General features: G+C 72.2%; 40 protein-coding genes (1 of these 40 running past the window's edge). 19 read left to right on the top strand and 21 right to left on the bottom strand.

The genetic code is table 11. The features are described 5' to 3' along the window. The 3 genes in view from NMN56_RS36940 to NMN56_RS36930 are tightly spaced (at most 40 nt apart) and all read right to left on the bottom strand, a layout consistent with a single transcriptional unit that may run on beyond the window. Positions 1-5278, bottom strand: partial view of a CHAT domain-containing protein gene (locus NMN56_RS36940; protein WP_274039440.1) — the 5' portion only. It extends 833 nt beyond the left edge of the window; only the first 5278 of its 6111 coding nucleotides appear in the window; its start codon is at positions 5276-5278; its stop codon lies off the left edge, out of view. Further along, positions 5275-8931, bottom strand: a complete 3657-nt coding sequence (locus NMN56_RS36935) for a tetratricopeptide repeat protein (protein WP_274039441.1) — start codon at positions 8929-8931, stop codon at positions 5275-5277. Before NMN56_RS36935 ends, NMN56_RS36940 begins: the two co-directional genes overlap by 4 nt. A 40-nt stretch (positions 8932-8971) precedes the next feature. Further along, entirely contained in the window at positions 8972-9562 is a 591-nt protein-coding gene (locus NMN56_RS36930) for a hypothetical protein (protein WP_274039442.1), read from the bottom strand. Positions 9563-9781: 219 nt separating this feature from the next. On the opposite strand from NMN56_RS36930, the gene NMN56_RS36925 reads away from it, so the two are divergent. Both NMN56_RS36925 and tmpA read left to right on the top strand, forming a co-directional pair. Further along, positions 9782-10708, top strand: a complete 927-nt coding sequence (locus tag NMN56_RS36925) for a Gfo/Idh/MocA family protein (RefSeq protein ID WP_274039443.1) — start codon at positions 9782-9784, stop codon at positions 10706-10708. A 280-nt stretch (positions 10709-10988) separates the two neighbouring features. Further along, positions 10989-12638, top strand: coding sequence for a 2-trimethylaminoethylphosphonate dioxygenase (gene tmpA / locus NMN56_RS36920; RefSeq protein WP_274039444.1), 1650 nt, complete (start codon positions 10989-10991; stop codon positions 12636-12638). A 27-nt stretch (positions 12639-12665) separates the two neighbouring features. Here the strand turns inward: tmpA and NMN56_RS36915 are convergent, their stop codons facing one another. The 5 genes from NMN56_RS36915 to NMN56_RS36895 all read right to left on the bottom strand — a co-directional run bounded on the left by NMN56_RS36915 (position 12666) and on the right by NMN56_RS36895 (position 18027). After that, positions 12666-13451 carry a GntR family transcriptional regulator gene (locus NMN56_RS36915; RefSeq protein WP_274039445.1) on the bottom strand — a complete coding sequence of 262 codons (786 nt, stop codon included), beginning with the start codon at positions 13449-13451 and terminating at the stop codon, positions 12666-12668. A 244-nt stretch (positions 13452-13695) separates the two neighbouring features. Beyond that, positions 13696-14913, bottom strand: coding sequence for a serine hydrolase domain-containing protein (locus NMN56_RS36910; protein WP_430542811.1), 1218 nt, complete (start codon positions 14911-14913; stop codon positions 13696-13698). Between the two features lie 324 nt (positions 14914-15237). After that, positions 15238-15903, bottom strand: coding sequence for a response regulator (locus tag NMN56_RS36905; protein WP_274039447.1), 666 nt, complete (start codon positions 15901-15903; stop codon positions 15238-15240). Then, positions 15896-17098 (bottom strand): sensor histidine kinase, encoded by a 1203-nt coding sequence (locus NMN56_RS36900; protein WP_274039448.1) that lies wholly within the window; start codon positions 17096-17098, stop codon positions 15896-15898. The genes NMN56_RS36905 and NMN56_RS36900 overlap by 8 nt, the downstream gene beginning before the upstream one ends. A 53-nt stretch (positions 17099-17151) precedes the next feature. Then, entirely contained in the window at positions 17152-18027 is an 876-nt protein-coding gene (locus NMN56_RS36895) for a putative protein N(5)-glutamine methyltransferase (RefSeq protein WP_283742546.1), read from the bottom strand. A gap of 201 nt (positions 18028-18228) precedes the next feature. Between NMN56_RS36895 and NMN56_RS36890 the strand changes: the two genes are divergently transcribed. Beyond that, positions 18229-18900 (top strand): maleylpyruvate isomerase family mycothiol-dependent enzyme, encoded by a 672-nt coding sequence (locus NMN56_RS36890; protein WP_274039450.1) that lies wholly within the window; start codon positions 18229-18231, stop codon positions 18898-18900. Between the two features lie 199 nt (positions 18901-19099). Here NMN56_RS36890 and NMN56_RS36885 read toward each other — a convergent pair whose 3' ends face one another. Continuing rightward, on the bottom strand, positions 19100-20506 hold the full coding sequence (locus tag NMN56_RS36885) for an FAD-dependent monooxygenase (protein ID WP_274039451.1): 1407 nt from the start codon (positions 20504-20506) through the stop codon (positions 19100-19102). A gap of 204 nt (positions 20507-20710) precedes the next feature. Here NMN56_RS36885 and NMN56_RS36880 point away from each other — a divergent pair, with 204 nt between their 5' ends. Continuing rightward, a complete protein-coding gene (locus NMN56_RS36880) occupies positions 20711-23821 on the top strand; it encodes an NACHT domain-containing protein (protein WP_274039452.1) in 3111 nt (1036 codons plus the stop codon). Positions 23822-23834: 13 nt separating this feature from the next. Here NMN56_RS36880 and NMN56_RS36875 read toward each other — a convergent pair whose 3' ends face one another. Then, positions 23835-24344: a GNAT family N-acetyltransferase gene (locus NMN56_RS36875; RefSeq protein ID WP_347178706.1), complete on the bottom strand. Its 510-nt coding sequence runs from the start codon at positions 24342-24344 to the stop codon at positions 23835-23837. A 344-nt stretch (positions 24345-24688) separates the two neighbouring features. On the opposite strand from NMN56_RS36875, the gene NMN56_RS36870 reads away from it, so the two are divergent. Both NMN56_RS36870 and NMN56_RS36865 read left to right on the top strand, forming a co-directional pair. Next, positions 24689-25702, top strand: coding sequence for an FAD-dependent oxidoreductase (locus NMN56_RS36870; protein WP_274039453.1), 1014 nt, complete (start codon positions 24689-24691; stop codon positions 25700-25702). Positions 25703-25905: 203 nt separating this feature from the next. Beyond that, complete coding sequence (locus NMN56_RS36865) at positions 25906-26472, top strand: P-loop nucleotide/nucleoside kinase family protein (protein ID WP_274039454.1); 567 nt, start codon at positions 25906-25908, stop codon at positions 26470-26472. Here the strand turns inward: NMN56_RS36865 and NMN56_RS36860 are convergent. Both NMN56_RS36860 and NMN56_RS36855 read right to left on the bottom strand, forming a co-directional pair. Continuing rightward, positions 26450-26647: a DUF397 domain-containing protein gene (locus NMN56_RS36860; RefSeq protein WP_274039455.1), complete on the bottom strand. Its 198-nt coding sequence runs from the start codon at positions 26645-26647 to the stop codon at positions 26450-26452. The two genes, NMN56_RS36865 and NMN56_RS36860, sit on opposite strands and share 23 nt — an antisense overlap. Positions 26648-26655: 8 nt before the next feature. Then, positions 26656-27501, bottom strand: a complete 846-nt coding sequence (locus tag NMN56_RS36855) for a helix-turn-helix domain-containing protein (RefSeq protein ID WP_274039456.1) — start codon at positions 27499-27501, stop codon at positions 26656-26658. 128 nt (positions 27502-27629) lie between these two features. On the opposite strand from NMN56_RS36855, the gene NMN56_RS36850 reads away from it, so the two are divergent. The 5 genes from NMN56_RS36850 to NMN56_RS36830 all read left to right on the top strand — a co-directional run bounded on the left by NMN56_RS36850 (position 27630) and on the right by NMN56_RS36830 (position 34306). Beyond that, positions 27630-28094 (top strand): ATP-binding protein, encoded by a 465-nt coding sequence (locus tag NMN56_RS36850; protein ID WP_274039457.1) that lies wholly within the window; start codon positions 27630-27632, stop codon positions 28092-28094. A 94-nt stretch (positions 28095-28188) separates the two neighbouring features. After that, positions 28189-28836, top strand: coding sequence for a response regulator transcription factor (locus NMN56_RS36845; RefSeq protein ID WP_274039458.1), 648 nt, complete (start codon positions 28189-28191; stop codon positions 28834-28836). Positions 28837-29221: 385 nt separating this feature from the next. Continuing rightward, a complete protein-coding gene (locus tag NMN56_RS36840; RefSeq protein ID WP_274039459.1) occupies positions 29222-32344 on the top strand; it encodes an alpha-N-acetylglucosaminidase in 3123 nt (1040 codons plus the stop codon). Between the two features lie 152 nt (positions 32345-32496). Then, the gene (locus NMN56_RS36835; protein ID WP_274039460.1) at positions 32497-33633 is read left to right on the top strand and encodes a sensor histidine kinase; all 1137 of its coding nucleotides are present in this window, start codon (positions 32497-32499) and stop codon (positions 33631-33633) included. Positions 33634-33721: 88 nt separating this feature from the next. Then, on the top strand, positions 33722-34306 hold the full coding sequence (locus NMN56_RS36830) for a DUF1707 SHOCT-like domain-containing protein (protein ID WP_274039461.1): 585 nt from the start codon (positions 33722-33724) through the stop codon (positions 34304-34306). A gap of 195 nt (positions 34307-34501) precedes the next feature. On the opposite strand, the gene NMN56_RS36825 is transcribed toward NMN56_RS36830, so the two are convergent. After that, complete coding sequence (locus NMN56_RS36825; RefSeq protein ID WP_274039462.1) at positions 34502-35113, bottom strand: TetR/AcrR family transcriptional regulator; 612 nt, start codon at positions 35111-35113, stop codon at positions 34502-34504. A 383-nt stretch (positions 35114-35496) separates the two neighbouring features. Here NMN56_RS36825 and NMN56_RS36820 point away from each other — a divergent pair, with 383 nt between their 5' ends. The 3 genes from NMN56_RS36820 to NMN56_RS36810 all read left to right on the top strand — a co-directional run bounded on the left by NMN56_RS36820 (position 35497) and on the right by NMN56_RS36810 (position 39561). Beyond that, the gene (locus NMN56_RS36820) at positions 35497-36420 is read left to right on the top strand and encodes an MBL fold metallo-hydrolase (RefSeq protein WP_274039463.1); all 924 of its coding nucleotides are present in this window, start codon (positions 35497-35499) and stop codon (positions 36418-36420) included. A 97-nt stretch (positions 36421-36517) separates the two neighbouring features. Continuing rightward, complete coding sequence (locus NMN56_RS36815) at positions 36518-38527, top strand: hypothetical protein (protein WP_280842604.1); 2010 nt, start codon at positions 36518-36520, stop codon at positions 38525-38527. 377 nt (positions 38528-38904) lie between these two features. Further along, complete coding sequence (locus NMN56_RS36810; RefSeq protein ID WP_274039465.1) at positions 38905-39561, top strand: SnoaL-like polyketide cyclase; 657 nt, start codon at positions 38905-38907, stop codon at positions 39559-39561. A gap of 6 nt (positions 39562-39567) precedes the next feature. Here NMN56_RS36810 and pulA read toward each other — a convergent pair whose 3' ends face one another. The 3 genes from pulA to NMN56_RS36795 form a co-directional block, all read right to left on the bottom strand. Continuing rightward, the gene (gene pulA / locus NMN56_RS36805; RefSeq protein WP_274039466.1) at positions 39568-42282 is read right to left on the bottom strand and encodes a pullulanase-type alpha-1,6-glucosidase; all 2715 of its coding nucleotides are present in this window, start codon (positions 42280-42282) and stop codon (positions 39568-39570) included. Positions 42283-42657: 375 nt separating this feature from the next. Continuing rightward, positions 42658-43491: an ABC transporter permease gene (locus tag NMN56_RS36800; RefSeq protein ID WP_274039467.1), complete on the bottom strand. Its 834-nt coding sequence runs from the start codon at positions 43489-43491 to the stop codon at positions 42658-42660. Positions 43492-43493: 2 nt separating this feature from the next. After that, a complete protein-coding gene (locus NMN56_RS36795; protein ID WP_274039468.1) occupies positions 43494-44489 on the bottom strand; it encodes an ATP-binding cassette domain-containing protein in 996 nt (331 codons plus the stop codon). A gap of 243 nt (positions 44490-44732) precedes the next feature. On the opposite strand from NMN56_RS36795, the gene NMN56_RS36790 reads away from it, so the two are divergent. Both NMN56_RS36790 and NMN56_RS36785 read left to right on the top strand, forming a co-directional pair. Continuing rightward, positions 44733-45449: a response regulator gene (locus tag NMN56_RS36790; protein ID WP_274039469.1), complete on the top strand. Its 717-nt coding sequence runs from the start codon at positions 44733-44735 to the stop codon at positions 45447-45449. A 184-nt stretch (positions 45450-45633) separates the two neighbouring features. After that, positions 45634-47268, top strand: a complete 1635-nt coding sequence (locus NMN56_RS36785; RefSeq protein WP_274039470.1) for a sensor histidine kinase — start codon at positions 45634-45636, stop codon at positions 47266-47268. Positions 47269-47351: 83 nt separating this feature from the next. On the opposite strand, the gene NMN56_RS36780 is transcribed toward NMN56_RS36785, so the two are convergent. The 5 genes from NMN56_RS36780 to NMN56_RS36760 all read right to left on the bottom strand — a co-directional run bounded on the left by NMN56_RS36780 (position 47352) and on the right by NMN56_RS36760 (position 53636). Continuing rightward, the gene (locus NMN56_RS36780) at positions 47352-48371 is read right to left on the bottom strand and encodes a LacI family DNA-binding transcriptional regulator (protein ID WP_274039471.1); all 1020 of its coding nucleotides are present in this window, start codon (positions 48369-48371) and stop codon (positions 47352-47354) included. After that, positions 48368-50059 carry a glycoside hydrolase family 13 protein gene (locus tag NMN56_RS36775; protein WP_274039472.1) on the bottom strand — a complete coding sequence of 564 codons (1692 nt, stop codon included), beginning with the start codon at positions 50057-50059 and terminating at the stop codon, positions 48368-48370. Before NMN56_RS36775 ends, NMN56_RS36780 begins: the two co-directional genes overlap by 4 nt. A gap of 398 nt (positions 50060-50457) precedes the next feature. Then, a complete protein-coding gene (locus tag NMN56_RS36770) occupies positions 50458-51288 on the bottom strand; it encodes a sugar ABC transporter permease (protein WP_274039955.1) in 831 nt (276 codons plus the stop codon). Between the two features lie 2 nt (positions 51289-51290). Beyond that, the gene (locus NMN56_RS36765; RefSeq protein ID WP_274039473.1) at positions 51291-52217 is read right to left on the bottom strand and encodes a carbohydrate ABC transporter permease; all 927 of its coding nucleotides are present in this window, start codon (positions 52215-52217) and stop codon (positions 51291-51293) included. 153 nt (positions 52218-52370) lie between these two features. Further along, the gene (locus tag NMN56_RS36760) at positions 52371-53636 is read right to left on the bottom strand and encodes an extracellular solute-binding protein (protein WP_274039474.1); all 1266 of its coding nucleotides are present in this window, start codon (positions 53634-53636) and stop codon (positions 52371-52373) included. Positions 53637-53868: 232 nt separating this feature from the next. Here NMN56_RS36760 and NMN56_RS36755 point away from each other — a divergent pair, with 232 nt between their 5' ends. From NMN56_RS36755 to NMN56_RS36745, 3 genes are read left to right on the top strand one after another with little or no spacing between them, the layout of a single operon-like run. Continuing rightward, entirely contained in the window at positions 53869-55494 is a 1626-nt protein-coding gene (locus NMN56_RS36755; RefSeq protein ID WP_274039475.1) for a glycoside hydrolase family 13 protein, read from the top strand. A 25-nt stretch (positions 55495-55519) separates the two neighbouring features. After that, positions 55520-56581: a LacI family DNA-binding transcriptional regulator gene (locus tag NMN56_RS36750; RefSeq protein ID WP_274039476.1), complete on the top strand. Its 1062-nt coding sequence runs from the start codon at positions 55520-55522 to the stop codon at positions 56579-56581. Positions 56582-56617: 36 nt separating this feature from the next. Next, on the top strand, positions 56618-57460 hold the full coding sequence (locus NMN56_RS36745; RefSeq protein WP_274039477.1) for a phosphatase PAP2 family protein: 843 nt from the start codon (positions 56618-56620) through the stop codon (positions 57458-57460). The last annotated feature ends 211 nt before the right edge of the window (positions 57461-57671 follow it).

The raw sequence follows: 57671 nt of genomic DNA, 5'->3' as shown, positions 1-57671 counted from the left end.
TGGCCTCGGCCCACTGTTCGAGCGCGCCGTCGGGGTCGGGTTCCGTACCGGTGAGCGCGATACGCGCGAGCGCGAGGCGTGCCCGTACGGCGAGGTCGACGGTGTCCTGAACGAGACGCGACCTGCGGCGTGCCAGATGGGTGTAGGCGGGGTTGTCGCGCAGGAACTCCGTGCAGTGGGTGCACTGCACGGCGTGCCCCGCTTCTCCGCGGCCCTCCGGTACGCAGTCGTCGGGCAGGTCGGCGAGGGCGCGTACGGGAGGGAGGGCACGCAGCGCCGGCTCGAACCTGTGGTGGCCGAAGAGCGTGGAGGCCGTGGCCAGTTCGGAGAACGCGCGGCGCACGGCCCGCGCGGTGTGCTCGGCCGCCGCGTGATCCTGGTCGGTCCCGGCAGCAGTGCCGGGACCGGCCACGAGGGCCCGCAGGGACACGGCGCCGGGGTCGTGGCCCGTGCCATGACCCCTGCTGTGTCCCGTGTCGTGTCCCGCATTCCGGTCGGGGCTCTGGCCGGGGCTCTGTCCTGGACTCCGGTCCTGGCCGCCCTCGTCGGCATGCGGGGGCGGGTCGAGGCGTGCGGCGAACGCGGCCAGCGGTGCCTGGAGGCCCATCATCCGCAGGTAGGCGGGCCCGGCGGCGAGCCGCCCCGCGCCCGCGCCCCTCTCGGTCACCCTCCCCGCGCCCGCGTCCCTCTCGCTCGCCCTCCCCGGTTCCGGTTCCGGCGCCTGGGGCCGAGCGGGGGCCGCTTCCAGGGCCTGGCCCCTTTCCGGTGCCTGGGCCCCTTCCGGCGCAAGGACCGGGTCCGGCAACATGCCCTGTTCCGGTGCCTGGCCAGGTTCCGCTTCCGGGCCGTCGGGCAGGGGGAGGCCGCCGGCGTCCTTGAGTTCGCGGGCGCTGTCCAGCTCGGTTTCCAGGAGCGCGACGAGGGACTTGTACGTACGGACATGCTCGGTGCGGCCCTGCTCAGCGTGGCGTTCCGCGTATCCGGACAGCATGTCGAACAGGGAGCGGCCCAGCTCCCAGCGCAGCTGCGTCACGTCCTCGGGCGCGATGGTGTGCTGGTAACAGGCGGCCCGGGCCCGGCGCCAGCGGGTCCAGTGCGCGTCGTCGGTGAGGAGCGCGGCCCAGTAGGCGAGGGCGCGTTCCCAGGAGAGTGCCGCGTGCTCCCACGCGCCGCTCTCCTCCAGTTCGCGTGCCTCCCACAGCCGGGCGACGGCCAGCGCGTGCACGGTGTCCATGTCGGCCGGTGTGGCGCGCAGCCGCCGTTCCCACACCTCGATGGCCTCCTGGCGTCCGCGCGCGAGGAGCACCAACAGGGGCGTGTCGTCCGGCAGTTGGGCACAGAGCAGATCCAGGGGTTCGCCGCCGCCCGCCACTCCGCCTGACGGCAGCGCGGTGAGCTTCTCGCGCAGCCCGGCGGGGTCGCGCAGGCGGTAGAGCAGTGCGTCGAGCTGGAGGCGCTTGGCCGGCATCCGCAACTGGTCCCAGGCGACGCGCTCGTGCCACGCCATGGCGCCGTGCTCCATCAGCGCGTAGACGGCGTTCTGCACCTCCTCTGTCGAGGAACCTGGGGTGATGCCGACGCCCCTGAGTGCGAGGTACGGGAAGGCGGGGTCCTCCAGCGCGCACTTGTCGGCGACCAGAAGGGTGCTGCCGAGCCCGTCGGCCCACGGCAGGGCCTCGCGCAGCCTGCGCAGCCGTCGCCTGCGCGGTGCCGCCTCGCTGTGCGCCTCCAGCGCCTGCCCGTACGCGTCGATGGCGGCGCTCCACTGGCCCGCCGCCTCGCGGGACCGGCCGCGCGCGTAGGCGAGGCGGCCCGGGGTGTCGAGCCGTGCGGGGCAGCGCTCGTACGCCTCGGCCGCCTCCGTCCAGCGCTCCCCCGCCTCGGCGAGACGGGCGCGCGCGTAGGCGGCGAGTGCCCGTGCGTCCCGGTAGGCGCCGAGGGGGTCGGCCTCGGCTGCGGCGGCCTGCCAGTCCCCCGCTGCCTCGGCGAGACGGGCGCGCGCGTAAGCGGCGCGGCGTGCGACGTCCTCGAAGTCGCGGGGAAGCTTGTCGTACGCCTCGCGCGCCGCCTGCCACCCCTCATGACCGGGGTACTCGCCGAAGCCGCCCGGGCCGGCCGCATCCCTGCCTGCCTGCCCCGCTCCTTCGGCCGCCGTTCCCGCCGCGTCGGCCCCCGTTCCTGCTTCGTCGGTCGCCGTTCCCGCTTCCTCGGCCGCCTGTTCGGCCAGCCGGGCGTGCGCGTAGGCGCGGCGGAAGGCGACGTCCTGGTGGTCCTCGGTGAGCGGCGCGTAGGCGGCGAGTGCCTCGGTCCACCTGCACGCCGTCTCGTGGGTGCGCCCGCGCGCGTAGTGGCAGAGCGCGGCCACCTCCGGATCGGAATCGCCCGCGCGCAGGTAGTGGTCGAGGGCGCCGGGCCAGTCGCCGCTCTCCTCGGCGCGCCTGCCGCCCGCCTTGGCCCGCAACAGCCGTACGGCGCCGCCCCGTTCGCCGTCGGGGATGCCGCTGAGGTGGCTGAGTACGGAGCCCCAGTCGGCGCGCGCCTCGGCGAGGCGGGCGCGTGCGTGCAGGCGCCGGCTGCCGACCTCGCCTCCGGCGTGGCTGTCGGGCAGCCGCCCGAACCCCTCGATGACGCCTGCCCAGTCGCCGTCGCGGTCGGCGATCCTGCCGGCCGCGTACAGGTGCCGCTCGGCCGCGTCGAGCAGGCGCGAGGGCAGCCGCAGCCAGCATGCGCGCGCCTCCTCCCACTCCTCCGCCTCCTCGTATGCCCTGCCGCGTACGTAGCCGAGCCGCAGTGCCGCGTCGGCGTGACCTGTCGTGCGGTAGGCGCCGGCCGCCTCGTCCCAGCGCCCTGCCTCCTGCGCTGCGCGGCCCCGCGCGTAGTGGGCGCGGCGTGCGGCGTCGGCGTACGCGGCCTGGCCCTTGCGGAGGACGGTGCCGGGAAGCATCCCGAACAGCTCGGCTGCCAGGGCCCATTGGGCGCACTCCTCGGCCTCGGCGCCCAGGTCGTACACGTGCGTACGGGCGCGCTCGTGCCAGGGCGCGTGTGCCTCGGCCACCGGGGCGGCCCTGTCAGTGGCCGCTCCGGGGTCCTCGGCGAGCGCCGCGTCGAAGTGGCGGAGCGCGGCGGGCCAGTCGCCGTGCGCCGCGCAAGCGCGGGCACGCGCGTACGGGAGGCGCCGGGCGCCGTCAGCGCTGCCGGGCTGGGCCGCGTAGGCGTGCGCCGCGAGGGTCCAGTCGCCCGCGTCCTCCGCGGCACGTGCGGCGGCGTAGGTGGCCCAGCCCTCGTCGGGCAGGCCGAGTTCGACGGCCTCGGCGCAGGCGTCGCGTGCCTCGTCCCAGCGTCCGGCAGCGGCGGCGGCCCTGCCCCGTACGGAGGTGAGGCGGGCCGGTGCGTCGAGCGTCGCGCCGCACCGCGCGTACCCCTCGGCAGCCGCCGGCCAGTCGCCCTCGGCCTCGGCTGTGCGTGCCCCTGTGTAGGCGGCGAGGTGCGCGGCCTCGCGGTAGCCGTCGGAGCGGTGGGCGAGCACATCGGCGTAGCGGCGTGCGGCGCCCGGCCAGTCGCCCGCTTCCCTGGTGCGCTCGGCCGCCGCGTACATCCCGGCCACCTCGGCCTCGTCGCGTGCCGCCGCGCGCCGGCGTTCGGCGTCGCGGAACCCGTGGGGGCGCTCGCGCAGCACCTCGTCGTAGTGGCGCAGCGCGGTCTGCCAGTCGCCCCGGCTCTCGGCCACGGCGGCGCGTTCGAGAAGTCCGGCGAGCTTGCGCACCTGGCGGACCTCGGCGCTCAGGCAGGTGGCGAGCGCCGTCGGAAGCTGGCCGCGCAGCGCGGTGAGCGCGGCGCCGGGTCCGTTCTCGGCTTCCATGTCGGCACCCGCGGCGAGCAGGTCGCACAGGCGCACCACGCCGGGCCAGGCGATCTCGGTACGGGCCTCGTCGCGCAGCCAGGCGCGCTCGGAGCGGTAGCGGCGTACTTCGGGCTGGGTGGTACGCAGCACGCGTTCCCATTCGCCCGACTCCCGCAGGAACCGGGCCGCCGACATGATCAGTTCGGGCCGGACGTGCCCCGTGGCCTCCTCGTACTCGCGCAGCGCCTCGGCGCCCGCGTGCAGCGGATCGTGCTGCGCGTCCTTCTCGTCGCGCACCTCGCGCGCCTTGAACAGCCACCCGTGCCGGTAGGACTCGTGCAGGAAGAGGACGGGCGTCGTCCACTCGATCGCGGTGTGCCCCGGCAGGTCGGAGATGTGGCGGCGTGCCGTGGTCACGCACTCGTCCAGGGTGCGGTTGGCGGAGACCCCCTGGAGGAGTACGGGTGAGAAGGCGGCCGAGGCGACATCGCTGACCTGCCCGCGCATGGCGACGACGGCGGGCACGCCCCGCCCGATGAGGGCCTGTGCGAGCCCGGAGAAGGGTTCGCTGGTGGCGCTGTCGGCGCCGGAGCACAGGTTGAGGACCACGAGACGCAGCTGCGGTGCGCGGGTGAGCATGCCGCTCAGCAGGTGCCCCGGCACCCGGTCGCTGGTGCCGTCCTCGGCCTCCAGATGGACGAGTCCCTCGCCGCGCTCCTCGTCGTAGGTGCCGTGCGCGATGAGCAGCAGGACGGTGGGCTGGTCGCCGTGTGCGGCGAGGGTGTCCTCCAGACTGCGCCTGGTGGCGTGTTCGAGAACGGTCGTCTGGACGGCCACCTCAGGCAGTTCGCGGGTCAGCGCCTCCAGTTCGGGCCCGGGCCGCAGCGCAGGCAGGTCCGGGTCCTCCGGGGAGGCGGCGGCGACGAGGAGGCGGATGTGGCCCGGCTCCGAGCCGGGTTCGGGCAGCCGGGCGCCGGGCGGGTCGCCGTCGAGGGTACGGACGAGGGACAGGCTGTGGTTGAGGGCGAGGGACTGCTGCGGTGCGGTCGCGGGCGCCGTGAGGGTCTCGACGGGCAGGTCGCGCAGGGCGGGCGGCAGGCTGAAGCGCAGCCGCAGCCCGCGTGCGGGGCGCTGTTCGCGGGCGCGGTCCAGCGCGCGTGCCACACAGTCGGCGAGCGGCGGGGTGAGCAGCAGGTCGTACACCTCGCGGCCCAACGCGCGCAGCCTCGCGGTGACATGGCTCTCGCCGGACGGCGCGCGGCCCAACTCGACCTGTATGAGCTGCGCGAACCGTTCGCGCAGCCGCTCGGGCGCGGTACCGGGCTCGATGATGTCGGCGGCCGAAGCGGGCCCGTTGGCGGTGACGAGATAGCGCCCTGGGCCGATCTCGTGGGCGCGTACCCGGAGTTCGTCGTATGCCTGCACGGTCGTCGTCACCTCCTGCCGTACCGGGAGAGGAGGACCGACAGGTCCGCCGTGGTCTTGCCGAGGATGTCCTCCAGCTCACGGTGCGACCCGTTGTGCCGGAGCGCGGCGGTCATCCGGTCGACGGTCTCCTGGAGCAGCTCCAGCGACTCGCTGACCCTCCCTTCGCGGGCACGCTGCACGCCCTGTGCCCGCAGGACGAGCCCGAGGTTGATCTGGGCGCGCAGCAGATGCGGGTTGAGGTCGGCGGCGCGGCGCAGGTCGGCGGTGGGCTGCTCCAGCTGTTCGATGTCGTTGTTGGCGCTGACGACGCCCCGGTCCGTGAGCGCGCTGGCCAGCCTGCCCCTGACACGCTCGCGCTCGGCCCCCGTCAGCAGCCCGTGTGCGAGCGCGAGCACGTCGACGGCCTCGTCCAGCTTGCGTGCCCGTGTCAGCGCCCCGGCCCTGCCGATGGCCATCTCGGCCATGCTGTGCTGCGTGTCGTCAGCGCCCCGTGCCGCGGCCTCGCGCCAGTGGTCCCTGGCGGCGGTGAGATCGGGTTCGCCGCTGGTCAGCGCGTTCAGCCCGAGCCCGAGAAGTGCCTCGGCCGCGAGGTCACGGGCCGCCCCGGCGAGCGCGGCGTGCTTGGCCTGGAGGTCGGCGTAACCGGGGTTGTGCACATCGAAGTCCGGGCAGTCCTGCGCGCACAGCAACGGGCCGCCGGGGTCGCCGTGCCGTCCCTCGCGCTGCCCGCCGTGCTGTCCCGCACGCTGTCCGCCGCGTGCCCGGCAGGCGGGGCAGCGCAGGTCGGCCAGCGCCTCCAGCGCCTCCTTGAGCTGGCCTGCGGTGAACTGCACGCGTGCGGGCCCCAGTTGGGAGAAGAGCTGCCGCAGCTCCGCCGGCACGCGCCGCCCGGCGGCCGGGCCCACCAGATCGGCCAGTGCTTGCAGATCCGGCAGCGGCGCTTCCCCGCCGGGCAGCCGCGCACCACTGCCGTGCTGCCGCAGCCGCTCGAACAGGCCGAGGCCCGCGCCGCCCGACGCGCGTCCGGCTGCGACCCGTTCGGCCAGGAAAGCCCCGAACTCCTGATGCAGCCCCAGCTGCGCCAGCCGCAGCGGCCCGCATACGAGTGTGGACGTGTGCTGGGAGGTGGCCCCTGACCCGCGCCTGGCACCGGCCCCGGACCTGGCACTGGCCCCGGTCCGTGAGCCGGTCCCTGAACCAGGCCGGTCCCGGGGCCCCGGGACCGGTGCGGGGCCTGACACGGGCGACGATTGGGGGATGCGGGGCCCGGGGAATCCCCCGAACTCCTTGAGCGCCTGCGCCGCTTCGGCCTCCCGCTGGAAGAGCAGGCGCAGGCTGCCGCCCGCCTGGGCGTGCCCCTCGTTGGCGGCCACAGCACCGAGGCCGCTCCCGTTCGCGTCTCCTCCCGCCTCTCCGTTCGCGTGCGGAAGCCGGTTCTCCAGGAGCTGCCTGAACGCGCCGCGCAAGGGCTCCATGTGCGCGGACTGTACGGGGGTTCCGTAGCGGCGCTCGGCCCGCGACTGGAAGTCGGCCCAGAAGGTGTCGCTGTGCAGAACGGTGGCCCAGACCGCGAGGCACCGCTCCCAGCCGGCCCTGTCGGCCCTGTCGGCCTCTCCGGCGGGCGTACGGGCCGACAGCCCGTGCAGGAGGGCGAGGCCCAGCGTGTGCGCTGCACGGTGGTCACCGGGATCGCGCCCGCACGCTTCGGCCAGGTCCGTGACGGCCTCCGCGTACTTGCCGCCCCTCAGCAGCACGGAGGCGTCCAGCACGGCGGCACGCTGGGGGTACGCAGCCGGGTTACGGGTCGCGCGGGCGAGCGCGAACAACGAGGCGGCCTCCCGCCACCCCTCCTCCCCCGCCGCCGGCTCCCGCTCCGGACCCGGCTCACCAATCGGTTCCGGCTTCCCCGCCCGCTCCAGCTCCAGCGCGCGGGTCACGGCCGACAGTGCCTTCTCGCGCAGCAGCAGGGCGAGTTCGCGTGCGGCGCGCTCGGCGCCGCGGGGCGGTGCGTGGCGTACGGCCTTGCGCACCAGGTCGAGCCGCCCCTCGGCGCACAGCGCCACCGCCCGCCACCACGGGCCCAGATCGGAGGAGAGCCGGTCACCGGTGACGTAGTGGGCCCGCCCGCTCCGGTAGAGGGACTCGGCGAGCAGCGCGTCCCGCCTGGGCCCCGGCGTCAGCGGCTCCAGCACGTGTACGGCCTCGGCCCACTGCCCCGCACGGATGTACAGCGCCGCCAGCGCACAGGCCGCGCGCCGCGCCGTGCCGCCACGTACGACAGGAGCCCCGGGGCCCGGCACCGTCGCCTCGGCGGACAGCAGCTCCAACTCGCGCATGGAGGCGAGCGGTTCGGCACCGGACCGGGCCTCGTCAGGGAGGCCGGGTGGCTGGTCGTCCGGCGGAGCGCCGGGAAGCTGCGGGTCCGGCGGAGATCCGGGTGGCTGGACGTCCGTCGCACGGCACACGGCGAGCGCGTAGCGCACCTCCGGGTCGCCGGGCACCTGCCGCAGCGCGCTCTCCCACAGCGAGACGGCACGCTCGCGCTCGCCCGCGAGGAACGCGAGCGGAGCCAGGTGGCGCTGCACGCGGTGGTCGTCAGGGCGGCGCGCGTACGCCTCGCCCAGGTGCCACCTGGCCTCCTTGCGCCCGGCCTCGTCGTGCCGCGCCGCGGCACGCCATGCGGCGTACAGGTGCAGCTCGGTCACCGTCCCGGCGAACCCTTCGGGCGGGCCCTCGGGCCACAGGGGTTCGCTGCGCGCCAGACGGTCGAGCGCGGCGCCGAAGTCCTTGCGTACGACGTGCGGGTGGGCCGCGGCCAGCGTCGCGCGTGCCACCAGCAGCCGGAGGCGGGCGCGGTGCGGGTGGCGCGCGTGCAGCCGGGTCCAGGAGGTCACGGCGTCGTCGTAGCGCCCCAGCCCGTAGGCCACGAAGCCGTGCCGGAACAGCACCGCGTCCTCGGTGTTACCGCCATCAATGGCCTGCTGGTAACTCGCCAGCGCCTTCTCCGCCTGCCCCTGCCGCTCCATCGCGTGCGCGAGCATGGCCATCGCCTGCGGGGCCCTCGGCGAGGCCGGGTCCATGAGCTGGCGCAGCACACGTTCGGCGGATTCCCAGGCGCCGGCGCGCAACTCCAGTACGGCGAGGGTCCAGCGCGCCCCCTCCTCCAACGGGCCCTCGGCAGCCGCGGCCCACAGGTCGGCGCGTGCCTCGTCGGTGTGCCCCTGCCGCTCGTGCGCGTAGGCGCGCTGGACACGGACGCCGGCCGGCGTGACGCCGTCACCCCAGCCGTCCGGTTCGGGGCCGCCGCACTGGAGCGCGGTGGTCCAACAGGTCACCGCCTGACCCCAGTTGGCGAGGTGCGCGGCGGCGCAGCCCGCGCGGTGGTGCGGCTCCCACCACTCGGGCCTGGCCACCTGGGCACGCAGGAAACAGTCCAGCGCCTCGTGGAAGCCGCCTGCCAGCAGATGCGCGCGCCCGCGCCCGATCAGCGCCTCGGCCGCCACGTCGGCGGCCTCCTGCGTGCCCGCGCGCTCCCCGTCGCCGATACGCGCGAGCGCCTCGTCGTAGCCGCTCGCCGCGCCCGCCGCGTCTCCCAGCGCGAGCTGCGCCGCTCCCCGTTCCAGCGCCTTGCGCGCCCTGCGCAGTGAAAGGTTGCGCAGCATCCGTGAGCCCTCCCCGTCCCCCGTCGGCCCGCTGTCGCCGCTAGCGCGCGGCTTCGTCCAGCTCGGAGCGCCAGCGTCCCGACGCCCTGTCGTAGTGCAGCGGCCCCAGCCGGAACGCGGACAGGTCCAGCCGCGTCAGCCGCTCGTACGCCTCCTCAGGAAGGTCGGCCTCCAGCACAACGACCAGCCCCGTACGCGGGTCCTGGAGCACGAGCGGCACCGGTGCGGCACGTCCCGCGGTACGCCCCGCGAGTCCGTCCTCCCCGCCGTCCTCCCCGTCCGGCTCACCCGTCCCGCCCGGCCCGTCAGGCCCGTCCGGCCCGTCCGGCCCGTCCGGGCGGCTCGTCGGGCCGAGCCTGCCGACCAGCCTCTTCAGGCCCCGGTAGGTGTCACCTGCCGCCTCGCTGCCCAGGCCGCTCAGGAACGCCTGGAGGGGCAGTGCGGCCAGCACGATCCAGGTCAGCGAATCGGCGCCGCGGTGGTCCAGCACGCGGCGCGTGGTCACGGCGTGCCCGGCCGCTGTGAAGTGTTCGACGAGCGCACGTGTGACGTCGTCATCGGCCTCACGGCCGAGAAGCAGCTCCGCACGTGGGGGCGCGTGGTGACGCCGCGGCGTCAGCGCTTCCGTCATCGGCTCCCGCCTTTCCTCACAACCCGCTTGCTGTTCAAGGAACTTGGGCCGCACGGGTCCTCGGTCACAGGCACACACACCCGGACAGTGGGGCCCCGCATGGGATAGCACGCAGACTATGACCATCCGGTTCAGCGTTGGAGGGCTATTACCCGATTGGGTGGAAGCGGGATATGCCTGCGGCGCTGCCCCGGACCGTTCGCCTCCTACGCTGCCGTCATGAGATTCGGACTTCTCGGCACAGGTCCCTGGGCGGACCGCACACACGGACCCGCGCTCGTCGCGCACCCCGACGTCGAGCTGGTGGGCGTATGGGGACGGCGGGCCGAGGCCGCGTCGGCGCAGGCGGAACGGCTGGGTACGGAGGCGTACTCCGGCGTCGACGCGCTGTTCGCCGCATGTGACGCCGTGGCCATCGCGCTGCCTCCCGACGTGCAGGCCCCACTCGCCGTACGGGCCGCCGAAGCGGGCTGCCATCTGCTGCTCGACAAACCTCTCGCCACCACACCCGAGGCCGCACGCGCTGTCACCCATGCCGCCGACCGCGCCGGGGTCGCCACCGTCGTCTTCTTCACGCTGCACTTCAGCGGGACGACCGCCAACTGGATGAACTCCCAAGCGCAGAAAGGCGGTTGGCGGCTCGGCCGCGCCGACTGGCTCTCTCCCGTCTTCGGCGGCGGCGACTCCCCCTACACCGCTTCACCCTGGCGCCGCGAGAAGGGCGCACTGTGGGACGTGGGGCCGCACGCGCTGTCCGTACTCCTGCCGCTGCTCGGCACCGCGACGGAGATCACGGCCGTACCTGGCGGCAGCGGTGACACCGTGCATCTCGTACTGCGGCACGAGTCCGGCGGCTCCAGCACCTGCGTACTCAGCCACTCCGTGCCGCCCGCAGCCGCCGGTGTCACCGCGGAGGTCAGGGGGCCCGCGGGCGCCGCCCAGCTCCCCGACCGCGAGGAGCCGCCAGAGGAGGCGTTCGGCGTGGCCATCGACGCGCTGCTCGCCGCGGTACGCAGCGGTGTCCCGCACCCCTGCGACGCCCACTTCGCGGCCACGGTCACCGACCTCCTCCACGAGGCCGAGGCCCAGCTCCCCACGGAGGACCAGCAGATCCAGGAGTCCCCGGAAGCACCCGGGTCCCCGTAACCTCCGGCTGCTCCAGGCCCCGTACCTCCGAGTCCTCCGGCGCCCCCTGCCTCAAGCCGAGGCAGGGGGCGCCGCGCGCTGCGCCGACCGCTCGAACCGGTGCGGCGCGCGACGGAAGCACGGAAGCGGGGCCCTGGTGGCAAGCGCACCCTGCTTCCCCTGTGTTCGCGCCAGTGTTCGCGCGAGCGACATCCCCGGCATGGTTCACCTTCACTTCTGCCTGTAACGTTCGACCCCGACAGACGAAAGTTGGCTATACAACTTAAGGAGAATCGTCGCGATGCCCGCACCCTCCCCCGAGCGTCTTCCTGCCGTATGGCTGCGTGACAACTGCCCCTGCGCCGACTGCCGCGACCCGCGCAACGGGCAGAAGCTGTTCCAGATCGTGGATCTGCCCCGGGATCTGGCCGTCGGCGAGGTGCGCCAGGCGGCGGACGGGGCCGGGACCGAGGTGATCTGGTCCCCCGACGGGCACAGGTCCGTCTACGCGCACGAGTGGCTGGCGGAGCACGAGCCCGGCGTGAGCGGTGGCACGGGCGACGGCCGCACCGAGGCGGACAAGACGCTGTGGCGGGCCGCCGATCTGGCAGGTGCGCTGCCCGAGGCCACATGGGCCGCGTACGAGAGCGAACCGGCCACGCGCGCCCGGGTGCTGGACGCCGTGCTCCGGTACGGCTTCGCGCTGCTGAGGGACGTACCGCGCCGGGAGGGACAGGTCCTCGACGTGGCCCGCACGTTCGGTTTCGTGCGGGAGACCAACTACGGGAAGTTGTTCGAGGTACGCGTGGAACCCGACCCGAACAACCTGGCGTTCACCGGGGCGCGTATCACCCCGCACACCGACAACCCGTACCGCGACCCCGTACCGACCCTCCAGCTCCTGCACTGTCTGACCAATGCCGCAGCCGGCGGCGACTCCGGGCTGGTGGACGGCTTCCAGGCCGCCGCGCTGCTGCGGGACGAGGACCAGGCGGCGTTCGCCACGCTGACGCGCACACCCGTCCCGTTCCGCTTCGACGACGCAGGTACGGCGCTGGCGGCCGACCGTCCGCTGATCGATGTGGACCCGCTCGGCAGGGTCCGCGAGGTGCGCTTCAACAACCGTTCCATCGGCACGCTCCGGCTGCCTGCCGCCGACCTCGACGCCTTCTACCTGGCCTATCGCACCTTCGCCGAGATCCTGCTGCGGCCCGGGCTGCAGCTCGACTTCCGGCTGACGCCCGGCGACTGCCTGATCTTCGACAACGTCCGCCTGCTGCACGCCCGTACGGCCTTCTCGGAGAGTGGCGCGCGCCATCTCCAGGGCACCTACGCGGACATGGACGGGCTGGCGAGCACGCTGGCCGTGCTCCGCCGTGAGCAGGCCGCCGCCGAGGACGGCCCGCTCGACGAACTCGCCGCGCTGTTCGCCGGGGAAGGGGCCGGTGAGTATCTCGGCGAAGAGGTGACCATGGCGCAGCACATGCTCCAGGCGGGCGCGCTGGCCGAGGCCGCCGGGGCGCCCGACCACCTCGTCGCGGCGGCTGTGCTGCACGACATCGGCCACTTCCACGGTCCGCTGCACGGCACCGACCTGATGGACGGCAAGGACAACCGGCACAGCCACACCGGCGCCGACCGGCTCGCCCCCTGGTTCGGGCCCGAGGTCACCGAGCCGGTGCGGCTGCACGTCGCCGCCAAGCGCTATCTGTGCGCGGTGGAACCGGCATACCTCGACGCGCTCTCCGAGGCATCGGTGTTCACCCTTGAGGTGCAGGGCGGGCCGATGTCCCCCGAGGAGGTCGCGGAGTTCGAGGCGAATCCGTACGCCGAGGACGGCGTGGCCCTGCGGCGGTGGGACGACCGGGCAAAGGACGCCGCGGCGGCCACTCCGGACTTCGCCCACTTCCGGCCGCTGCTCGCCGCACTGCTGCGGACCCGGCGGGGCTGAGGCCAGGGCCCCGGCACGCGCTCAGTCCTACGCCGGCGGTGTGCCGGGGCGCCGGGCGAGGGAGCCGGACGTGGCGGAACTGTGCACGGTGAAGGCCACCGTGCCTGGCAGATAGCGGTCCTCCGACCACTCGATCGGAGCCCCTGCGGGGTCCGTGCTGCGCCGCCGCTCCCGCAGCAGCGGTTCGCCGGGGCGGCAGCCGAGCAGTTCGGCGTCGTCCTTGTCGGCCTGGACGAGATCGAGGGTGTGCTGGGCGTCGGCGAAGAGCACGCCCTGTTCTTCGAGCCGCACGGTGTACGACACGGTGTCGGCGTCCAGCTCCGCGACGAGTGCGCCGATGGCCTCGGGGTAGACCGTGCGCTCCACCATCACGGGCCGCCCCGAGAGCGTACGGACGCGCAGCATCCGGCAGACGCGGGCCCCGTCGTCCAGCCGGAGCTGCTCGCGCTCGGTGCCGTCGGCACGGTCCAGGTCGAGGCGCACGATCCGGCCGCCGGGTTCCTCTCCCATGGAGCGGGCCCAGCGGGTGAAGCTGAGCAGCTCGCCGAAGCTCTGCACGTGGGCGGTGCGCAGCACGACCCGGCGGGTGCCGCGGCGGGAGGTGACGAGGCCGTTGGCGCGCAGCACGGAGAGCGCCTGCCGGATGGTGCCCCGCGAGACGCCGTACCGCTCGGCCAGCTCGCCCTCGGCGGGAAGCCTGCCCCCTGAGCCGTAGGCACCCTCGGAGATCTCCCGCCCCAGGTCGGCCGCCACCTTCCGGTACAGCGTCAGCGGCCTGGCCGCCTTCGCGCCGCCTTGAGTCGCGCCGTCCACCACTGCCGCTCTCCCGTGCGCCGTCCTTCGCCGTCCGTTCCTCCGCGAGCCTAGCCGCGCCGCGCACGTGCGCGGCGCGGCCCTTCCCGCCCGGGCGGGGTGCGCCGTACGGTCACCGGGCTCCGCCGCCCCGAATCGAGTTGTACAGCCAACTAGGACAGTGAGTCCTGGCCCCGGAGAGGACCGTGACCCCGCCCAGCCGACGGGCCGCCGCCCTCGCCCGCGCCCGCGGCGTCCGCGGTGGTCACTTGGACGGGCTCGCGGAGGGGCGGGGCTTGCCCAGCATGTTGCAGGCCGCCGCGTCGACGAGGGCCTTGTTCGCCTTCGCGGCCGACGGTTCCTTGATGCCGAAGTTCGTGCTCGTCAGGACCGCGACACTGCGCTTGCCGCTCGCGTCGGTGTAGACCTCGCTGGAGTAGCCGGGCAGGCCGCCGGTGTGGCCCCAGACGGTGCCGCAGGGCGTGTTCACCTTCATCAGGCCCAGCCCGTACCCTCCGCCTTCCTCGGGCGCTGCGACAGTGGTGCGCATCTGCTTCAGCTGGGCCTTGGGCAGGAGCTTGCCGGAGGTGAGCGCGGTCAGGAAGCGCTGCCAGTCCTGCGCGGTGGAGACCATGCCTCCCGCCGCGCCCGCCCAACTCGGGTCGATGCCGGTGGTGTCGACGTTGCCCCGGGGACGTTCAGGGCCGACGAAACCCACGCCCTTGGGCAGGTCGACGGTCCCGGAGAGGATGCCCCTGAGCCGCTTCGCGTCCGGTTCGTAGCCGGTCACATGCTCTTTCCCGGTGCTCCAGCCGGCGTCCTCGGCCAGGAACGAGTCCTTCATCCCCAGCGGCTTGGTGATCTTCTGCTCGATCAGCTCGGCCAGGCTGCTCCCGGTGGCCTTCTCCACGATCAGCCCGAGGGCCGCGTAGTTGGCGTTGCTGTAGGAGTGCTTCTCACCGGGCCCGGCCGGCGGGTCCTGCTGAGGAGTGATGGCGAGGAGCTCCTTCGGCCGCCAGGTGCGCGGCTTCTGGCCCGTGAGGGAGGGCAGGAACTCCGGGGTCAGCAGGAAGTCGCCCAGCCCGCTGGTGTGGTTGAGCAGCATCCGCACGGTGATGTCCTCGCCGCCCTTGACCACGCCGGGCAGCCACTTCTCCACCGGGTCGTCCAGGCCGACCTTGCCCTTGGCCACCTGTTGCAGAACGAGGGTCGCGGTGACCGTCTTGGTGTTGGACCCGAGCCTGAACTGGTCGTCGGCGGCGAGGCGGTGATCTTCCTTGGTCCACGCGGCCTGCCGTGCGATCTCCACGGGCGCACCCTTGCCCCGGTCGACCCGGACGATCACACCGAGGGAACCCTTGTCCGCCGCCTTCTGCGCGAGACCGGCCAGCCGCTTGCCGGCCGTCTTGCCGCCTGCCGATGTCTTCACCGAGCCCGAGCCCGATTCCGAGTCGTCCGAGCAGGCCGCGAGCCCTCCGGCCATACCGGTCACCAAGGCCACCGTCAGCGCTCCGCGCAGTATCCGGCGGCGAGTTGATGAGGAGGTGGAGACGGACATGGCAGTTCCCTTCGGCGCATGACAGTTGGCTCGTGCGGAGCGCCCCGGAACGCTTCCCGTGAGGGGGTTCGCGGGTCCCTGCGCACAGCAACCATTCAGCCAGCGCCGAGCCACCGGCACATCGCTCGATGGCGGGCCTTCCGCAGGTCACCGGTCATCCCAAGGAGTGATACGAGCCAAGGAGCGACACGGCACGCCGTCGCGGACAGCGCCCGCACGGCGCCACGCTGCCCCGTACGCCGCACGCGGTCAGGGCAGCGTGTTCCTGACCAGCACGGCCGCCTGCGCCCTGCTCTGACAGCCCGTCTTCGTGAGCATGCGGCTGACGTGCGTCTTGACCGTGTGCAGGCTCACCACGAGCCGGTCGGCGATCTCGGCGTTGCTCAGTCCGTCCCCGACCAGCCGCAGCACGTCCAGCTCCCGCTCGGTGAGGTCGCTCAGCCGGGCCAGCTCCTGGTCGTCGGGCCGCTGCCTCGCGTTCAGATGCCCCTCGATGATCCGGCGCGTCACCGCGGGGCTGAGCGCGCTGTGCCCGGCCGCCGCGGCGCGCACGGCGCCGGTCAGCTCCTCGTACGCGCTGTTCTTCAGCAGGAATCCGGACGCTCCGGCCGCCAGCGCCTCGTCGACGTACTCGTCCAGGTCGAACGTCGTCAGCATGAGCACCTGGCTGCGCCCGGGCCCGAGCAGTCCCCGGCGGCCCAGCTCGGCCAGCGCCCACAGCCCGTTCCTGCGCGGCATGCGGATGTCCAGCAGCACCACGTCCGGCCGCAGCCGCGCGCACGCCTCGACGGCTTCCTCGCCGTCACCCGCCGTACCCGCGACGGTGAGGTCGGCCTGGCTGTCCAGGATCGCGCTCAGTCCCGCGCGGATGACCGGCTCGTCGTCCGCCACGAACACACTGATCCGCTCAGGCACGTTCCTTCTCCAACGGCATCGTGGCGACGACGCGGAAGCCGCCGTCACCTGTCGGTCCAGCGGTGAGCCGCCCGCCCAGCGCGTCCACCCGCTCGCGCATGCTGACCAGGCCGAGCCCGATCCCCGCGCCGGCCGTGCCGCGCCGTGCCCCACGGCTGTTCTCCACCTCGCATCGCAGTCGTCCTGCCGCGCCGTCGACGAGGAGCCGTACCGGCGCCCCGGGCGCGTGCCGGCGCGCGTTGGACAGTGCTTCCTGCACGATGCGGTACCCCGCCGTCTGCACCGGAGCGGGCAGCGACTCCAGCGCGGTCCCCGGTGTTCCCTTCCGCACCTCGACCGTTCCTCCCGCGGCGCGGTGGCTGTCCAGCAGTGCGTCCAGCTCACCGAGTCCCGGCACCGGCTGCAAAGGTGCCGCTTCCGCCGGGTCGCGGAGCACCCGCAGCAGATCGCGCAGCTCACCACCGCTCTGCCGGCCAGCAGCCGCCAGGCCGTCGATCTGCGTACGGGCCCAGTCGGGCAGTTCGTCGCCGCGTGCGCGCAGGGTCTCCGCGTGCACGACGAGCAGGGTGAGCGAGTGCGCGACCACGTCGTGCATCTCGCGCGCGATCCGCGCCCGCTCCCGCTGTGTGGCCTGTGCGGCCTCCAAGCGCTGCGCGCGGCTCGCCTCGGCCGCCCGCTGCTCGGCGGCGGCGAGCAGCGCACGCCGGCTACGGGAAGCGAAGCCCATCGCCCACGCCAGCAGCATCGGTGCCAGCGCCGCGAGGACGTCCAGGCGGCCCTGGAACTCACTGGCCTCGGCGGTCATCCGGTTCGCCCACAGGCCGAGCAGGGAGATCGCGCCGCCGCAGCCGAGCAGCACCGAGACGGTACGCGCCCAACTCGTGCAGAGGCTGCCCAGGCTGTAGAGGAGCACGGCCAGCGGCACGAAGGCCATCGGGGTCAGCTTGGCTCCCTCGGCCGCGCCTCCCACCAGCGCCGCCACGAGCGCGCCGAAGCCCAGGACGAAGGCCGTCGCCGGCAGCCGCCGGCGTAGCAGCACCATCACCGCTGTCACCGCCTCGTACCCGATGAGCGCCGACCACGCGGGCCCCGACGTATCGACGTACGGCTGCGACAGCAGCGGCGGCGCAAACGCCAGGACAACCAGACCGGCATCGGCGCCCCACCTGGGCCACTTGCCGTCAACCACTCTCATCCGCCCGACACTAATGCGCTCGCGCACCGCTCTTCATCGCTCCTAAGAGCGACTCACGACCGTGAGGCAGGGGTGGCCGTGACGACGGTGGCTTCCAGGTCGTCGTCGGTGATGGTGCGGGAGGTGTAGCCGCAGGCGGTGAGGAGGTGGGTGGCGGCCGGGGCCTGGTGGGGCGTGGTCTCCGTGAGGAGCGTGGCCGTGGGCGAGAGCCAGGGCAGTGCCGCAGCCGCCACGCGCCGGAGGAGGGCGAGGCCGTCGGGGCCGCCGTCCAGCGCCGTACGGGGTTCGTGGTCGCGGGCCTCGGGCGGGAGGAGTGGGATGTCGCCTGTGGGCACGTAGGGAACGTTCGCCGCGAGTATGTCGATCCGGCCGCGCAGCGAGCCGGGCAGCGCGTCGAAGAGGTCGCCCTCGTGGACGTGGCCGCCGAGCCCGTCGAGGTTGCGCCGCGCGCAGCGCACGGCGGCGGGGTCCACGTCGGCCGCGTGGAGCACGCCCCGGCCCCCGAGCGCGTCGAGCACGGCAGCGCCCACGGCACCGGTGCCGCAGCACAGGTCCAGTACGACGGGGGCCGCCGGTGGAGCGGGAGCGAGCGCCACAGCGCACCGTACGAGGAACTCCGTACGGCGGCGCGGCACGAACACCCCCGTGTCGACGGCGATGCGCAGTCCGGCGAACTCGGCCCAGCCCAGGACGTGTTCGAGCGGGAGCCCGGAAACGCGCCGTTCGGTCATGGCGGCCAGTTCGGCGGGGGCACGGGCCGTGGCGACGAGGAGCCGGGCCTCGTCCTCGGCGAACACACAGCCCGCTGCGCGCAGCCGCGCGACGAGCGAGTCGGGGGGAGCGGCCGGAGGAAAGGCAGAGGCTGACGCCGAGGCGGAGGGCGCGTGGGCAGACGAGGGGGGAAGCGAGGGGGAAGCGTCGGGTCTCATGGGGGCCTTTCGGGTACCTACGGGCGCTCCCTGACCGGCCCTATGAAGGGCGTGACGTGCGGTCGTGAGGTGAGAGCACCCGGCCTGATACGGCGGAAATGGGTCTCACCTCCTCGTTTCTTCGCAGCGTTCGAACATCCCTGCCGAACGCGAACCCTACCCTTCAGCTCGGGCCCTCGCACCTCGTAGGGTGACGGCACTATGAGCGCCGAACGCGATGCCGAACTGCCCGGACGTCTCCTGCGGTCCGAACGCGATGTCTTCCTCCCGCTGTTGCGCGCGGCGCCCGAGGCGGACTTCTCGCTCCCCACCGCTTCGTGCCCCGACTGGAACGTGCGCCAGGTCCTGGCGCACTGCGGCGCCGCGCTGACGCGGATCATCGAGGGCCGCCTGGAGCGGGGCGTCTACTCCGACGCCTCGAACGCCGCCGATGTCGCCGAGCGCGACGACTGGCCGCTGGCACGCGTGCTGGACGAGTTGGAGCGCGGCATGACGGAGGCCGGCCCGCTGATCGCGGGGCACACGCACGGGCGCCTCGACACGGTGGCGCTCGGCGAGTGGGTGCACGCCGGTGACGTACGGGACGCGTGGGGCCTGCCGGGCGCGTACGCGGACACGTCGGCGGGCGGGGACGTGCCGGCGCTGCTCGTGATCGCGAGCACGGTACGCAAGGACACCCCTCGCGTCGAGGTGGCCCTCACCGACGCGTCCCCCGCCACCCTCTCCCTCGGCAACGTGCACGAGGACCGCGCCCCGGCCACGCTCACCGCCGACACCCCCACGCTCATCCGCCTCTACACCGGCCGCCCGCTGGCCGCCTCCTCGTACGTACTGGAGGGGGCGAGCCCTGACGAGCTGTGCATCTACGGGTAGGGGCTCGCGTTGGGAGCCTTGCGTTTGAAGCCGTGGGTTCGAAGCCGTGCGTTTGAAGCCTCGCGTTGAAGCCTTGGGTTGGGGGCCTTCGTGGCCAGGGCCCTCGTGCCGTGGGCCGAACCGTGACCCTGCCGCAACCATCCGGGGCGGGGCGGCAGGAGCCCGAGCGGGCGGCGAGGCCCCTCGCGGGTGGGGCGCGTCAGTAGTCGCGCGGTGTGTAGCCGTCGATGACGTCGTAGAAGTCATCGCCGTAGTCCGGCACCCGGGTCCGCGTGCCGGCGCTCGCCGTGGCTTCGCCACCGGCGGGGAAGTCCGCTGCGGCACCGGCCGAGCGGCGGGCAGCTTCCCGGAGGGTGTGCGCGAGCGCCTGGTTGGCGGTGACGTACGCACGCAGTTCCCGCTCGTAGGCGGCGAAGGCCGCGACGTGGTCGCCGCCCGCCGCGTGGAGTTCGCCGGCGAGGGTGTACGCGCCGAGCAGCGCCATGCTGGTGCCCTGGCCGGAGGCGGGCGAACCACAGTGGCCCGCGTCGCCCACCAGCGCGACCCGGCCGCGCGACCAGGAGTCCATATGGATCTGGGCCACCGAGTCGAAGTGGAAGTCAGGCGCCTCCCACATGTACGAGAGCAGCCGCGGCATCTCCCAGCGCGCGTCGGCGCAGTACCGCGCGATCAGCTTCTTCTGCGCCTCGGGGTCGCGGAGCTGCGTCTCCCCCGGCTCGCTCTGGAGGAGGGAGTCGTCCTCGATGACGACGTAGACGCGTGCCTCCGTGTTGCCGCGCACGCTCATCACCAGGGCCTGCCACGGGCCGCTCTCGGGCTGGTGGGCGATCTGCCAGCGGTCCAGGCCCAGGTAGTTGGGCGCTGTCCACACGCTCAGGTGGCCGCCCAGCGGCCGGATGTACCGCTCCTCGGGCCCGAACGCGAGTGCCCGGGTACGCGAGTGGATGCCGTCGGCGCCCACGACGAGGTCGAACGTACGCTCCCGCCCGCTCTCGAACCGCACCCGTACTCCGGCCGCTCCGCCCACTCCGGCCGCTTCCCCGCCCCCGCCGTCAGCGCCGTTGGCCCCGCCGTCGTCCGCGCCGTTGGCCCCGCCGTTGGCCCCGCCCCCGCCGTCAGCGCCGTCCGCCGCGCCGTCGGCCCCGCTGCGGGAACGGCCGGCCTCCCCGGCCCCGGTGGCACCGCCGACTCCACTCGCCCCGTCCTCCTCCAGGTTCTCGATCGAGTCGCCGAAGAGGTACTCGATGTCGGGGCCGCCCGCACGGACCAGAAGCTCTGCCAGATCGTCGCGGAGTATCTCCACGTCGGGCCTGTCCAGCCTGCCGCCGCTGGCGGTGGCTTCCGTCGTGCTGAACAGTTCCCTGCCTTCGCCGTCCACCATCGAGATACCGCGCAGGTCCGTCGCCCTGGCCCGGACCTCCGGCAGCAGGTCCATGCGCTTGAGTACCTCCAGCGCGGGCCCCCGTACGTCGATCGCCTGCCCGCCCGGCCGCAGTTCCGGCGCGCGTTCGACCACCGTGACGCGGAAGCCGTACCGCTTCAGCCAGTACGCCAGCGCGGGCCCGGCGACGCTCGCGCCCGAGATCAGCACCCTCTCGTTCCTCATCCGTCCGTCAGCCCCTTCGCTCCTCGTCCGTCCATCCCCCGCAGCGACCCCGGAACCGTTCTCCGTGGCCTATGCAACGAGTGTGACCCTGCGCCCCTACAGCCCGCCGACAACGGACCGACACCGGGCCGACACTCCACGCGCAGCCCCCGTACGCTCGTGCTCGCCCACCCGTCCCGCTCACCCGGAAGCGGAGGAACACCCGTGCAGGGTCTGGAAGTTGCCCTCATCCGCCTGGCGACGACGCTCGCCGGAACGGTCGCCAAGTCGCTGCTCGCACCCCGCCACGGGGCCGGCCTGGTGGCGAAGCCGACACGGTCCCTGCCGGGGCGCCCGCAGACCCCGGACCGGCTGGCGCGCACGCTCGGGGCGCGCCTCGCCGACGCCGGCTACGCCGACCTGCCCGAACACGAACGCCGGGCCGCCGTCGACAGCGTGACCGCGACCCTGGAGGGTGCGGGCCCCCTGACGCCCGAGCAGCTGTTCGCGCTGGAGCTCGACCCGGAACGGCTCCGCGCCACGCTGTCGGCTCCGCCGGACGGCGCGAGCCCGCGCGCCACCGCGCTGTACGGGGAACTGCTCGGGCTGTCCTGCGCCCACCTCGTCGAACAGGTGACGGCGCAGCCCACGTTCCCCGCGCGGGCCGCCGTCGAGCAGTCCCGCGCGGCGGCCCGCACCGAGCGCCTCGTCCGTGACGTAAGGGAACGCGTCGGGCGGCGACCCGACGCCGAGGCGCTCGCCTTCGAGCAGCGGTACGCCGACTTCGTCGCCGAGACCCAGTGCCGCATGAGCCTCTTCGGCCTCACCCTGGGCCGCACCGCGCGCGAATGGCCCCTCGACACCGCCTACATCAGCCTCGCCGTCGCCGGTGAGGACACCCACCAGGAGCGCTTCGGGATGCCGGACGCCGCGCACGCCGCACCCGTGAGCGTCAAGGCCGAACAGGCCGTCTGCACCGCCGACCGCACCCTTCTGCGCGGGGCGGCGGGCTCCGGCAAGAGCACCCTCGTCCAGTGGCTCGCCCTCAACGCGGCCCGCCGCACCTTCGCACCCGAACTCGCCGACTGGAACCGCTGCGTCCCCTTCGTGCTGCGCCTGCGCTCCTTCGCCACGACCGGCGAACTGCCCACGCCCGGCGACTTCCTGCGTGCCACCGGCGTCCCCTTCCACGCCGCAGCGCCGCCGGGCTGGGCCGACGGGCTCCTGCACGAGGGCCGCGCGCTCGTCCTCATCGACGGTGTGGACGAGGTGCCCGCACGCCTGCGCGGACGCACCGAACGCTGGCTGCGCGATCTCCTCGTCGCCTACCCCGGGGCCCGTTACGTCATCACCACCCGCCCCTCGGCCGTCGCCGAGGACTGGCTCGCGCCGCAGGGCTTCGCCTCCCACACCCTGCTCCCCATGGAACGCGACGACATCCACGCCTTCGTACGCCACTGGCACGACGCGGCACGCCGGGAGTGCGCCCAGGAGTCCGAGAAGGCTCAACTGGCCACGTACGAGACGGCGTTGCTGCACGCCGTCACCACACGCCGCGACCTCGGCCGGCTCGCCACCAACCCCCTCATGTGCGCGCTCCTCTGCGCCCTCAACCGCGACCGCCGCATGCACCTGCCCCGCGCCCGCAAGGAGCTGTACGACGCCGCGCTCGACATGCTCCTCGTACGCCGCGACACGGAACGCGAGGTCGCCCGCGTCGAGGGCGTCGACCTCACCCGCGAGGAGCAGACCGCACTGCTGCAACGGCTCGCCTACTGGCTCATCCGCAACGGACAGGCCGAGGCCGAACGCTCCGAAGCGGTCACCATGCTCGCCGAGTGGCTGCGCGCCATGCCCCAGATCGACGGCACGCCCGAACAGGTCTTCGCCCACCTGCTGATCCGCAGCGGCCTCCTGCGCGAGCCCGCACCCGGCCACATCGACTTCGTCCACCGCACCTTCCAGGACTACCTGGGCGCCCGCGCCGCCGTCGAAGCCCGCGACTTCGGCGTCCTCGTACGCAACGCCCACGACCCCCAGTGGGACGACGTGGTGCGGATGGCCGTGGGCCACGCGCGCACCGACGAACGCGCCACGCTGCTACGGAAGGTGCTGAAGCGGGCCGACACCGAGGAGTCGGCCGCCCACCGGCTGGTGCTGCTCGCCGCCGCGTGCCTGGAGCACGCCCCGGAGCTGGACCCCGACGTACGGGACGAGGTCGAGCGGCGAACGGCAGCGCTGCTGCCGCCCACCCTGGAGGATGCCGAACTGCTCGCCGGGGCAGGCGAGTTGGTTCTTGAGCTGCTGCCGGGCCCCGAAGGACTGGACGAGGACACGGCGGCTGCGGTGGTGCGGGTCGCGGGGCTGGTGGGGGGCGACAGAGCGTTCGAGCTGATCGGCCGGTTCCAGGAGGACGGACGGTGGACGGTCGCGCGTCAACGCGGCCTCGCCTGGGAGCACTTCGGGACCGAGGAGTACGCGCGCGAGGTGCTGGCGACGAGTGCCCCCGGCACCGCGTCCGTTCCCGTGACAACGGCCGAGCAGCTGCACGCCTTGCGTCACCTCCCGGACGTCCAACGTGTCATCCTCAACGGTCCGCACAGCGACCTCGCGCCCCTGCTCGTGGCGGCCCGCCTCGACACCCTGTTCCTGTGGCGGAACTCCGTACTCAGCGACCTGTCACCCCTCGCCGGGCTCCCCTCGCTCCGGTCCGTCTCCCTGCACACCTGTACGCGAGTGGCAGACCTCTCTCCGCTGAGCGGGCCCGGCCTCACCATCCTGCAACTGGCCGACGTGAGCCCTGGGGTCTCCCTGGAGCCGTTGCGGGACATGCCCGGCCTGGAGCAGTTCGTGCTTCACTACCCCGCACTCATCGAGAGCCTGGAGGAGCTTCCGATCGGTCCCCGACTGCACACCCTCCGGCTGTCGCGCGAGGTGCGCTTCGCACGGCTCGACGGCATCGAGCGCTGGGAGGAACTGCGCTTCCTCGCACTCGGCGGAGGGACGCAGCTGCGCCGGCTGCCCGGCTTCCCCTCCCTCGCCCGGCTGACCGGCCTGGCGGTTCACCTGGTGGAGGACATCGACATCCGGGCCGTCACCCATCTCGCGGGGCTCGAACTGCTCCGCTTCGGCCTGTGCGGCCCGATCCCCGACCTGTCGCCCCTGCGCGAACTCCCCGCGCTCACCACCCTCGAACTCAACGGTTGCGCCATGGACGGCCCACCCATCGACCTCGCACCGCTCGCCGACCTCGACCGCCTCACCGTTCACCTCACCGAGGACTCCCACATCACCGGCACCGACCACATCCCGCCGGAACGCCTGGTCCGCAGATGAGGACCAGGGCGGCTCAGCGCACCGCCACCTCGTAGATCAACTCCCGCCCGTCCTCCTCGTCCCACTGCTCTCCCACGTGGGAGAAGCCGAAGGGCGCGAGGGTGGCGAGGGACGCGGCGTTGTCGGGCGTGAGGGTGGCCCGGACCGTGCGTACTCCGGGTGCTTCGGTCGCGCGGCGCAGCAGTTCGGTGAGGGTGGCGCGGGCATAGCCCTGGCGGCGGTGTTCGGGTACGACGGCGTAGCCGACCTCGACCATGCCGTTCTCGTCGGGCGGGCCGTGGAAACCCCCGTGTCCCACGGCGACGCCCTCCTCGTTCAGCACGAGCTGCCGCACACACCACGCGGCCCCCTCGGGGTCGCTCGCCATCTGCCCCAACCGGTAGCGCCAGAGCCACCGCGCCCGCTCCTCCACGAGGAACCCGGGCAGTTCGACGCCCAACAGCGCCCCCGCCTTGTCCAACTCCCCCGCCGCCAGGGCCTCCATGGCCTCGGCACCCAGCTCCACACACTCGATTCGCTTCACCTCGGAATCATCGCCGCGCCGCCGACCCCGCGCGAACGGTTTTCGCCCGCGCCCCGCGCCCCGAAAACCGGTGGAAGCGGGCGGATGCGGAGGGTGGGATGCCGTGCGGTACCGACGACGGGGGGGCGGGCCCGTACAGCGCCGCGACACCTCACGGAGATCCTCACGGAGTCCCCACGGAGATCCTCACGGACGTGTGAGCGGTGCGCTTACGCGCCATCACGCGCACGGGGGACGGGAATTGGCCGGGCCAGGGCGGGTACCTGTGACGCCCTGGACCGGCCCGGAACGCGTCACGGTCACGCGTGCGGGTACGTCCCGTCACCACGAGTAGCGTGGACCCGGTGGACGCACACACAGGAACGGATACGAACACGGACACGGACACGAGCCCCGGCGCCCGGACAGGCCCCGGCACAGGCACGGGCCCCAGCACCGCGGCAGGCCCCGGCCCGGGAACGGAAACCCCCTGCTCCGGCACGGAACTCATCGTTGTCGGCGGGGGCCCGGCGGGCGTGAGCGGGGCGCTGATGGCGGCCGGACTCGGGCTGCGCGTGACGCTCGTCGAGGCGCGTGAGCGGATCGGCGGCAGGCCGTGGGAGATCGGCGCCATGGAGAACGTTCCGGGCGGCTGGCGGGACGGTCCCGCCTTCGCGCGAGCCCTGGCCGATGACATCGCACGGCTGGAGGCGGCGGGCCGGTGCACGCTCGTACGGGACCGCGCGGTACGGGTCGCGGCGTACGAGGACCACGCGGAGGTCTCCCTCGCGCACGGGGCCCCGCTCACCGGTACCGCCGTCCTCGTGGCGACGGGTGTCGTCCCGCTCGAAGCCGGCGACGCCGACTGGATCGAGGCGCGCGGCACCGTACGGCCCCCACCCCTGTGGTGCGCGGGCCCCGACGTGGGGCACGCGCTCGTACTCGGGGGCGACCGGCCCCTGGGCACATGGCTGCGTACGCATCCCGAGGCGGGGGCGCGGCTGGAGGTGCTGCATCCGCGTGCCGACGCGTACAAGGTGGCGGAGGTGGCTGCCGACCCGCGCGTGCACCTGTACGAGGTCGAGCGGGCCACCGTCCAGCACACGGACGACCAGCGGTTCGAGGTCACGGCGCACGGCACCGACGGCGGGGTACGCACCTTCGGTGCGCCGAGCGTCCTGGCCAACCTCGGCATGCGGCCCTCGCCCCCCGCAGGTGACCTCGTACGCGGCCCGGAGGGCTACTGTCCGCTCGCCTCCCAGAGCTTCCGCCTCCTCACGGCCGGCGACCTGCGCTCGGCCCGCCACCAGCGCATCACCCCCGCCCAGGGATCAGGCGCCGAGGCGGCCCTGACCTACTACTACGCGGCCCACGGCTGATCCCCCACGGACCGGTCCGGGAAAGAGACCGGGCCGCCGGCGGATCGAGAACTGCCGCGATCCGCCGATGAGTTCGCGACCCCGCCATGGTCTCTTTCAGTGGTACGACACCGGCACTGGCCCCCGCGCTGCGGGAGTTCTTCGGCCAGGCGTGAGGCGATAACCGATCGCGCGGCGCGCTCCCCGGCTGGCACGCTCACCCCATGGACGAAGCGGAAGCACTGCTCATCGGCGGGCGTGCCGGCGTCGGCAAGACCACGGTCGGCTGGGAGATCTCGGCGCAGCTACGCGCCGCGGCCGTCCCGCACGCCGTCCTCGACGGTGACTTCATGGGCCAGGCGCACCCGGCCCCCGAGGGTGACCCCGACCGTTCGGAGATCACGGAGAGCAACCTCACCGCCGTGTGGGCCAACTTCACCGCGCGGGGCTATCGGCGTCTCGTGTACACCAACACGGCGTGCGTACTGCCCGAGACCACCGCCATGTTCGAACGCGCGATGGGAGCGCGGGTCCGCCTCGTACGCGTACTGCTCACCGCCTCCGACGCCACAGCGCACGAGCGGCTGGCGGGCCGGGAGTTGGGCTCGGAACTGGAACGGGAACTTCGCAGCAGCACCCGCAAGGCCCGCCTCCTGGACGAGGGCGTCCCACCGGAGACCGTACGCATACCGACGGACGGCCGCCCCGTACCCTCCCTCGCCCAAGAGATCCTGACGGCAACCGGCTGGACCCGACCGAACCCCACGGTCACTCCGCCACACCGGGCGTGAAGCCGTCCGCCTTCACGCTCGCCAACAGCATGCGGAACCGCTCCGCGCTCACCCGCAACACGACACCGGGCTCGTCGCTCTCCCGCAGCAGCACGGTGTCGCCGCCGGAGGCGACGTTGACGCAGTTCGAAGCGTCGCCGCTGAAGGACGACTTCTGCCAAGGCGTGTTCGACATCGACGGCCTCACATGCTTCGGGCGAGGTGGTGAATGAAGTCCCGCGAGGCGGCGGGGCTCAGCGCGCTGCTTTCCATCCGGTCCAACACCAAGCGGTACTTCGCCAACTGTGCCTCCGCGTCCAGGAACTCGCACCCGTGATGGGTGTCGAGCTGCACCGTGTCCAACTGCGGTACGGAACCGCACACGTAGTCGACCGACTGGCCAGTGCCAGGAAAGATGCCCCGCTCGAAGGGGATTACACGCACCTGGAGACTGTCCCGCTCGCTCATGTCGACGAGGTGGGCGAGCTGCGCACAGCTCGTCTTGCGCCCTCCGAACCGCATACGCAGCGCCGCCTCGTGGATCACCGCCGAGTAGTGCGGAGGGGTCGCGCGGTACAGAATCGCCTGACGCTTCATCCTGTGGCCGATCCGGTATTCGATCTCGTGCTGATGCAGCGGTGGGACCACTTCTCGGAACAGTGCTCGTGCATGGTCCCTCGTTTGCAGGAATGCGGGGATGTGCAACGCCAATGCGACGCGGAACGCGTGGGCGTGATGCTCAAGCTCAGCCAGGTCCAGAAGACTTGCGGGGAGTTGCTCGCGGTACTCGTCCCACCAGCCGCGCGTCCTTCCTCCGGTCAACTCCGCGAGTGCGTCGACCAACCCCGAGTCGGCACAGCTGTAGATGCTGGCGAAAGAACGGACACGTTCAGCGCTGACTGCATAGCGACCCGCTTCGATGCTGCTCATACGTGCTTGCTGAATCCCCGCACGAGCAGCTGCGGCGGTGGAACTCAGACCGGACCGCTCTCTCAGCTTCCGCAGTTCCGCGCCGAGACGTTGTTGTCGCAAGGTCGGCGGCATCACCATCGGGCTCTTCCTTCCCCCACAAGGGTCATCTTGAGAGCTATCCCCCCAAGCGAATAGTAGATCTATCACAGCTAGCGCTAGCGTGTGTGCCCTGTCGCTCCAACCCCCCTCCCTGAAGGGACACTTCGATGACGACGGCACCCGCACGGCTCTGGGCCTACACACTCCGACTCCCCAACGACCCACGTGCCCCACGCGTAGCGCGGGGCACGGTGCGGGGCGTGCTGCCGTTGTACGGGTTGGAGGCGCTGGCCGACAGCGCGGAGTTGCTGACCTCGGAACTGGTGACGAACGCCGTGCGGCACACGCGGGGCCCGGCGGCGCTGCGGCTCAAGGGTGACGGCGAGCGGATGCGGATCGGGGTCTCGGACAGCGATCCGCACATCCCGCCGCCGTTCGACGGGTCACCGGGCCCGTGCGCCGGTGCAACGGTGCCGGGCGTCCCGGAGGGCGGGCGGGGGCTGACGCTGGTGCGGCTGTGCGCGCACGAATGGGGCGGGTTCCCGTTGGGGGACCCGGCACTGGGGACGCAGGGGAAGTTCCTGTGGTGTGACCTCACGTTGCGTCGCGAGGACTTCGGTATCGCGGCCTGACGTGGTGGCGGGGCGGTAGATTCGTAGTGGTCGGCCGTGTGTGCGTCGTGAGGCGGGCCCGCCGTCCCTCTGTTCGCTACCTCCTGGAGTTTCCGTGCGTGTCGTGATCGCTGAGGACCTGTTCCTGCTGAGGGACGGGCTGGTGCGGATGCTTGAGGCGTTCGACTTCGAGATCGCGGCGGCGGTGGACAACGGGCCCGAGCTGAGCCGGGCGCTGGCCGAGCTGGAGCCGGATGTGGCGGTCGTGGACGTGCGGCTGCCGCCGTCGTTCAGCGACGAGGGGCTCCAGTGCGCGCTGGAGGCCCGCAGCAAGCGCCCGGGGCTGCCGGTGCTGGTGCTGTCACAGCACGTGGAACAGCTGTACGCGCGTGAGCTGCTCGCCGACGGCAACGGCGGGGTCGGCTATCTGCTGAAGGACCGCGTGTTCGACGCCGACCAGTTCATCGACGCCGTACGCCGGGTGTCCGAGGGCGGCACAGCGATGGATCCGCAGGTGATCCAGCAGTTGCTGACGCGGCGCGCACAGGACAAGCCGATGGGGAACCTGACCTCCCGCGAGAAGGAGGTCATGGAGCTGATGGCGATGGGGCGGTCGAACGCGGCCATCGCGGCGCAACTCTTCGTGACGGAGCGTGCCGTCGCCAAGCACACCTCCAACATCTTCGGGAAGCTCGGTCTTCCGCCGTCGGACGACGACAACCGGCGCGTGCTCGCCGTACTCGCGTATCTCGACCACGGCTGAGCGGCCCACCCCCGCCGGTCCTGCCCCCGACGGACCTGGCACCGATGACCCTGGCACCGAGCGGCCCGCCCCGGCGTGAGCGGGCCGTCTCCCGACGGTTGAGCCGCCAGCCCCCACCGGCTGCGCGGCCCGTCTCCCCTCGGCTGAGCCGCCCCGCCCCGACCGAGTCCGCCCTGCTCCCCAAGTGCCCCCTTCTCCGCCCGCCCGCGCGCTGCGGGCCCCGGCACGCGACATGGCGTGCCTCGACATGGCGTGCCTCGACATTGGCGTGCTCCGACACGGCGTGCCTCGACCCGGCGGTTCCCCTTCGTTAGCGTGCAGCCTCGTACGTGTCTTCGGTCACACCCAGCAATTCGGTCATATCCGACAATGGGGGGCACTCTCCATGCACGACATGAACAGACGCACCGTTCTGGGTACGACAGGCGCGCTCGGCGCGGGAATCGCACTGGGCGGCGGGTACACCCCAGCCATGGCGGTGGACAGAGCGGACAGAGCGGCGGAAGTGGACGCGACCGGTGCGGCGCGGAAGGCGGTGGCGCGGCTGCTGCCCACGCACGCGAGACAGATCACGCTCCAGCACATCGGAGGGCCCGAGCGCTTCAAGGTGACGGGGAGCGCGGGGCGTATCAAGGTGGCGGGCACGGGGCCCGTTGCTCTGCTGACGGGCGTGCACTGGTACCTGAAGTACACATGTGACGCGCACATCTCATGGTCGGGCACCCAACTCGACCTTCCGGCAAAGCTGCCGGCGCCGCGCACCCCACACGGGCAGCGCGCCACGGTGCCGCACCGGTTCGCGCTCAACGACACCCACGACGGCTATACGGCCCCGTACGCGGACTGGGCGCACTGGGAGCGCTTCCTCGACGTCCTCGCGCTGCACGGGTGCAACGAAGTGCTGGTCACGGCGGGGCAGGAGGCGGTGTACCACCGGCTGCTCCAGGACTTCGGATACAGCGACTCCGAGGCGCGCGCCTGGATCCCGGCCCCCACCCACCAGCCGTGGTGGCTGCTGCAGAACATGGCCGAGTACGGCGGGCCGATCAGCGCCGCGCTGCTGGCCAAGCGCACGGAGCTGGGGCGGCGGATCGTCGCGCGGATGCGGGAGCTGGGCATGCGGCCGGTGCTCCCGGGCTATTTCGGCACCGTCCCCGCCGACTTCACCCAGCGCAACCCCGGCGGTCGCACCATCCCCCAGGGCACCTGGAACGGGATGCCCAGGCCGCCCTGGCTCGATCCCCGCACGGAGGTCTTCCGTGAGGTCGCCGCCGCCTTCTACACGCACCAGCGCCAACTCTTCGGTGACATCGGCCACTTCAAGATGGACCTGCTGCACGAGGGCGGCGACCCCGGTGACGTGCCGGTGCCGGACGCGGCGCGTGCCGTGGAGAAGGCGCTTCAGACGGCGCGGCCCGGCGCGACCTGGGTGATCCTCGGCTGGCAGGAGAACCCGCGCCGTGCGCTGCTGGACGCGCTCGCGCACAAGGACCGCATGCTCATCGTCGACGGGCTGTCCGATCTGGAGCGGGTCTCCGACCGGGAGAAGGACTGGGGCGGAGTGCCGTACGCGTTCGGCACGATCCCCAACTTCGGGGGGCGTACGACGATCGGCGCGAAGACCCATATGTGGGCCGAGCGCTTCACCACCTGGCGGGACCGCGCGGGCAGCAAGCTCGTCGGCACCTGCTACATGCCGGAAGCCACCCACCGCGACCCGGCTGCGCTCGAACTCTTCAGTGAGCTGGCCTGGCGTGAGGAGCCCGTCGACCGCGAGCAGTGGTTCGCCGACTACGCGCGGCTGCGTTACGGGGGCGAGGACCCCGCGGCACGTAAGGCGATGGCGGCGCTGCGGGAGACGGCGTACCGGATCAGCAGCGCTGACGGACGGCCGCACGACAGCGTGTTCGCCTCCCGGCCGAGCCTGACGGCGCGTTCGGGCGCGTACTACGCCACCCACACCCCGGCCTTCGACCTGGCGGGATTCGACGCGGCGTTCGCCGGGCTGCTGGGCGTCGCGGGGAAGCTGCGCGGCAGCGACGCCTACCGGCACGATCTGACCGACGCGGGCCGCCAGGTGCTCGCCAACCGTTCCTGGGTCCTCATCCCCCAGCTCCAGGCCGCCTACCAGGGCGGCGAGAAGGACACCTTCGCCAAGCTGGCCGACCTGTGGCTGAAGCTGATGGAGCTGAGCGACGACATGTCCGGCGCGCACCGGTCGTTCCTGCTCGGCCCCTGGCTGGACGCGGCACGCCGCTCCGCATCCGGCGAGGCAGAGCGGGAACAGCTCGTGCGGACGGCGAAGGTCCTGGTCACCACGTGGGGCGACCGGCCGACAGCGGACGGCGGCCACCTGGCCAACTACGCCAACCGCGACTGGCAGGGCCTCATCCGCGAGGTGCACTTCCCCCAGTGGAAGGCGTTCCTCGACGACCTGCGGGACGCGCTCGCTGAGGGCCGTGCTCCGAAGAAGTTCGACTGGTACGCGCTGGAGGAGCCCTGGACGCGGGAGGCCAAGGACTACCCGCTGCGCCCGGTCACCGACGCTTACCGCACGGCGAGACGCGTGCACGAAGCGCTCGCCAAGGCGCCGTACCAGGGCTCGCTCACCGTCACGTCAGAGCCGCCGGCCGTGCCCCCCGGCGGCGCCGGCACCGTCAAGGCGGTCTTCCGCAACGAGAACGGGCTCAGCCCGACCGGCACCGTCGACTTCGCGCTGCGCGGCCTCGACGACGGCGACGGCACGGCCGAACCGCAGGACCCCCTGTCGGTGCCGTCGGTCGGGCCGGGCAAGGAGGCCACCGTCCGCTGGCGGGTCACCACCCCCGACCGCGAACTGGCCGACCCGCTGGAGCCGCTGCCGCACGCGCTGGAGGTGACGTACGGCCCACAAGGCGGCGAGCGGGTCACCTCGCGGCAGCCCGGCCTGCTCTTCCTCGCGGGAGAGCTGCCCGGCGGACTCCGTACCTTCACCAACAACGCGGCCGTCTTCGGGCATGTACAGGGCCGCTACGCGATCAACGGCGGCGGCGCCGACCTGTGGAAGAGCAACGCCGAGTTCGGCACGCTCTACGAGCCCGGCGCACTGGCCGACGGCGGCGCCGTGACCGTGCGGGTGGACCGGCAGGACAACAGCGGCCCCTGGGCACGCGCGGGCATCATCGCCCGTAACGACCTGTCGGACAGGACAGCGACCGGCTTCGTGAACCTCGCCGTGACCCCCGCCAACGGGGTCGTGCTCTCCTACGACACCGACGGCAACGGCACACTGGACACCTACAAGCGGATCACCGGCATCAAAGCGCCCGTACTGCTGCGCCTCTCCCGCTCGGGCGGCTCCTTCACGGGGGAGCTGTCAACGGACGACGGGAGGAACTGGCGTACGGTCGCAACCGTCGAAGTCACCGGCGCGTCAGGAAAGCTGGACGCGGGACTCTTCATGACCGCGACCAACGGCGGCAGCGGCGCCCGCGCGACGGCGGAGTTCGGCGGCTGGACCGCACGCTGACGGGCACACGGTTGGACGGGCCGACGTTCCGGCGGCCCGACGAGATGACGGGTTGACGGGTTGATGAGTTGACGGAAACACACTGACGCGCTGACGGCGCCAGGACACCACGCAAGCTGACACCACACGGGGAAGAAGGCGGGCAGAGGGACGTGACGGACGACAGACCACGTGCGGCGGTACAGACGCACGAGCTGATGCTGGCCCTCGTACGAGGACCGGCACTCGCTGTCGCCACACTCCCTCTGTCCATCCTTCTGTTCGTGCTGTCCGTGATCTCCATCGCACTCATCGTGGTCGGGGTCGGCGTCTTCACGACACCGCTCGTGCTGGAGGGCGTACGCACCTACGCGAACCAGCGGCGCTACCTCGTGGACAAATGGGGCGGCCTGCCCGTGCCCCCGCCCTACCGGCCCTTCCCGCCGAACCTGCGCGAGGGCGTCGTCGGCCAGGTCGAACGGTGCACGCTGCTCCTCAAGGAGCACGCGACCTGGCGCGACCTGGTGTGGCTGCCGGCCGACATGACCGCCGGCTTCGTCACCGCGCTACTGCCTCCGCTGCTCCCCATCAACCACAAGCTGACCAAGACCATGCTGGAGCCGACGAAGGAGATGCTGCTGGCACGCCGCGTCGAGCAGCTCTACGAGACACGGCACGACGCCGTCGACTCCTCGGCCGCCGAACTGCGCCGTATCGAACGGGACTTGCACGACGGAGCGCAGGCACGGCTGGTGGCCATGGGTATGAGCCTCGGCACGATCGAGGCGCTGGTCGAACGCGACCCGGTGCGCGCGAAACAGATGATCGCGCAGGCCCGCGAGAACTCGGCCGAGGCGCTGACCGAACTGCGCGACCTCGTACGGGGAATCCACCCGCCCGTGCTGGCCGAGCGCGGCCTGCCCGACGCGCTGCGCGCGCTGGCCCTGCGGATGGAGATCCCGGTCGAGGAGGACATCGACCTCCCCGGCCGCTTCGAGGAACCCGTCGAGTCCGCCGTCTACTTCGCCGTCAGTGAGGTCCTCACCAACGCGGCGAAGCACTCGGGCGCCTCACGGGTGTGGCTCGACGCGGTCTACTCGCAGACGCCCTCGGGACCCATGATCCGGATCGCCGTCACGGACGACGGCAAGGGCGGCGCCGACCTCGACAGCGGCAGCGGTATGCGCGGCATCGAGCGCCGCCTGGCCCAGTTCGACGGCATCCTCGCGGCGAACAGTCCTGCCGGGGGCCCCACGATGATCACCATGGAGGTTCCGGCGGCGCCGATTGACCCCGGCCCCGCCTCCTGAGCGGCCACCGCACCTCGCTGGTGCCCCGCACCTTGTTGGTCCTGAGCGCCCGTTGGAGGGGGCGCCGGATGTCCGTATGCTCGCGCATATGACCGCAGAACACCGGAGCCCCGCACCGACCGGGGGACTACGCGCCTCGCACGCCGACCGCGACGAGGTGGTGGAGCGCCTCCGGGACGCGGCGGCCGAAGGCCGCCTCGAACTCGACGAGTTGGAAGGGCGCCTGGAGAAGGCGCTGACCGCCAAGACGTTCGCCGACCTCGAACCGCTCACCGCCGACCTGCCCGCCGACACCTCACCGGAGAACGACGCGCCGCTCGTTCTCAAGGGCGGCGTGCACGGCGTCACCCGCGCAGGGCGCTGGCGGGTGCCGCCGCACATCACCGCGCACGGCGGCATGGGCGGCATCAAGCTCGACTTCACCCGCACCGAGTGCCGGTTGCCCGTGATCGAGATCGAGGTACACGGACAGATGGCGGGCGTCACCCTCATCGTTCCGCCCGAGTGGGAAGCGGACACCGACGGCGTCGAACCCGGCATCGGCGGCCTCAAGGACAAGACCACCCCCGACCGCGCCCCGGGCGCCCCGCTCGTACGCCTCACCGGCACGGGCGGCATGGGCGGAGTGACCATCCGCCACCCGGGCCGCGTGCATCGCCTCCGCCACGGTTGAGTTGCCTTCCCGCGTTGGGGTTCTCTTGTCGGTCATTCCGCCGGACCCTGTCCGCTGTGGCTGCTCACCGTCGCGGCGAGAAGAGGGTGTGCCCTCCCGCCGGCCCCTGTCCGCTGTGGCTGTTCGCCGTCGCGGCGAGAAGGGGGTGCCCTCCGCCGGGCTGCTCGCCGTCGCGGCGAGAGGAGGGGCCGGGGCTCAATCGGGCTCGGTCTGGTGCCAGTTGCTCAGTAGGGTGTCGGCTGCGGCGTGGAGGGTGGGGGCGGGTACGCCGTCGCGTAGTTGGGTGGAGATGCCCAGCAGGAAGCCGTGGACCAGGGAGGTCAGTCCCTCGGTTTCGGTGGTGGGGTCGAGTTCGCCCTTGGCCAGGCCGCGTTCGACGTACTGCCTGATGTGCGCCCTGTCGGCCGTGCGGCGTGCCGTGACGGCCGCGCGTACTCCCGCGTGGTCCTCGCCCGGCGCGCGCATGGTCCCGGACAGCGCGATCAGGCAGCCGGTGGGGTGGGAGGTGTCGGCCTGCATGTCGATCGAGCCGTGCAGCAGGCCGCCGATGACCTCGCGGGAGCCGGCCGTCTCGTCCTCGACGGCGGCCGTGACGCTGCCCGGACCCTGCATGTAGTGCTCGACGACCCGCTTGAACAGCCCTTCTTTGGAGCCGAAGACGCCGTACAGGCTCGCGGACGACAGTCCGGTGGCCGCTCGCAGCTGTGCCAGTGAGGTCGCCTCGTAGCCCTGCTCCCAGAACAGCAGCATCGCGGCGTCGAGTACGGCCTCCATGTCGAAGGCACGGGGGCGGCCTGCGGGCGGCACATGAACCTCCTGAGTTCTCAATACGATCGCTCCAGCGCACGCGCACGGAGCGCTCCCCTGCACCCCCATAGTGGACCAACCGCTCCATAAAGTGGCCACGAGCCTCTTGGCCGGGGCGCGTGACCCCTCTCCCTTCCGGATCAATCAATCCGAAATGGTTTGACGCACTCGCCGCGCCGGGGCAAGGATTCTGGCATGAGCGATCCGAAATTCGGAACGAGTGCCGTCGCCCGTCCCACGCCGAGCCGCGCGACCGTGCTCCTGCGTAGGTGACGTGCGGTGCCGCCGTCGCGAACATCTCTTACGCACAACCGCTGCTGCCGGTCATGTCCCGGGCCCTGCCGGAACACGAACGAAGACACCAACGAGGAAAGGCTCCAACGATGCCGACCAGTGAGCGGACCACCACGGCCGGAAGCCCACGGCACGACCGCACCGGCGGCTCCGGGTACCGGCTGCCGCGCCTGTGGAAGCGGACCCTGGGCGAACTCACCCTCAGCTACGTTCCCGACGCGGGCGTCGCCATGATTCCGGACCGGGTCTACCCCACCTCGACCGAGGAGGACTGGAGCCCGCACGGCACACACCTCACCGAACTCGGCCACCTGGCCATGGGGTGCGGAGCGCTGCTCGTCGAGCGCGCCGGGACCCGCCTGTTGCTCGACGCCGGGCACGGACGCATCTCGGGTGAGGACCCGGAACACTTCCAGCACGCGTTCGACCACGTACAGGACCTCCCCGCCTCCCTTGCCCAGCTCGGCGTCGATCCGGCCGCGCTGGAGACGGTCGCCTTCACGCATCTGCACGGCGACCACAGCGGCTGGGCCAGGCCCGACGCGGTCGAGGGACGGCACAGCCTGTTCCCGGACGCCCGGTGGATCATCGGCGAAGGCGAGCCGCAGCACGCCGATCCCTCCGATCCCGCTTCCGCTCCGCTGCTCGCGGGAGGGAGCGAACGGACGACGGCCGTGGCCGACGGTACGGAGATCGCCGAGGGCGTACGTGCCTGGGCCCTGCCGGGACACACACCCGGGCACACCGCCTGGGTGCTCGACACCGGCGACGGCCGGCAGGTCGTGGCCTTCGGCGACGCCATGCACTCGCCGGTCCAGGTCCGTAACCCCGACTGGGAAGTGGTCCTCGACCACGACCCCGCCGAGGCCGAACGCTCCCGGCGCCGGCTGGTGGAATTCCTCGCCGGGGACGGCGTCTTCGGCTACGGCGTGCACTTCGCCGACCAGCAGCTGGGAACCGTCGACGCCACGGGGCACTGGCGCCCCTGGAGCGAGGAGGCCGACGCGCTGTGACCCGGCCGGGGAGGAGCGGCCCCCGGCCCGGTTCAGGTGCCCTGAAAGGTGACCGTCGGACCCATCGCTCGTTCAGACGAACGTGGCTTCCCGTGAAGTGACTTCAGCGGCGTACGGCAGCGGTGGGCACCCATGGGCCCCGTCGGGGTCGATCGACGTGGAGCAGGCCGAGGCGGCCCTCGTCGAGCACTATCCGCGGCTCGTCCGTATCGCCTACCTCCTGCTGCCGTCCTCGCTCGGCCGGCACCGCAGAGTGCTCGCGGCACACGGGGTGGCGCAGCGCGCGCTGCCGCGTGGGCGTGTGTCCACGGCTTCCGTTCCGCTGCCGGGGCCCCGTTCCGGCGTCCCGGCGTGGGCCAGGCCGGACCCGGTGTACGCGTGCCTGCGGCTGCGGGTGCTGCGCGGGGCACTGGCTGCTGAGCGGCCCCGCAGGTTCGGGCCGCCGCTGCCGGTGCTGCCGGGGCTGCTGCCCTGGCTGGTGGGGCTGCGCCTGTTCCCCCGTGCGGGCGGCGCCGACGAACTGGCGCTGGACCACGCGCTGTCCAGGGTCTCCGCGACCGCACGCGCCGTCCATGTACTGCGCGAGCTTGAGGGACTGGCCGACCGCGACATCCGGCGGCTGCTGCGCGAGCTGCGGCTGCCGGATGCCGAGGCGGCCTTCCGTGCGGCTGACGGGGTCGAGGCGCCGCCGGGCAGCAGGGACGGTTCGCTGCTGGAGTCGCAGGAGTTCGACGCGTGCACCCTCCAGGCACGCCCCACCGACCTGCTGCGCCGGGGCCAGCACCGGCGTGCGGCTGCGGCTGCGGCCGTCGCGGTGGTGATGTGCGGGGGCCTGCTGGGATTGCCTGGCGACTCGTGGAGTCCGGGGCCTGACAGCGCGAAGCCGCCGTACGCGCTCCCCGCGGGTGCGCAACGGGCCCAGGATCCCGGCTCCCTCACCCGCGTGAGCGCGTCGGCGTGGCGCACCGCGGCCCGTACGGACTTCTCCGCGTGGCCCACGCGGGGCCAACTCACCCGTAACGAGCCCCTGTTGAGCCGCGCGCTGGCCGCGTGGGCGCGGCCCGACAGCGATGTGCGGGTCTCCGCCGCACGCGGCACGGCGACGGGGCCGCCTCCGGGGCCGCCCCAGCTGCTGTACGCGGGGCGGGTGGACGGCGCAGCCGTGGTGCTGCTGTACGACGGGCTGCGCGTGGCGCGGTACACGGAGCCGCTGGACAGGGACGAGGTGGAGGAGAGGGGCGTGGCCCTGGACCTGGCCCGTACGGACCGTGCGGGCGCCGCGGCTTCGGGCGCGCTGGTGATCGCGCGCGGGGAAGGCAACGCACGCTATCTGACGGCCCCTTGGGTCGCGCGTACCTCCGTCGTCGATCTGCTGGCTCCCTCGGACACGGACGGCAGGAGGCTGCGCAGGGACCAGGACGGGGTGACGGAGCCCGTGGCCTCGCCCGACACGAACCCCCGTGCGTGCGACCGCTGGCCCGGTCTGTCACTGGAGGGCAGCGAGGACATCGAGGGCAGCGCCGACGCATCGCAGCTGTACACGGACCTGGGCGAGCTGACCCCCGTACGGCTGACCGACGGCGAGGGCGACGACAGGGGGGCAGCGACGGGCGAGGCGGCGCGGGTACGGCTGGCACGTACGGCCTGCCATTTCCCCGCGCTGATCGGCATCGGCGTGAAGAGCGTCAACTCGTGGGAGTTCGCCCGCCAGAAACTGCCGGAGGGCGACGGCGAGGCGGCATGGGTGTGCACGCGCGCGGAGACGTGGCGGGGAGGCGGCGCCCGGGTGATGGCACAGTTCCAGCCGCCCACCCGCTCGCCGGGCAGGCCAGGAGCCGCGGTCTCCCGCGCCAACGGCTCACCCGCGTGCGGGGGACGCGAGCGCGCCGTGCTGACCGGGGTGCTGTGGAAGTCGCGTGCGGGCGACTGGTACGTACTCGCCGCGGCCGACGACAGCGTCGTGCGCATGCGGGCACAGGGCAAGGGAGTCGAAGGCAGCCCCGCCACCTCCGACTCCCACACCCTGGCCGTCCCCGCACGCCCCGGAGTGCGCGCCGCGCTGTCGGGCGAACGCGAGGACGGCTCCCGCGTCCTTCCCCTGCGCTGACACCGGGGCCGCTGACTGCGGCATGTACCCCCACGCCGCGCGGGACCGCCGTCCGCACCGCCGCTCGGGAGCCGTCCGCCGGCGCTCTTGGTGAACTCGTTATCTCTCTCGCCTCGCACCCGCCGCCCGCGCTTCGGCGCCCGGTCCGGCCCAAGCCGGCCCCCACCGACCCACGCTGACCTGCGGCGCCGCCGGGGCTGTCGCCGAGGCCGCCGCAGAGGCGTGCGTGCCGCGCGTATGTGCCCGCTCTGTGAATGTGGTGTGCCCACAACTTCCTTCTTGTGAAAGGGTTTTGAAGGCGGCAGGATCACCGTTGATCGGTTTGTGACCGATCCGCACCACGTATCCCCCGAACCTTCGCAACCGAAGGATGGCTCATGCCCGATACCAGCGAGACACCCCTCTGGCTCCAGGGCCGCGAGGCAGTGATCGCAGCGGCGGATCCGAGCGATTGGCGCGAGAGAGCGCCCGACTACCACCTGTCCCATGTGGTGATGCCCGAACAGCGCACCCACACCTTCCAGTCCGACCAGCTGGAGGCGATCGTCGAGAACATCGTGCAGGTCTTCGAGATGGAGGTCTCGCACAAGCAGGACCCCGACACCTGGGTCTCCATGGTCACGGACACCTTCCGTACGCGCGTCAACGGCAACGAGTGGGCCAGTGCGGCCGACATCGCCGAACAGGGCAGCTACAACGTGCTCATCGGCGACAGCGTCTTCTACCGCCGCGAGGAGGAGAGCTTCGCCTCCCAGCACCACGTCTTCCACACCGCGCTCCCCGGCGGTTTCTTCTGGGAGGTGCTCGAAGTGCTTTCGCCGCCGCCCGTCGTCGCCTTCAAGTGGCGGCACTGGGGCGACTTCACCGGTGAGTACAAGGGCTTCCAGCCCTCCGGTGAGCGGATCGAGATGTACGGGATGAGCGTGGCGAAGGTCTCCGAAGACCTCCGCCTCGAAGAGGTCGAGCACTTCTACGACCCCAACGCGTTCCTGGGCACCCTCACCGGCGGATGCCCCATCGCGCGCCAGAGCTGACGCGGGTCACCCACGCCGGAAGACGGCGACGGTCCGGGCCGGCACCGTGAAGGTGCCGGTCTTCGCGTCGTACCCCGCGCGCCGCGTCACCGGGTCACGGTGCAGCGGGTGCACGGCGTAGCGCTCACCGGCGAGTTCCCCCACCCGCTGGGAGACGGCACGCGGGCTCGCGTTCAGCACGAGGACCAGGTCATCGAGGCGCGCGGTCACGGCACCCGGCGTCTCGGACACCCCCGACAGGGGGAAGGAGAGCGCACGCTGGACGGCGCCCGTGTCCGGCTGGCTGAAGGCAGGTTCGGAGCCGCGGATACGCAACAGGTCGCGGTAGGCCGCGCTCGTCGCGCCGGTCTCGGCGCAGGTCGGCTTCAGCTGAGGGGACGTCAGCAGAGGCCGTGCGTAAGGCCACTTGGGCGCGTTGTCGTCGGCGGGTGGCAGCCCGCGGCCGAAGCCGTTGCCCCGCCGGCAGTCCCAGTGGAGCGCGTTGAACCAGTCCCCCGAGTCGAAGGAGTTCCGGTCCAGGGACTTGGACCGCAGCAGGTCGGTCCCCGCCTGGGAGAGGGAAGGGCCCTGGGACAGCACCCCGGTCGCCAGCGCGACGACCTGCATACGGGCACGGTCGGCCGCCGGCAGGGAAGCGGGGAGCTTGAAGGCGAGCGCGTCGTAGAGCGTCTCGTTGTCGTGCGCGTCGGCGTAGGCGAGCGCGTCACCGGGTGCAGCCGCGTATCCGGCGGGCTGTCCGCCGTAGTCGACGCCGGCGCCCGTCACCCGGCGCCCCCTGCTGTCGGTGAAGCGGTAGGCGGCGAGGTTGCCGCTGAGGCCGACCTTGATGAGGTCCTGGTAGTGGAGGAGGCGGGCACGCTGCTCGGCGCGCGAGCCGTTGGCCGGTGACCCGTTGGGCTCGTTCCACAGCCCGCTGGCGAAGCCCTGGACGCGCGGATCGCCGTCGAAGGGCCCGCCACCGCGTACGGCGTCGCGCGCGCGGTCGGAGAACGTGGCGATGCCGGTGCCCGCCATGTTCCGCTGGGTGGCCTGGGTGAAGCGGGCATCGTCGGCGACCTCCCCGAAGTTCCAGCCCTCGCCGTACAGAAGCACCGACTTGCCGTCCACGCCGTCCCCGTGCCGTGTCAGCCGGTCCAGGGCACGGCGGACGGCGAGGATGTTCGCCTTCGGGTGGTGGCCCATCAGGTCGAACCGGAAGCCGTCGACCTTGTAGTCCCTGGCCCAGGTGACGACCGAGTCGACGGTGAGCTTGCCCATCATGGCGTGCTCGGGCGCCGTGTTGGCACAGCACGTGGAGTCGGCCACGGTTCCGTCGGCCTGGAGGCGCTGGTAGTAGCCGGGCACGATGCGGTCGAGGACGGAGCGCTCGTCCTGACCGGCAGCCGAGGTGTGGTTGTAGACGACGTCCATGACGGTACGCAGCCCCGCCCCGGCGATCCCGCCGACCATCCCCCTGAACTCCCGTGTTCTGCCGGGCCCTTCGGCATCCGAGGCGTAGGAGCCCTCCGGGACGGTGTAGTGCTGCGGGTCGTAGCCCCAGTTGTACGCGTCGCGTCCCGCCGCGGCACCGACGCACTTCTGCTGCTCCTCCGAGTCGGGCGCGTAGGAGGACAGGTCGCAGCCGGGCCGCTGCTGGTCGGTCCGGCGCTCGGGCACGGTGCTGAAGTCGAAGGCGGGCAGCAGGTGCACGTGGCTGGTACCGGCCCTGGCCAGGCGCCGCAGATGGCGCATGCCGTCGGAGTCGCGGTCGGTGAAGGCACGGTAGGTGCCGGGGTGACGGGAGGTGGGGTCGCTCGCTGAGAAGTCGCGGATGTGGAGTTCCTGCACGCTCGCGTCGCGTGCCGGCCGCGCTGCCGGCTTGGCGAGGCGGTCCCAGCCCGGCGGCTTCAGGCGCGGGTCGTCCAGGTCGGCTGCGACGCTGCGTACCGAGTCGGTGGTGAGCGCGGTGGAATACGGGTCGGTGACCTCGTTCGTCACGGTCTTCTGGACGGTGGGCGCCCATACGGTCACGCGGTAGCGGTAGGCGGCGTTCCGCCACCGCTCCGCCGGCCCGTGCGCGCGCCATACGCCGTCGGCCGCTCCCCTGCGCATCCGTACCGTGCGCCCGCCGATCTCCAGCGCGACGCGACGCGCCGAGGGCGCCCAGACGGCGAGGGTGGCGCTGCGCCCTTCGAAGGTGGGGCCGAGGCGTGCGCGGGTGGCCGCGTGCGCGTACAGGTCGTCCAGGACACCGGGGATCTGCACGCCGGTGGCGGCCGACGGTTTCCGGCCGCCCACCGTCGCGACCACCTGTCCGCGCAGCACACGGGGCGCCTTGGCCGCGGCGTGCGCTGCGAGCCGGTAGGCGTCGTAACCGCGTGCCAGATGCGGGTACTTGGCGCGCTGCCCCTTGTCCAGGCCGCCGGGTACGCGCGTGAGCGACAGCGTCTCGCCGCCGCCCGCGAGCCTGCCGTCCTCCTCGATGCGCAGTGCGCCACCGGGGCTGTGCACAAGGCGGTGCACGCCGGCCGGGTCGCCCAGTTCCGTCGGCCAGGCCACGGTGGTGTGGTCGATCCACTGCACCCGTGCCGCGTGGAGGTCGACGGGATCGGCCGGGTCGGCACCCGGCTGCGCCTGAGCCCCCTGCCGTGCGGTGGCCGGTGCCGTGGTGGCCGCGTGTGAGGCAGGACCGATGAGTGCCGGCAGTGCCAACACCGCGACGATCAGCGCGAGTCTGCGCACCTGTGTTCCCTCCCGGGTGTCCGAGGAACCGGTCCGGCCGGACGGGCGCGTGGGGCCCCAGGCAGGGACCCCCGCCCGACCGGACCGGAGCGCTGGGAACGTAACAGCTTGCAGAAAGTTGCGGAACCCTTGCGGCATGTACGGCGGAAATCACGCCGTGACCACGCCTTCTCGACAACGCCTGCTCGGCAACGGCCCTTTGCGGATCGGCCGGTCGCTCGGAGCTGCTTGTGGCTTCGTCGGAGCTTCGGGAGGACAGGGCCCGAGGGGCGCACGTGGCCGCCCCGTAACGCGCTCGGCCGCTCAACTCGCGTGCGCCGCACGGCAGTTACGCACCCGGGGTACGGCCGAGGACACCCGGCGTGCCCAGTGCGCTCACGCGTCCCTGCGCCGCAGCACGCGCAGGGCGAGGGCCGTCGAGGCGAAGGCCCACGCGGCGAGGAGCGGCAGGGCGACGGCGGGGCCGTAGCCGCCGGTTGCCCCCGCCAGCAGCCGCTCCCCCGCCCCCTGTGGCAGCACGTCGGCCACATCGGCGGGGAAGCCGCCGGGGAGCGCGCGCAGCAGCGACGGGAGGAGGAACAGCAGGAGGAACAGGCATGTGAGCACCCCGGCCGAGCTGCGCACAACGGTGGCGAGGCCGAGGGTCAGCACGCTGAGCAGCGCCGTGTAGGCGCCGATGGCCAGCACCTGGCCCGCCGCCGTGGACGCGTGGAAGGTGCTCTCGTCCAGGGAGAGCGCACCGGCGACGGTGCCGCCCACGCCGAGCGCGACCCCCATGGCGAAGGAGACGCCGCCCTGGACAAGGCACTTGGCGAGCAGGAAGCGGGCGCGGTCGGGCACGCACTGGAGGGTGGTGGTGAGGCAGCCCGTGGCGTACTCGCCGGTGACGGAGAGCATGGCGAGCGCGGCGACGACGGTACCGACGCCGTAGAGGGCGGCGAGCGCCGCCGGGTCGGCGGGCGAGGCGGCCGGATCGTGGAACGTCACGCCGATACCGGGAGCCGCGAGAGCCATCGCGACGGCGGCGGCGAGCAGCAGGTACCAGGTGGAGCGGAGCGACACCAGCTTCGTCCACTCGAAGGCGACGGCGCCGCGCAGCCCGGCGGCTCCGGGCCCGGCTCCGCCGCCGGCTCCGGGCCCGGCTCCGGGCCCGGCTCCGGCCCGGCGGACACCTCGCGGGGCGAGCTGGGAAGGGTTCGGGATACTCATGGTCAGACGCTCGCCTTCGGGTCGTACTCCCCCGCGGTGCTCCGCGTGGGTGTGGGCTTCAACTGGTCGGCGTACTCGACGCTCCCGGACGTCAGGCGCATGTACGCCTCTTCCAACGTCGCCTCGGCGGCGCGCAGTTCATGCAGCCGTACGCGCCGCTCGTGGGCCACATCGCCGACGCGTCCGGCCCGGACGCCGGTGACCTCCAGTTCCCCGTCCGAGAGCCAGCGCACGTTCTCGGCCTCGGCGCCGATGTGGTGCGCGAGCGTCCGCAGCTCTTCCGTCTCCGGACCGCGCACGCGCACGGTGTGGCGCGTGCCGCCCGCGAGGACATCGGCCATGGGCGCCTCGGCGAGAAGCCTGCCTCTGCCGATGACGACGAGCCGGTCGGCGGTCAGTTCCATCTCGCTCATCAGGTGGCTGGAGAGGAACACCGTCCTGCCCTCGGCCGCGAGGGAGCGCAGCAGCGTGCGTATCCACAGCACGCCGTCGGGGTCGAGACCGTTGACCGGCTCGTCGAGCAGCAGCACTTCGGGGTCTCCCAGCAGCGCGGCTGCGATGCCGAGCCGCTGCCCCATGCCCATGGAGAACGAGCCGACGGGCTTGCCCGCCACCTCGCTGATCCCGGCGATGCCGAGCACCTCGTGCACCCGGCCGGCGGGGATGCCGTGGCTGCGCGCCATGCCGAGCAGATGGTGGTAGGCGCTGCGCCGGGGGTGTGCGGCCTTGGCGTCGAGCAGGGCCCCGACCTCCCGCAGGGGGTACGGGAGTTGGGCGTAGGCCCGTCCGTTGACGAGGGCCGTGCCCGAGGTGGGCCGGTCCAGGCCCATGATCAGGCGCATGGTGGTGGACTTGCCGGCGCCGTTGGGCCCGAGAAAGCCGGTGACCTTGCCGGGCGTCACCTCCAGCGACAGATCGTCGACGGCCGTCTTCTCGCCGTCCCCGGCCTTCGCGCCGCTCCGGCCGTATTTCTTCGTCAGGCTCCGCAGGGTGAGCATGTGCGTCCCGGCTCCTCTCCGCCGTCTGTCGTCCCCGGCCCCGCATGCGGGCCGTACTCAGGACGTTAGGGAGCTGCGGGAGCCGGGCCAGTGCACCTTGGTAGCGGACCACCCTGCACTTTCGTCAGGTACGGGCCACCGGCCTCACCCCCGGCCGGTCCCGGGGCGCCGGGGTCCTACGCTGAGGCCGACACCCACCGGCCTGAACGTCGCGGAGGCCGGGGCCGCCTCGAAAGGACTCTGGTGAACGGGACCGAGCAGGAACACCGGTCGGGAGAACGGGTGCGGGAACGTGTGCGGGTCCTCCTCGCGGACGACGAGGCGATGATCAGGGCGGGCGTACGGGCCATCCTGGGCTCGGCCGAGGACATCGAGGTGGTGGCCGAGGCCGCCGACGGACACGAGGCCGTCGAACTGACCCTCAGGCACAGGCCCGACGTGTGCCTGCTCGACATCCGCATGCCCCGGCTCGACGGGCTGCGCGCCGCGGCCGAGCTGCACCGGGTCTCGCCCGGTACGGCCGTGATGATGCTGACGACGTTCTCGGAGGACGAGTACATAGCCGAGGCCCTCGGCTCCGGCGCCGCCGGCTTCGTGCTCAAGTCGGGCGATCCGCGCGAACTGCTCTCCGGAATCCGTGCGGTGGCCGAAGGTGGCGCCTACCTCTCCCCCTCCATCGCCCGCCGCGTCATCACCCACATGGACACCGACAGGCTGGGCAGGCGGGCCTCGGCCAGGGCACGCGCCGAGGAGTTGACGGCCCGCGAACATGACGTGCTCGCGCTGGTCGGTGCCGGGCTCTCCAACGCGGAGATCGCGCGGCGGCTGCACGTGGTCGAGGGCACGGTGAAGACGTACGTGAGCCAGATCCTCGCCCGCCTGGAGATGAAGAACCGCGTCCAGGCCGCGATCCTGGCCTACGAAGCGGGCCTCGTCGCCCCGGGTGAGGACGAGGGGTAACGCGTTGGCGCTTGAGCGCTCGGCGCTTTGGCGCTCGCTGCTTGGCCGCTCGGTCCCTGGACGCTCGATCCTTGGACGCTCGCTCCCTGGCCGCTTCGGCAGCTCGGAGCACCACTGCTCCGGCAGGTCGGAGCATCACTTTCGACGGAGGCGCGGGGTACGGGCCGTGCGCGATCCTCGCCCCATGCGCACCCTCGGCCCACTGCTGACCGTTCTCGCCGTCTGCACCGCGCCTGTCACCGCGGCCGTCCAGTCGCACGGCCAAGGTGCCGTGACGGCGGCGGTCGCCGTGCCGCTGCTGGCCGGTGCCGTGTGGCTGAGCCCGAGGTGGCCGATGGCGGCTACGGGGGTGCCGGTCGCGCTGGGGCTGACCGCGCACACGGAGCTGCTGGCGCCGGAGTTCTGGCCCGCGCTCGCGGTGTTCGGGTTCCTGGCGGGGCGGCGGACGGCGGCGGCGCGGCCCGCGCTGTGGTTCTTCGCCGGGGTGGCGGTCGCAGGGCTGCCGCTGTGCGTGTTCGTGGCCCGGGAACTGTGGGCGTGGCCCACCCAACTGCTGACCCTGCTGCTGTCGGTGGGGCTGCCGTGGCTGCTGGGTCGCTACCTGGCGCAGTACGCCGAACTGATCGGTACGGGCTGGCGGCTGGCCGAGCAGATGGAGAGCAGCCGGCGCACGGCAGCCGACAGGGCCAGGCTGCGCGAACGTGCCCGGATCGCGGGGGACATGCACGACTCACTCGGACACGACCTGACCCTGCTCGCCGTGCGGGCAGGCGCCCTCCAGGTGGACCCCGCGCTCGGCCCCCGCCAGCAGGAGGCAGCGGGGGAACTGCGCGAGGCGGCGGCAGCGGCGACGGCACGGCTGCGGGACATCATCGGCGTCCTCCGTGAGGACGGCGACGAGGCCCCGAAGGGCCCGGTGGCGACACCCGACTCGCTCGCCGAACTGGTGCGCGGCGCACGGGACTCCGGGCTCACCGTGACACTGGAAGGCGACGGGGCGGCGGCACCGCACGCACGGGAGGCAGCGCCCCCGCCAGAGGCAGCACCCACGCCGGAGGCGCCGCACCCACCGGAGGCAGCGCCCACGCTGGAGGCGCTGCCCGTGATGGCCGCGCGTGCCGCGTACCGCGTCGTGCAGGAGGCGCTGACGAACGCCGCCAAGCACGCAGCCGGCGCCGAGGTGCGGGTACGGCTCACCCGCGAAGGCGGCGAAGGCAGCGAAGGCGGGGTCTGCACGGTCGGCGTCACCAACGGCCCGCCTCCGGGCCCGGCTCTCCCGGGGCTGGCCTCGGGCGGCACCGGACTCGTCGGCCTGGATGAGCGGGTGCGCCTGGCGGGCGGCACCCTGCGCGCGCAGCCGACTCCCGAGGGCGGATTCGAGGTGGTGGCAGAGGTACCGGTCACCGGCTCCGGCACGGCCGCACCCCGCGCGGCACGTGCCCCGCTCACCACCTCGGCGCGCGAACTGGCGCGCGCCAGACGGCGGGTACGCCGCAGCCTGGCCCAGACCGTGCTGGGGCCGCTGGCCGCCGTCGCCGGAATCCTGCTGCTGATGATCCCGGTGAGCCTGGTCAGCTCCTCCCTCTCGGTCCTCGACAAGGAGGACTACGCCAAGCTGCGGCCCGGCACACCCCGTGCCGATGTCAAGGCCCACCTGCCCCTGGTCACCCGCGACGGCCCGCCCGACGGCGCACCGCGCACCCCACGGGGCCAGGAGTGCGTCTACTACAGCACCGGCCTCAACTCCGCGGACGCCTACCGCCTGTGCTTCTCCGGCGGCACGCTCGCCGCCAAGTCCGTCGTCGGCCGCGACGGTTGAGCGCTCGTCCCGATGCCTGAGCGCTCACCCCGATGCCTGAGCGCTCGTCCCGATGCCTGAGCGCTCATCCCGGCCCCCGGTACTCATCCCGGCGCCTGGGCCGTGGAGCCGCGCACGACCAGTTCGGGCTGGAAGACGAACTCCGTGTCCGCGACGGGACTCCCGCCCAGCGCCTCCAGCAGCGCCTGTACGGCGGCGTTCGCCATCGCGCGCACGGGCTGCCTGACGGTGGTGAGCGGCGGATCGGTGAACGAGTTCAGCACGGAGTCGTCGTATCCCACGACCGAGACCTGACGCGGCACCTCAAGGCCCCGCTCCCGCGCGGCCCGTACCGCCCCGAGCGCCATCATGTCGCTGCCGCACACGATGCCCGTACAGCCGGCTTCCAGCAGCGCCAGCGCCGCCGCGTGCCCGCCCTCGACCGTGAAGAGGGTGTGCTCGACGGGCGGTGGCCCCGCACCGTTGTCGGCGCCCACCGCCTCGGCGAAACCCTGCGCCTTGCGGCGTGCCGGCACGAAGCGGCTGGGCCCGACGGCGAGCCCGATCCGCCGGTGCCCCAGCTCCCGCAGATGCCCTACGGCCATGACGGCAGCCGCGCGGTCGTCGGGTGAGACGAAGGGCGCGCTGATGCGGTCGTTGAAGCCGTTGATGAGGACGAACGGCACGCTGCGCCCCGCGAGCTTCGTGTAGCGGCCCGGATCGGCGCTCAGGTCGGCGTGCAGCCCCGACAGGAAGATGAAGCCGGTCACACCGCGCCCCACCAGCTGGTCCACCAACTCGTCCTCCGTTGCCCCGCCCGGCATCTGGGTGCTGCCGAGCACCGGCGTATAGCCGTACCCGGCCAGCGCCTGCTCGATGACCTGCGCGAACGCGGGGAAGATCGGGTTGGTCAGCTCGGGTACGACGAGCCCTACGAGCCCCGCGCTGCGCTGCCGTGCCCGTGCGGGCCGCTCGTAGCCGAGTACGTCCAGCGCGGCGAGCACCCGCAGGCGGGTCGCGGTGGCCACGCCCGACTTGCCGTTCAGGACGCGGCTGACCGTGGCCTCGCTGACCTCGGCCTGCGCCGCGATGTCCGCGAGCCGGGCCGGCGCGTGACTCGTCATCCGCCGACCCACCAGGCGGTCGTGTCGCCCGGCAGCGTACGGCCGCCGTCGTACGGACCGCTGGCGAGCAGCAACTCGCCCGGAACAGCGCCCAGTTCGGCGGCACCCGCGCCCGTGTTCGCCGTGCACACGAACCCGCCGCGCCGGAAGGCGAGCACGCCCTCGGGTGCGGGCAGCCACTCCAGAGGTTCGCCAGCGCCCAGTTCGGGCCGCTCGCGGCGCAGCCGCAGCGCCTCCCTGTACAGCTCCAGCGTCGAGTCCGGGTCACCGGTCTGGGCCGCGACGGACAGCGCGCCCCACCCGGCGGGCTGCGGCAGCCAGCTCCCGCCGGCGCCGAACCCGTACGAGCCGGCACCCTGCTCCTCCGTCCACGGCAGCGGCACCCTGCATCCGTCGCGCAGCCCGTCCTGGCCGTTGTCGCGGAAGAACGAGGGGTCCTGGCGCGCGGCGTCCGGCAGCTCCGTCACCTCGGGCAGCCCCAGTTCCTCGCCCTGGTACACGTAGGCGGAGCCCGGCAGCGCGAGCATCAGCAGCGAGGCGGCGCGGCCCCGGGTGTGGCCGCCGCCGAGGCGGGTGCGGTGGCGTACGACGTCGTGGTTGGACAGCACCCAGGTCGCGGGTGCGCCGACGGCGCCGAGCGAGTCCAGGGACTCGTCGATGACCTCGCGCAGCGGCTCCGCCTCCCAACCGGTGTTCAGGTAATGGAAGTTGAACGCCTGATGCAGCTCGTCCTCGCGTACGTACAGCGCGGTGCGCTCCGCGCTGGGCGCCCACGCCTCGGCCACGCCGATACGTTCTCCCGGGTACTCGTCCAGGACGGCCCGCCAGGAGCGGTAGATCTCGTGGACGCCGTCCTGGTCGAAGAACGGGAGCTGCTGGTTGCCGAGCAGCTTGAGCTGGTCGGTGCTGCCCATGTCCGGCAGCCCCTCGGCCTTCACCAGCCCGTGTGCCACGTCGATGCGGAAGCCGTCCACGCCCATGTCCAGCCAGAACCGCAGGACCGAGCGGAACTCGTCCCGCACGGCGGGGTGCTCCCAGTTGAAGTCCGGCTGCTCGGGCGCGAACAGGTGCAGATACCACAGCCCCGCACTGGGGACCCGCGTCCACGCGGGCCCGCCGAAGATGGACTCCCAGTCGTTGGGCGGCAGTTCGCCGTGCTCACCCTTGCCCTGCCGGAAGTGGTAACGCTCCCGCGCGGCCCTGTCACCCTGCAGGGCGCGCTGGAACCACTCGTGGCGATCCGAGGAATGGTTCGGTACGACGTCCACGAGGACCCGCAGCCCCAGTTCGTGCGCTTCGCGGATCAACGCGTCCGCGTCGTGCAGGGTCCCGAACATCGGGTCGATCGCCCGGTAGTCGGCCACGTCGTACCCGGCGTCCGCCTGCGGCGACGCATAGAACGGGCTCAGCCAGACGGCGTCCACGCCCAGCTCCGCGAGATACGGCAGGCGCTCGCGGGCGCCCTTGAGGTCGCCCATCCCGTCCCCGTTGCCGTCCGCGAACGAACGCGGATACACCTGGTAAATCACCGCCCCCCGCCACCACTCGGCTGCGCCGGGCTCCCCCGCCGAGAGGGCCACCCCCTCCCGCCCCGTAACAACGTCCCGCCGGCCGACGGATGCGGACGCGCCTGCGGACGCGGCTGCGCCTCCGGACGCGGCTGCGGCTGCACTGCTGTGCTGGTTCATGACATCCCTGTGAGTTGATTCCGTCCTACCGCCACGGCAGCCCTGCCCCACCGCGGCCCCCTTCTCCCCGCCGCCCCCTCTTCCCGTGGCGCCGCTCCCTCTCCCCCGCCGTCCCCTTCATTCCGCGCCCTTCACTCCGCCGCGCCGCTCCCTCTCCCCCGCCGCAACACCCCCCTCCCCGCCGCAACGGCGAGACGAGAAACGCACGTAACCGGCGGTGCCCAACCGGCCTACAGCCAGGCCCAACCGCTGAGAGCGCACCCTCTCCCCCCTCCCGGCCCGGCCCGGCACGGCACCGCCGACCGCCACCGCCCCAACTGGGCGCCGTCGCGGCGGAAAGAGGGGGGAGCCCTCTCACCAACACCGAGAGGGTGACGGTTCGTTGGCGGGTGGGTCCGTCAGGACTTGGTGGCGCCGGCCGTGAGCCCGGAGACCAGGTGTCTTTGGGCGAAGGCGAAGACCACCGCGGCGGGAACGGCGATGATGACGGCAGCCGCCGTCATGGAGCCCCAGTCGGAGCCGTAGCGGTTGACGAAGGTCTGGAGGCCGCCCGCGAGGGTGAGGTTCTCCTCGCCGGTCATGAACGCGGTCGCGTAGGCGACCTCCGCCCACGCGGTGACGAACGTATAGAAGCCGGTCACGGCGATCCCCGGTTTGGCCAGCGGCAGAATGAGCCGCCAGAACGTCCCGAAGGGGTTGAGCCCGTCCACCCGGCCCGACTCGTCGATGTCGACGGGGATCGTGTCGAAGAACCCCTTCATCATCCAGGCACAGAACGGCACGGCGATCGTCAGATACGTGATGATCAGCCCGACGGGCTGATTGAGCAGTCCCAGCTTCGCCATCGTGTTGTAGAGCGGAACGATCAGCACGGCCATCGGGAACATCTGCGTGATCAGCAGCACCCACATCAGCGGGCGCATTCCGGGGAACCGGAACCTGCTGATGGCGTAGCCCGTCGTCGCTGCGATGAAGACGCCGATGAGTGTCGTGCCGATGACGACGATCAGCGAGTTCGCGAACCACGTGAGGAAGTGCGTGTCGTTCACGACATGCGTGTAGTTGCCGAACGTGAAGTTCCGTACCAGCGAGGCGGAGAACGCCTCGCTCTTCGGCTTGAAGGACGTCACCAGCAGCCACAGCGGCGGAAAGAGCGCGCACACCGTACCGACCAGCAGCCCGGCGTGCAGCCCGAAGGACGCCAGCGGCGTCCGCTTCTGGGTGCGCATCGTCACCAAGCCTCTCCTTGGCGGCGCAGCGCCCGCCGGTAGACGATCGTGAAGAGTGAGAGCAGCAGGAGGATGAGTACGCCCCAGGCGGCGGAGGAGGCGAAGTCGCGGGGGCTGTTGACGAAGGACAGCCGGAACGCGTACGTCACCAGGATCTCCGTGGAGTCCTCGGGGCCTCCCTTGGTGAGCAGGAAGATCACCGGGAACATGTTGAACGTCCAGATCGTGCTGAGCAGGATCACGGTGCTGCTCACCGAACGCACGCCGGGCAGCGTGATGTTGCGGAAGCGCTGCCAGGGCCCCGCGCCGTCCATCTCGGCCGCCTCGTACAGCTCGCCCGGTATCGACTGGAGCGCGCCCAGCATGGCGACGATCATGAAAGGTACGCCGAGCCACACGTTCACGCCGATGACCGCGACCTTCGCCCACACGGGGTCGCCCAGCCAGGGCACCCCGTCGATGCCGCCGCCGTCGAGGACCTTGTTGAGCAGCCCGTTCTTCTCGTTGAACAGCATCTTCCACGCGAAGACGGAGACGAAGGCGGGAATGCCCCACGGAACGATCATGGCGACCCGGTAGAAGGCGCGTCCGCGCACCTTCCTGTTGAGCATGTTCGCGAGCGACAGCCCGAGCAGGAAGGTGACGCTCACACAGCCGACCGTCCACAGCGCCGTCCATCCCAGCCGGTCCCAGAACACACTGTCGGACAGAATCCGCGTGTAGTTCTCCAGCCCCGTGAACTCGTAGGTGGCGGGGATGTGGTTCACGCCGATCGTCCGCTCGACGTTCGCCTCCGTGGCGTCGGTGAGCGACAGGTACACGCCCCTGCCGAGCGGGTACCCGATGATGAGCCCGATCACGATCACCACGGGCGCCACCATGGCCCACGCGTACCAGTGTCTCGCCGACAGGGCGATCAGCCGCTTCATGCTGGTTGTTCCCTTCGTGCTCGCGCTCCTTGCCCGAGGGACCGGGAGCGGGACCTACGGGCGGGGCCCCGCGCGGAACGGCGTAGATGTACGGGCGTACGGGCGTACGGGCGGTAAGGACATACCGGCGCTACCGGCGTGGGGCGCTGCGGGCTACTTGTAGTCCTTCAGGAGCTTGCGGAACTCGTCCCCGGTCTTCTTCGCCGAGTCCTCGGGCGACTTGCCGCCCGCGAGTACGCCGTCGACGCCGACCCGGATCGGCTCGAAGAGGGAGTTGCCCTCGGCGATCCAGGGCCGCTGCACCGCCTTCTCCACGGCGGGCCGGAAGAACTCGACCATCTCGTTCTTCTTCACGGACGGCTCCTCGTACACGGACTTCCGTGTGGGCAGCAGCGACAGCTCTTCCGTCGTGCGCTTCTGCACCTGCGCGCTGCTCATGTACTTCACGAACTCCTGCGAGGCGCGCATGTTCTTGGCGCCCGCGTAGACGGAGAGGTTCCAGCCGCCCTGGGGCGAGCCCTGCGCCTTGCTCCCCGCGGGTACGGCGGCGACGCCGAGGTTGTCCTTCTTGCCGCCCTTGAACTCCTTGCCCTCCTGGGCGAGCGCGATGTCCCACGGGCCGTCGACGATCATGGCGACCTTGCCGTCCTGGAACGCCTTGATGCCGTTCTCCTGGCCGTCGCTGGAGTCGGTGAGCGCGGCCTTGGAGTCGACGAGGTCCTTCATGGTGGCGAGCGCGTCGGCACCGGGCTTCTCGTCGACGGTGATCTTCTTGGTCCTGGGGTCGAGCAGGTCGCCGCCCTCGCCGTAGAGGTAGGGCAGGAACCAGTACGGGTCGTCGCCGCGCAGGTAGAGCGCCGTGGCGCCGGTCTTGTCCTTGATCTTCTTGGCGTCCTTCTTCAACTCGGCGAAGGACCGCGGCACTTCCACCCCCGCCTCCTTCAGCAGCCGCTTGTTGTAGAAGAGCCCGAGGGTGTCGGTGACCTGGGGTGCGGCGTAGGTCTTGCCCTTGAACCTCGTGGAGCCCGCCGCCGTCTTGAGGTAGTCGGACTCGTTGTCGAGCGCGGGGGTGCCGTCGAGGGCCGCGAGGTAGCCGAGGTTGGCGAAGTCGGCGACCCAGGCGACCTCGGTACGCATCACGTCGGGCGCCCCGGAGTTGCCGCCGGCCGCGTTCTTGAACTTCTGGTTGGCGTCACCGAAGTTGACGTGCACGTACTTGACGTCGACCTTCTTGTGCTTCTTCTCGAAGTCCTCAGCGATCTTCTTGTACGTGTCCTTCTCGCCGTCGTTCGAGGTGTCCCAGAAGGTGACGGTTCCTTCGATCTTGCCGTTGTCGCCGCCGCCTCCGTCACCTCCGCAAGCCGTTGCCGCAAGAGCCAGTGCCGCTACCAGCGCGATGGCGCCTATGCCACGCCGCATGTCCGATCCCTTCGCAAGGTGAAGCGCGCGCCCTGAGCGGCGCCCGGCTGCGCAGGAACGTAACAGGGTGAACATGTGGGCGAAAGACCTTGCGGCAATTTTCAGCAAGACTGCTGCCCCGATGCCGGATTCCTAGTAACCCGGGGGTCATGCCCGCGTTGTCACCCGTGACCGCTCTGACCCGGATTCCGTGATCCGCGACCCCATGGGTCCCGCCCGAGAGGGAAAACCGATGACTCAGCACGCCGTCGACTCCGCGCCAGCGCCCGCTGGTTGCCCCTCGGCGCCCCGGGACTGGTGGCGCGACGCCGTCATCTACCAGGTGTACGTCCGCTCGTTCGCCGACAGCGACGGCGACGGGGTCGGCGATCTCCCCGGTGTACGGGAGCGGTTGCCGTACCTGGCGGGGCTCGGCGTCGACGCCGTATGGCTCACCCCGTTCTACGCCTCGCCCCAGGCCGACGGCGGCTACGACGTCTCCGACTACCGCGCCGTCGACCCCCGCCTCGGCCAACTCGCCGACGCCGAAGCTCTCGTGCGCGAGGCACACCGGCTCGGGCTGCGCGTCATCCTCGACATCGTGCCCAACCACACCTCCGACCAGCACCCCTGGTTCCGCGCGGCGCTCGCGGGCGACGAGGCGGCACGCGCCCGCTACCACTTCCGCGACGGACGCGGCGAACGCGGCGAACGCGGCGAACGCGGCGAACTCCCCCCGAACGACTGGGAGTCCGTCTTCGGCGGCCCCGCATGGACGCGGACCGCCGGGGGACAGTGGTACCTCCACCTCTTCGCACCCGAACAGCCCGACCTGGACTGGGAGAACCCCGAGGTGCACGCCGAGTTCGACTCCGTGCTGCGCTTCTGGCTCGACCTCGGTGTCGACGGCTTCCGTATCGACGTGGCACACGGCATGGTCAAGGCGGCGGGGCTGCCCGACATCGGCCACGGCGAGCAGGCCCGCATGGTCGGCGCGCAGGAGCTGCCCTTCTTCGACCAGGACGGCGTCCACGAGATCCACCGCTCCTGGCGCCGGCTCCTGGAGAGCTACGGGCCCGACCGCATCGGTGTCGCCGAGGCCTGGGCGCCCAACGCGGCACGCCTCGCGCTGTACGTACGCGCGGACGAACTCCACCAGGCTTTCAACTTCCAGTTCCTGCGCGCGGGTTGGGACGCGGGCGAGCTGCGCGAGGTCATCGACGAGTCCATGGAAGCCACCACATCCGTGGGCGCACCCACGACCTGGGTGCTCTCCAACCACGACGTCGTACGCCACCGAACCCGCCTCGGCAGCCTCTCCCGTGCCCGCGCGGCTGCCCTGCTGATGCTCGCCCTCCCCGGCTCCGTCTATCTCTACCAGGGCGAGGAACTGGGCCTGCCCGAGGTCGGCGAACTGCCCGACGCCGTACGCCAGGACCCGGCCTTCTTCCGCCGTACCACGGGCGAGAACGCGGGCCAGGAGGGCCTGCGCGACGGCTGCCGCGTTCCCCTCCCCTGGGAGACCCGGGGTCCCTCGTACGGCTTCGGCCCGGCGGGCAGCTGGCTGCCGCAGCCCGCCGCGTGGCGCGACCTGTCCGTACAGGCACAGACGGGCGACCCGCTCTCGACCCTGGAGATGTACCGCTCCGCACTGCGCCTGCGCCGCGAGCTGCCCGGCCTCGGCGACAGCGCGATGGAGTGGCTGGAGGCCCCCGAGGGTGTCCTCGCGCTCTCCCGGCCCGGCATGGTGTGCGTGGTCAACACCCGGGACAGCGCGGTCGCCATGACCCTCCCCGGCGCCCTGCTGCTCTCCTCGGCGCCCGACGTCCCGGAAAGTCCTCACGTACCGGCGAATTCCTGCACCTGGTGGGCAGCGTGATGCACGGCCGGTAAGGTCCGGTCCTGTGACCGCACGGCTAGCTGACATCGCAGCACAGGCGGGGGTCAGCGAAGCCACGGTCAGCCGGGTCCTCAACGGCAAGCCGGGCGTCGCGGCTGCCACCCGCGAATCCGTACTCGCCGCACTCGACGTTCTCGGGTACGAGCGACCCGTCAAGCTGCGCCGCCGCAGCGAGGGACTGGTCGGGCTGATCACGCCCGAGCTGGAGAACCCGATATTCCCCGCCTTCGCGCAGGTGATCGCGCAGGGCCTGACCCGCCAGGGCTACACCCCGGTCCTCGCGACACAGACACCGGGCGGCTCGACCGAGGACGAGCTGACCGAAATGCTGGTCGACCGGGGCGTAGCGGGCATCATCTTCGTTTCAGGACTGCACGCCGACACCACGGCCGACACCGCGCGCTATGAACGGCTGCACGGCCAAGGCGTCCCGTTCGTCCTCATCAACGGCTTCTCCTCCGGAGTACGTGCCCCGTTCGTCTCCCCGGACGACAGGGCGGCCATGCGACTGGCCGTGACCCACCTCGTCTCTCTGGGGCACGAGCGCATCGGCCTGGCCCTCGGCCCCGAACGCTTCGTACCGGTCCAGCGCAAGATCGAGGGCTTCACGCGCTCCATGCGAGAACAGTTCGCAGCGGACCCCCGCGAACTGATCGAGCACTCCCTCTTCACCCTCGAAGGCGGCCAGGCAGCCACCACCACGCTCCTGGACCGCGGCTGCACGGCCGTCGTCTGCGCCAGCGACATGATGGCGCTCGGCGCGATCCGCGCCGCACGGCAGCGCGGCATGTCCGTACCCGGCGACGTCTCCGTCATCGGCTTCGACGACTCCCCGCTCATCGCCTTCACCGACCCGCCCCTCACCACCATCAGGCAGCCGGTCACCGCCATGGGGCAGGCGGCCGTGCGCGCGCTGCTGGAGGAGATCGGCGGCACCCCGGCCCCGCACAGCGAGTTCGTCTTCCTCCCGGAGCTGGTCGTACGAGGCTCGACCGCCTCGCACACCCGTCGTACGGCCTATGCCTTTCGGGGGACGGATTCGGCCCAAGACCCGACCGCAGGATGATCGGCCAAAGCTCCCCGTCTGGCAGACTGTCGCCTTATGGGGGCACCAACCACAAGGACCGAAGAAGACAGCCGGCCGGACGCCACGGAAGCCACGGCGGAGGAAGCGCCTCCCCAGGCCAGGCCCACCCTGCTGGAGAGACTGCGCTCGCCCCGGCGCCCCCGAATCTGGTTCGAGATCGCCCTGATCGCGGTGAGTTACTGGACGTACTCCCTGATCCGTAACGCGGTGCCCGAACAGAGGCACGCGGCGCTGCGGAACGCGGACTGGATCTGGGAGACGGAGCGCGCGCTCGGCATCGCCGTCGAGCAGTCGGTCAACCACGCCGTGAACGGCGTGACGTGGCTGGTGGTGATGATGAACTACTACTACGCGACGCTGCACTTCGTCCTCACCATCGGCGTACTCGTCTGGCTCTACCGCAGCCACCCCGGCCGGTACGCGGCCACCCGCATGGTGCTCTTCGCCACCACAGGCGCCGCACTCCTCGGCTACTACCTCTTCCCACTCGCCCCACCCCGCCTGATGAACGGCGGCCACTTCATCGACACCGTCCAGGTGCATGAAACCTGGGGCTCCATGGCATCGGGCAACCTGGCGGAGATGTCCAACCAGTACGCCGCGATGCCCTCCATGCACATCGGCTGGTCCGTCTGGTGCGGCATCACCATCGCCATGCTCGCCCGCCCACTCTGGGCAAAGATCCTCGGCGCGCTCTACCCGGTGACCACCCTCGTAGTCATCGTCAGCACCGCCAACCACTTCTGGCTGGACGCCGTAGGCGGCCTCCTCTGCCTGACCCTGGGCTTCGCCCTCTCCTACGCCTGGTACGGCCGAGTCTCCTACCACCTCCCCAAACTCACCCCATCCCCCGCCTAACCTCGCAGGGGCGCCCCCGCCTCACCTCACAAGGCGCCCCCGCCCCACCCCGCAGGGGCGCTTCCGCCTGAGACGCGACTGCCCCCTCCGGTACGCCGCAGTCCCCCCCTTACGCCGTGGCTTATCGCGCAGTTCCCCGCGCCCCTGACGGGGCCCCCTCAACTCCAGGGCTTGGGCCGATACGGGCGGGGGGAGTCCTAGAGGGGGGCGA

The organism is Streptomyces iconiensis, assembly GCF_028657195.3.
Classification (GTDB): domain Bacteria; phylum Actinomycetota; class Actinomycetes; order Streptomycetales; family Streptomycetaceae; genus Streptomyces; species Streptomyces iconiensis.
The sequence above is the reverse complement of the archived record's forward strand: the minus strand, read 5'-3'. Positions and strand labels throughout refer to the sequence as shown.

Coding starts and splice junctions, on each gene's coding strand:
- NMN56_RS36860 (WP_274039455.1), bottom strand. CDS start 26,647: ATGTCGAACACGCCTTGGCAGAAGTCGTCCTTCAGCGGCGACGCTTCG.
- NMN56_RS36770 (WP_274039955.1), bottom strand. CDS start 51,288: ATGCGCACCCAGAAGCGGACGCCGCTGGCGTCCTTCGGGCTGCACGCC.
- NMN56_RS36935 (WP_274039441.1), bottom strand. CDS start 8,931: ATGCTGCGCAACCTTTCACTGCGCAGGGCGCGCAAGGCGCTGGAACGG.
- NMN56_RS36840 (WP_274039459.1), top strand. CDS start 29,222: ATGCACGACATGAACAGACGCACCGTTCTGGGTACGACAGGCGCGCTC.
- NMN56_RS36780 (WP_274039471.1), bottom strand. CDS start 48,371: ATGACGAGTCACGCGCCGGCCCGGCTCGCGGACATCGCGGCGCAGGCC.
- NMN56_RS36850 (WP_274039457.1), top strand. CDS start 27,630: ATGACGACGGCACCCGCACGGCTCTGGGCCTACACACTCCGACTCCCC.
- NMN56_RS36900 (WP_274039448.1), bottom strand. CDS start 17,098: ATGAGAGTGGTTGACGGCAAGTGGCCCAGGTGGGGCGCCGATGCCGGT.
- NMN56_RS36785 (WP_274039470.1), top strand. CDS start 45,634: ATGCGCACCCTCGGCCCACTGCTGACCGTTCTCGCCGTCTGCACCGCG.
- NMN56_RS36890 (WP_274039450.1), top strand. CDS start 18,229: ATGAGCGCCGAACGCGATGCCGAACTGCCCGGACGTCTCCTGCGGTCC.
- NMN56_RS36930 (WP_274039442.1), bottom strand. CDS start 9,562: ATGACGGAAGCGCTGACGCCGCGGCGTCACCACGCGCCCCCACGTGCG.
- NMN56_RS36810 (WP_274039465.1), top strand. CDS start 38,905: ATGCCCGATACCAGCGAGACACCCCTCTGGCTCCAGGGCCGCGAGGCA.
- NMN56_RS36795 (WP_274039468.1), bottom strand. CDS start 44,489: ATGCTCACCCTGCGGAGCCTGACGAAGAAATACGGCCGGAGCGGCGCG.
- NMN56_RS36820 (WP_274039463.1), top strand. CDS start 35,497: ATGCCGACCAGTGAGCGGACCACCACGGCCGGAAGCCCACGGCACGAC.
- NMN56_RS36910 (WP_430542811.1), bottom strand. CDS start 14,913: ATGGCCGGAGGGCTCGCGGCCTGCTCGGACGACTCGGAATCGGGCTCG.
- NMN56_RS36830 (WP_274039461.1), top strand. CDS start 33,722: ATGACCGCAGAACACCGGAGCCCCGCACCGACCGGGGGACTACGCGCC.
- NMN56_RS36865 (WP_274039454.1), top strand. CDS start 25,906: ATGGACGAAGCGGAAGCACTGCTCATCGGCGGGCGTGCCGGCGTCGGC.
- NMN56_RS36765 (WP_274039473.1), bottom strand. CDS start 52,217: ATGAAGCGGCTGATCGCCCTGTCGGCGAGACACTGGTACGCGTGGGCC.
- NMN56_RS36800 (WP_274039467.1), bottom strand. CDS start 43,491: ATGAGTATCCCGAACCCTTCCCAGCTCGCCCCGCGAGGTGTCCGCCGG.
- NMN56_RS36755 (WP_274039475.1), top strand. CDS start 53,869: ATGACTCAGCACGCCGTCGACTCCGCGCCAGCGCCCGCTGGTTGCCCC.
- NMN56_RS36855 (WP_274039456.1), bottom strand. CDS start 27,501: ATGGTGATGCCGCCGACCTTGCGACAACAACGTCTCGGCGCGGAACTG.
- NMN56_RS36885 (WP_274039451.1), bottom strand. CDS start 20,506: ATGAGGAACGAGAGGGTGCTGATCTCGGGCGCGAGCGTCGCCGGGCCC.
- tmpA (WP_274039444.1), top strand. CDS start 10,989: ATGCCCGCACCCTCCCCCGAGCGTCTTCCTGCCGTATGGCTGCGTGAC.
- NMN56_RS36775 (WP_274039472.1), bottom strand. CDS start 50,059: ATGAACCAGCACAGCAGTGCAGCCGCAGCCGCGTCCGGAGGCGCAGCC.
- NMN56_RS36925 (WP_274039443.1), top strand. CDS start 9,782: ATGAGATTCGGACTTCTCGGCACAGGTCCCTGGGCGGACCGCACACAC.
- NMN56_RS36895 (WP_283742546.1), bottom strand. CDS start 18,027: ATGAGACCCGACGCTTCCCCCTCGCTTCCCCCCTCGTCTGCCCACGCG.
- NMN56_RS36760 (WP_274039474.1), bottom strand. CDS start 53,636: ATGCGGCGTGGCATAGGCGCCATCGCGCTGGTAGCGGCACTGGCTCTT.
- NMN56_RS36745 (WP_274039477.1), top strand. CDS start 56,618: ATGGGGGCACCAACCACAAGGACCGAAGAAGACAGCCGGCCGGACGCC.